Source organism: Desulfobotulus pelophilus (genome assembly GCF_026155325.1).
GTDB lineage: Bacteria > Desulfobacterota > Desulfobacteria > Desulfobacterales > ASO4-4 > Desulfobotulus > Desulfobotulus pelophilus.
Genome location: NZ_JAPFPW010000008.1, coordinates 1 through 57,671, shown reverse-complemented (window position 1 = coordinate 57,671; position 57,671 = coordinate 1). Strand labels below are relative to the sequence as shown.

Below are 57,671 nucleotides of genomic sequence, written 5' to 3'. Positions count from 1 at the left end.
ATGCCGGCCTCCCTGGCAAAACGCTGCAGAAAATAGTCCGTGAGAAGGGGAATATCTCCTTTACGATCCCGCAGCGGCGGGAGGGTGAGAACCACCACATTGAGACGGTAGTAAAGATCTTCCCGGAAACGACCATCTTCTATGGCTTCTTCCAGATTTCTGTTGGTTGCCGCAATGATCCGCACATCAACGGGCAGGGTTTCCCGCCCGCCGATGCGCTCTATGCTCCGTTCCTGCAAGAGACGCAACAGCTTGGACTGGAGGGAAAGGGGCATATCTCCCACCTCATCCAGAAAAACCGTTCCTCCGTCCGCCTGTTCAATTTTACCCATCCGCCGCTGCACAGCACCGGTAAAGGCTCCTTTTTCATAGCCGAAAAGCTCGGATTCCAGGAGGGTTTCGGGAATGGCCACACAATTGATGATCTGAAAGGGTTTTTTGGACCGGCTGCTGTGCTGATAAATGGCCGTTGCCACCAGCTCCTTTCCCGTACCCGACTCTCCCCGTATGAGCACCGTGGCATCTGTAGCCGTTACCCGGCCGATGGCCTTGTAGACCTGCTGCATGGCCGGGCTGCGGCCAATGATGGCCTCATTGACCATTTCTCCTTCGGAAGCACAGCCCAGCGTAACCTGGGTCTGCATGAAACGACCGGCATCCAGAGCCTTTTTAATCAGATCCAGCATTTCAGGAATATCAAAGGGTTTCAGGATATAATCAAAGGCTCCGGCCTTGGTCGCTTCGATGGCGGAATCCGTTGTTCCGAAGGCGGTCATGATGATAACGGGCAGATAGGGGTGCTCCCCATGGATGATGGCAAAGGTTTCCAGACCATTTTTACCAGGCATCTGCATATCCACAATAACAAGATCCGGCACATGATCCTGAAGGACACGCAGGCCGGACTCACCGGAAGCGGCGGCACTCACCTGAAATCCCTCCCGGATCAGAAGCCGCTGAAAACTGGTTCGAAGCTGATCATCATCGTCAATGATGAGGATGTGGGCCATCACCTTCTCCTTCCTGTCCCTGGGAGATCAGGGGAATACGCATTGTAAAACAGGCCCCTCTCCCGGGTTGGGAAACAACAGCAAGGGTACCTCCGTGGTTTGCCACTATACGGCTTGCAATACTCAAGCCAAGGCCCGTACCCTCTTCCTTGGTGGTCACAAAGGGTTCAAAAATACGCGCCACCATATCCGCTGGAATACCGGGGCCGGAATCATGCAAACACAGGCAGGCAACAGGACAACCCGCCCCATCTTTCTCCATGATTTCTAAGATCTCTATATGGCCCGGAGTACCGGCCATGGCCTGACAGCTGTTTTCCATCAGGTTGACCAGTACTTCCTTCAGCTGTTCAGGATCACCGGAAATGGGGGGCAGGGGCTTCTCCCGCTTCAGTCGTACGGTCACCCCATAGGATTCCAGGCGGTGACGCAGCAGATCCAGTGTTCGATCCACCACATCAGAGGGAGAAACGGACTGAATTTTCAGTTTGGGCGGACGCGAAAACTCTAAAAAATTCTGGACGATGGTATCAATATGATCAATCTCCCCGGAGATAACGGCAAAGTCATCTTTCTGATCCGCATCCAGATTCAGGGAGCGGGACAGGGAAAAGAGGCGCATTTTAACGGATGTCAGAGGATTTCGGATGGAATGGGCCATACCCGCCGCCAGCCTGGCCACCATGACCATGCGCTCCGCCTGCTCCAGATTTTCCCGGCTGCGTTCCAGCTCCCGGGAAACCTCTCCGGCATTGCGGATCAGGCCCTCCACACCACGGCTCAAAACCGCCACCTCATTTCCCGCCTTGCAGGATGCAGCCCCGGCCTCCCGGGCCAGACGGCGCAGGGGCACAAGAATCTGCCTTGAAATTCTCATCCCCAGAGTAAAAATAAGGGCTGTGGTTACCATGAGAATGAAAAGGGTCACATGGCGAACCTGACTGGTTTCCCTGCCCACGTCCTCCTGCAGGGCTGTCATGGACCGGGAATGAAGGGCTTTAAAATCCTCACAATGCTGCATAATCCGGAAAAAGAGAACCCGGATCTCCGGATGACGGGCCTGCCCTTCCGCCACTCTCCCATGGACATAGTGGGCAATCACCTCATCCTTGGCAAGGATATAGCGCTCATAGTTTACCCTGATTTCTCTGATAAGCTCTTTCTGGGGCAAGGTACTGGCATGCTTTTCTGCTTCTGTCAGTTTTTCACGGAAAATCTGGCGGTACTCTCCCAGCCGATGCAGCCATTCCGGGTCCCTGTCCTGCAGATAATAGGTAACAAACCCTTTCTGGTTAATCAGGGCGGTTTCGAGAGCTTCGGCAGACTGAAAGGCCGTAATACTGCGGGGAATATCATCATTCACCAGAACCTGCAGTTTCTGGATGTACCAGACCATAATCCCCGATCCGGTGGTCACAAGAAAAAAAATGCCCCACAGGGCAAGATAAAGACGGCTTCTCAGGCTGAGAAAGCCATAGTGGTCATTTCTGATTTCTTCGTCGGAAGAAGACATGGCAACTCCTGAAAACCATGGGGCGGCTGAGCCGCCCCATGGAACCATCAGCCTCCCAGAAGGGATACGGGCATACCCATCAGCGGCCAGATGACCAATATGAAAAGACTAAGCACGGCCAGCAGCAGAATACTGGCGACGAGACCATATTTAAAAAATTCTCCCGTGGTGAACTGTCCGGAGTTATAAGCAATGGCGTTGGGTGCGGCACCAACCAAAAGAAGAAAGGGCATACCTGCGGTAACAAGGGCCGCAAAGGTAATGACCTCGGGAGCCACATTGAGGTAGGGCGCAATGACCAGAGCCACGGGCATGGAAATGGCAATGGCCGCCACGTTCATGATGAAGTTGGTCATGGCCAGAACAAAAACAGCCATTCCCATGACAAAGATAAACCAGTGGGCCTTTTCAAAAAGGGTCAGCCAGTGTACGGCCATCCACTGGGCGGCTCCGGTCTGCCAGAGACAGAAACCAATGCTCATGGCACCACCGAAAAGCAGAATGATGTTCCAGGGCACGGCTTCCAGGTCGTCAATGGTGAGAATACGGGTGGTAAAGAAAATGAGGGTGGTGATAAGAATCAGGCCCGTCTTATCCAGCTTGGCGAGCAGCGGAAAGAAGCTTCCCAGAGACATGATGAGGATACAGGTAATTACCACACCAGCGGCAACGATTTCCTTGGCTGATATGGGACCCTGCTGGGCCGCCAGCTCCGCAGCCCTTTCCCGCACACCTTCAATTTCTTTTTTCTCCGGAGGCAGGAAAAGCAGAATCATTCCCCAGATGAGAAAGGCCATGAGCCAGCCCACGGGAGCCATGTAATAGGTCAGTTCGAAAAAGGAAATCTCCCGACCCACAATGTCATTGTAAAAACCCAGAGCCACGGGTGCACGGGCCGCACCCAGCAGGGTGACAATACTGCCCGCTCCGGCCACATAGGCCATTCCAATGAAAAGACCTTTACCGAAATTGGTGGGCTTGGAAGGGTCATCGGAATACATGGCATAGACAGCCAGAAGAAGGGGATACATGGTGGCGGCAACGGCCGTATGGGCCATGAAATGGGTCAGGGCCACGGTGATGAGAAAACAGCCCAGCATGATCAGGTGGGTTTTTTCGCCTACGATGGAAAGCATTTTGTAGGCTATGCGCTTGGTCAGCCCTGTTTTGGTAAAAACAATACCAATGATGAGAGAGGCAAAGATAAACATGACGGAGGGGGTCATGAAGTCTTTAAAGGCGTCATTGGCGGAACGCACGTAGAACATGACCTGCATCACCCCGATAAGAATACTGGTGATACCGATGGGTACCACTTCAAATACCCACCAGGTGCCAGCCAGAAGAAAAATCGCAATGGCTCCCTTGGCCTCCTTGGAAAGGGTAAAGGAGGCTCCAAGGGGATCTATGGCATCGGGGAAGGGCGGAGCCCAGTACACAATACAAAACAGGAAAATACCCAGAAACATGAAAAAAAGACGTTTATAGTCTACGTGGGCTTTTGAAACGGTAGCCGAGGCATTCATGTTGACAACTCCTTGATGGTTTTGAACAGATCTTGTCCTTTTGCATGAAAAGACCCTGATCCCGGTTGCAAGGGGCCTTTCCGCCAAACCTTCCAGACAGCATTTTAAACGACTGAATAAAAGCACCTTTTATTCAGATACCTGCGTTTTTCCCCTTACCATCCCCTTTCAGTGATGATGGTATCCATTTCCGCCTTCCGGATCCGCTCTTCATGGGCCTTTTTGATGGCTGCGGCCGCTTCGATCTTAGCGGAGAGAACTTCCGTATCCGCTGGTTTTAAAAGGAAATCGTAAGCGCCCTGCTTCATGCCTTCAATGGCGGATTCCACCGTAGCCTGGCCGGAAAGCAGAATGATCTGTATCAAGGGATTCTTTTTTCTGATTTCCTTTAGCACCTCAATGCCTGAAATACCAGGCATAAGCAGGTCCAGAACCACCACATCCACCTCTTCATGGCGATCGGAAAGAACCTGCAGGCAGGTATCGCCACTGTAGGCTTTCGCCACGGTAAAGCCCCGCATGGAAAGCCTCTGGGCGAGGGCATCCACAAAGGGAGCCTCATCATCTACGAGCATCACTTGTGTTTCCATAGCTTCTCCTTTTACCTGTTAAAAGCTGTTTCAGAAATTTCGGGGTTTTCTGGTTAACAACCATGCTTGTTAACAGGTGGTCCTTGGTATCGGGAATATCTTCCCCTGTCGTAAGACGGATCTTCCATCACTCTGCTCTCTTGCCCATTGATCGCACAGCAGCAACAGGATCACGGGGCAAGCTTTCATGCTCTTCTGCCTCCAGAAAGTTCTTTTATGGATTCATTCTGAAACGGCGTCTTTCTATGGTTCTCATGCCCGCTTCCTGTTTGCGGTCAACGGCCTCAAGGATACTTTTTTCCAGATCCGCCAGATCAAAGGGAACCAGAAACTCATCGGCGGCTCCCAGCTTCATGCAGGCTATGGAAAGAGGCATCTGCTGAGGAGTATTAATCACGATGACATCACAAAAGGGGCATTTCTCGCGAAGAACTTTCAGTATTCTGACCCCTTCCTCTTTCATATGCACAAGCCCCAGAATAATGACATCCACATCCTGGCTGGTAAGAACTTCCAAGGTTTTTGCGCACCCGTCACTTTCCAGAATACGGAAAGGTCTGCCACCCAGTATGCCGCAGAGATTACGGCGAAAAGAGGGCTCGGCTTCAATAATCAACAGGGTGGGCTCCCTCTCTTTTTCTAAAAAAAGATTGTCTTGTCGAAGACTTGTTTCGGGCTCTGGATTCATGGACCCGTCTCCTGCTTTTTACGGACACGGGCATAGGCTTTCTTCATGGTTGCCGTCAGCTCATCAATATCCGTCGGTTTCTGCAGATAGGCAAAAGCCCCCATATCCATACAACGATTCCGGTCCCTGTCCGTTCCATGGCCCGAAAGAATAATAACCTCTATATCCGGATACTCCGACCTTACCTTTTCGAGCATCCTGAATCCGCTGATTCCGGGCATCATCAGATCCAGCACCATGATATCCGGCGGATCCTCTGCCATGAGTTCCAGTGCTTTTTCACCGGAACAGACGGCATGGCTGGCCAGATTTCTCATGCGCAAGCGCTCCGAAAGGGTCTGCACAAACTCCCTTTCATCATCCACCAGAAGAATCCGGCAACCCATTTCCGGATCATACTTCCGGTATACATCCGAATGGCCCGATGCCGGTCCCATGCAGATTTCCACATCCCGGACCCCTTCCTCGGCAAAAACAATGGCATGCAGCTCCTCTGCCAGACCCGAGGGATGAAAGGATTTTTCCCTTATGGTGAGCCGTACCTTTCCTCCGGCAACATCCAGATGCACACTGTGCCCGGCACGGGTAAGAGCCAGGTCCACGCGGGCATACAGACGAAAATCCTCCATGGCCCACCGGCCGGTTTCCGTAATCTGAAACTCCGGCTTTTCCATGGTAAGCAGTACCTGCTCCAGAAGATGGCTGTCCTGATCCATGGCCAGCACCATGTGGTACTTTTCCCTGTCCCATGGACTTCTGTCCCAGATATGGGCGGCCCACAGGGCGGCACAGGCATCCAGCCGTGCCATCTCTTCTTCCGCTTCCCGCTCCCTTGCATCCATGGCCCTGGCCTGGGCCAGACGCCACTCCGGCCCTGCCGTAATCAGGATTCTCACCATGTGGGAGAGGCAGAGGGGCAGCAGCAGGGCCGTATGACCTGTAAAAATCTGTCCCTCGGTTTCCAGCAGATCCGCCAGTGTTGCCCGGAGGCAGGCGGTGGCATATTCTTTTTCATGGGTAAAGCTGTTGAATACACTGGGTTTAGCATAGAGGGCTTTTTCCAAAGCTGCGGGGTGGATATGGTGCTTCTGCGAGCAACGCTCAATAATATCCGCATCCCGGAACAACCGGGATCGGGTTTTCTGGCAGAGATCATCCATCAGAGATTCGCTTCCGGCGTAGCGTACGCTGAAAAGGGAAAGGATGGTCATGAACAGTACTCCTGGTGTAGGCCATAGCCCTTCGGGCTGTTTAACGGGTCACCCGTTCCATAACGCAAAGCCCGGGCCAAGGCCCGGGCTTTATGAAAAAAATAAAAATAAATCCAGTTAAGCTTTTATATTTTCTTTGTTTTATTTTTTTTCCTCCATTCAGAAGAAACAATCGGCAAGGGACTTCCGAAACAGACGACTCCGTTTTGAAACAAAAAAAGACACTCCCATTGAGACATCAGGAAACATTCTGAACCATTGCACCAGACAGTACCCGCACTCCGTCAGAATCTCCTTTCACAAAAAAACCACCGGCAAGCTCCATACAGATTCCATCGGAAACCATATCACCATGAAACAAAACTCCCCTGTCACGGGAAAAAGACACCGGTATCCGGCTTCCTTCGGGAAGGGAAAGACACATCTCAAGGGCTGTAAAAAGGGCCACAAAAAAATAAAAGCGGGAAGCAGTGAAATAAATGGAAAGAGCCTCTGTCTCCGGCAGAATCTCAATCCGTTTTAACCGGCAAAATCGCTCCGTAAGAAGAAAAAATTCCTTGGCAGCCTCGGCCATGTCAAAGAACTCTTCCGGTCGGTCGGGAGTATGGGCAAAGCGATTCAGGCGGTCCATCAGCTCACTGCCCCGCAGAACCTGTTCGCCTATGGTCTGAAACCCTTTCCGAATACGTTCATCTCCATGGCCGGAAGAGGCCGTAAGCGCCATAACATCCTGCATCAGCCCTCCCGTTTCCCGAATGACAGCCAGCACATTACGCAGTTCATGGGTAAGGGCCGCCGTTATTTTTCCTGAAAACTGGATACCCTGAAAATCATCCACACTCCTCCCTCCCGGCCTGAGAAGAATCCTGCGGTACGGCCTCATCTATTTTACGGACCAGTTCTTCAATATGCAGGGGCTTCATGAGATAGTCAAAGGCTCCAAGACGCATGCCCTCCATTCCCTCCCTCGTGGATCCGTGTCCTGTTAAGAGAATAACGGGAGTATCCTGCCGTATTTCCTTAAGCCGGGCCAGCACATCCAGCCCTCCGATACCCGGCATCATGAGATCCAGCACAACGACATCAAAAAAATCCGGGTCAAATTTTGCCAGAGCCGACTCTCCGTCTTCGGCAATGGTCGACTGATACCCGCGAAGCTCCAGTCTTTCCGCCAGGGTCACAATAAACTCCTCCTCATCATCCACCAGAAGAATCTTCAGCTTTCTTTTCATACCTTTTCCTCTCCCATACCAGGATCATCCCCTTCCTTCAGGGGCAACAGAATGGTGAAGGTGCTGCCCCTGCCTTCTTCACTGCGCACCTGAATATCACCGCCCAGTTTCTTGATGATCCCGTAGGTAATGGAAAGACCCAGGCCCGTACCGCTCCCTTTTTTGGTTGAAAAAAAGGGATCAAAGATGTGCTTCTGCACCTCCTCGTTCATACCGCACCCGTTATCTTCCATATCAATCATCACCAGCTTTTTCCGTACGTCAAAACGGGTATGAATGAGAATACGGCCCCCATTTTCCACGGCCGAAAAGGCATTGGTCAGAATATTGAGAAAAACCTGCTGAAGCTGACCCTTATCGGAAATAATGGGAGGGAGGGTGGAATCCAGATGCAGCTGCATGTCAATCTGCCGGTAGGTGGCTTCCCGTTCCAGAAAACCCAGAGTATCCTGAAGAACCCCATTGAGATCCAGCCGCTCAAACTGCACATCAATACGGCGTGCAAAGCCTAAAAGCCTGTGGGTGATAGTCCGGCATCTTTCTACGGACTGAAGAATATTCTCCGTAAGGCCAACGAACCGGCCCTGATGTTCAAAGGGCTCGGAAAGCCCTACCAGATCTTTCATGAGACCGGCTTTTTCATTGATGATAGCCAGAGGATTGTTAATTTCATGGGCCACACCGGCGGCAAGACGACCGATGGAAGACAGTTTCTGGGTATGCTGCAGCTCCTGTATGGCCGTTGCCCTCTTTTCATCGGCATTGCGTATACGCTGTACAAGAACATCCGCAACCCCCACCACAGCCAGAATAATAGCCACAACCCCCACTCCGAAAATAATGAGCATTTCCACCTTCAGGGCGTAAAAACTCCTCAGCAGAACGGAAAGGGGCTTTACGATCACCAGGGTATAATCCGTACGGATGGGAGCAAAGGCCACCAGCACATCCCTGCCCATGGGGTCACGGGTTTGAAAGGTATAGGTACCGTGGATGCCGGGAGGAACGGGAAAGGGCGAATCCTGAAGGATTTCACCATAAAAACGGGAGTTAGTCTGAAGAACACCGCTGGGGTTCACCAGAAAGGCATCGAACTCTGCCCTGAGCCCCATGCTGGCAATGAGAGCCTCATAACGGCCCGTATCCAGTGTGGCCCGGACAAACCAGGAGCTGCCATCCTCTGCGATGCGCTGCACCACAATCACCACATGGGGAAATTTTCTATAACCCATGAACACATCGGAAATATAGACGCCCCGAACGGAAACCTCCTGAAAAGAGGGCTGACCGGAATAATCTTTACCCAGAAGGTCATAGGGGCCGGCATACCCCACCAGAATACCCTCCCTGTCAATCAGGCCCAGGTCCACGAAGCCCACAAATTCCGAACGCATGGTTCCCAGAACCCGCTGCAGGGTTTTGTCATCCCTGAGTTCCTCCTGAGTATAGGCATGGGCAATGAACCGCACGGTGGAAAGACGTTCTTCTATGAAAATCTCAAAAGCATGACGGGTATCCTCCGCCATCACCTGAATGGGCCGGAGGATTTCGCTTTCCAGATTCACCCGGTACAGACTGTAGTTAATGCCCGCCATCAGGGCCAGGGGAATGATGCAGACAAGACACATGATGAGAATGATATTGCGTTTCAGCACAACATAGCGGTGGGGAGAGGTGCTGTCCTCGGGAAAGGTCAGCATGGCATTGACGGCCTTATGCCAGAGCTTTCTAAGAAGCATCCATTCCCTCCATGCGCCGCCTGCGGAGAACATCTCCGGCAGAAAGCCCTCCCTCCATGTAGAGACGCGCAGCCATCTGCCATGAGCCGATGACAGAGTCCAGGATTCTGACCTTTTTCCATGTCAGATACTGGAAGTATTCTTCCTCAATACCACCGCAGATGAGCACTCCGATACCATCGCTGAGAATCAGATGACAGAGCTGCTCTGCCGATGCCTGGGGCAGTACCATCACCCGTTCCTCGGGCTGGGGATTGCCCATTTCACGGATCAGAATCACAACCTCCGTCGCCAGATCAAAACGGGGTGCCACATCCTGTCCCTGAATGGGGATCAGTATTTTTTCCATGGCCTGTCCATTATAGGTCTATGCCATACTGCTTGATTTTACGCCACAACGTGCTGCGCCCCCAGCCAAGCAGGGCGGCAGCCCTGGTTTTTCTCCCCCCTGACTGAATGAGGGCATTGAGAATCATCTGCCTTTCCACCGTATTCCACGAGGCATCCCTGTCCTGGTTTGAAAACACCATTGGGGGGGCCTTGACTTCCTGGGCGACGGTCTGCCCCGTCAGTTCCGTTGTCAGATAGGCAGGCAGATGGGAAGCTTCTATGGCGTTTCTGGGGCAGACATTAACCGCATACTCCACGATATTACGAAGCTCCCTGACATTCCCCGCAAAGGGATAGGAAAGGAGTATTTTCAGAGATTCCGGAGCATAACCCTTCAGATTTTTTTTCAGATGCTGATTGAAGATATTCAGAAAATGATCCAGAAGCAGGCGAATATCATCCTCCCTTTCGCGAAGGGGCGGCAGGTGAACCCTGGCCACGTTCAGACGAAAAAGAAGGTCCTGACGAAAACATCCGTCCCGAACCATGGCTTCCAGATTTCTGTGGGTGGCGGCTACAATGCGGACATTAGCGGGGAATCCCCTTGTGCTGCCCAAAGGATAAATAATGCGATCATCAAGAAACGTTAACAGTTTCACCTGAAGGCTTAAGGGGAGATCGCCGATTTCCGTCAGAAAAAGGGTGCCTCCGTGGGCCAGCCGGAAACGGCCCGGCTTGTTCTCCAGAGCTCCGGTAAACGCCCCTTTCATGTGGCCGAAAAGCTCGGATTCCAGAAGGGTTTCCGGCAGAGCTCCGCAATTGACCTTGATAAAGGGTCCCCTGGCCCTTTCCGAACTCTGGTGCAGGGCTTCGGCAACCAGATCCTTACCCGTACCCGTTTCTCCGGTAATGAGAACCGAAGCATCGCTCTGGGCCAGAACCGGAAGGATCTGAAAAATTTTTTCCATCTGAGGGCTGCGGCCCACAAGGCTGGAAAAACTGTAGGCATGCCGTTGTTTTTCTCCCAGCTCCTGATAGGGCCGGAGGTCTTCCAGTGATTCAAGGATACCACGGAACTTTCCCTGATCATCGTGCAGGGGAGCGATGGTAATGCGGACGGGTATGCGCTGGCGGTCCCTTGAAATAATATCCGTTTCAAGGCTCTGGGTTTCCCCCGTCTCCATGGCCTGCCTGGCCGGACAGAGCAGCACGCATTGACGGCTTCTCAGAATATCCTGACAGAAAAGCCCTCTGGAGTATTCCGCAGAAAATCCCGTAAGGGCTTCAAATCCATGGTTCACACAGACAATGCGTTTTTCATGGTCCGTCAGCACAACCCCCATGGGGATATTATCCAGAAACTTCTGAAACCCCAGAGGAACCTGGAAGAGCTTCGTAATATGAGCGATGGGCATGGCAGATTCCGCCCTTAAGAATGCTGTTGACAATCCATTGTATTCTCAGGGCTACCTATAGAAAGTCCCCTGCTTATGCAAGCCTTCTTTTTCATAAGCAGCCAAGGGTATCATCCGTTCTGTCAGAGCTACCCAAATCTACTCACAGCTTGCTTTGGTACTGACTTCCTGCTTCCCAGAGGCTGGTTTCACCCTTGCCTTGCGGCAAAGGCCAGAGCCTTCCTCTCCACAGACTTTACGCTCCGGCGGCTTTGCCGATGGACACAATTCTGTTCATAATGATAAGAACAGATGAAATTTAACCCGATATCAAGCGGGCAGTTAAAAGCCCTTTTTCTTATGAACAATCCCCATGGGGCTCCTTGCATTTTTCCTGCGATACCCACAGGCCATTTCCCTCCTGAAACATCAGTAGAGACAGGGCAACATCCTTTCTTCAAGAGATTTGCGCACCTTTTCAAAGGCTTCGGGATCCGCCTCCCTTTCCGGAGGCTCCATGGGATCTTCAAAGGTAAGAACAACCGTTGAAAACGGTCTGGGAATCACAAAACGATCCCAGCTCCCTGCCTGCCAGCGTTTCTCAGCGGTGAGAATCACCGGAACCAGAAGGGCCCCGCTCTTCTGGGCAATGCGGATGGCCCCTGGTTTCACCACCCCCACAGGTCCTGTGGGACCATCCAGAATATGACCACCCAGCCCATGGGCACGCACATGATCTATCATCTCGACCATGGCTTCACCTCCTCCACGGGTGGAAGAGCCCCTCGTCGTATGCCAGCCGACCCGGTTTGCCACATTGGCGATAATTCTTCCGTCTTCGCTGCGGCTGATCATCAAAGCCGGTTTATAGCGATTGAACCATCTCCCGTAACGGGCAATGGCCGGAAAAAACTGCTGATGCCAGTGGCAGAGAAGAATTTTATCCCCTTTCTCAAGTTTTGCCATTACCCGATCCAGACCCTTTGTCCTGTAACGGTAGGTGGCACTGACAAGCCGGATGACCGTCAGGATAAAAACAGCTGCAAAGGGATTCCCAAGGTGTTTTCTGAACACTTTCAATTCGGTCCTCTTCTTTCTGCTGCCGGAAGGCCCATCAGGTCATGAAGCCTCGGCAGCCATGGACCTTGGCAGGCCCACTACAGGGGGTCATCACTTATCTGGCGTCCGCATCCAGCGCTTCTCCTGCGGGTTCAGGGGGAATATGGCCCCTGATCAGCACATTTTTCTGTACGGAAGTTACCACTTTATCCAATTCCCGCAGGGTTTCCCGCACTTCCTGTATACCAGAACGGGTACTGCGGGTAATGGAAGGAACATCCCGGCCAGCCCTTTCCATGTCATCCACAATCCGGGAAACTTTGTCCAGCTCCTTCTGCAGGGCCTCCAGTACCTCATCCACCGCCCTGCCGACCGCAGCACCCATGACGGCCACCTGCTCCAGATTCTCATTAACCAGATCCACACTTCTGGGGGCTTTCCCGGCTGCCTCCTCCACATGGATAAGAATGGCACTTATTTCCGCCATGCGGGCGTTTACTTCATCCATCAGTTCGCGGGACTTCAGAAAAGAACCAAGGGTTCCCCTGCCTTCCTGAATATCCGTCAGGATCAGGTTGATGGTATGCAGAGCCGTAAAAACAGGTCCATCGGATCTGCCCAGTTCTCCTGCCATTTCCGACAGATCCTGAACCGCAGCGATCACCATTTTTGCTGTTTTTTCTATTTCGAATTCGGAAAGAAGATCGGTAATGGATTTCCGCTCCTGAGAAAAAATTTCTCCGCCCTGGGGAATCAGGGGCGCATCACTGCGGCCCGGGGTACGAATGGAAACAAATTCAGAACCGATGAGGGTGGGGCTTTCCACTGTGGCAATGGTGTCTTCCCGTATGCGGGAGGCATAGGTCTCAAGGATATCGAGATCCACCCGTACATGCTCCCCTGTTACGGTGACCCGCCGCACACGTCCCACGTTGGTGTTGTAAAGCTTCACTTCTGCGCCGCGCTGCAGATTGTAGCTTTCCGCAAATATGGTGTAATAGGAAATGTGACGCTCAAACCATCCTTTACCCCTTCCCAGAATAAAAAGGGTGGACAACAGCAGAATAAGGATGGCCACCACAAAGGTTCCCACAACGCGCTCTCTCCGGCTGAATTCCAGATCCATAGTCCTCACTCCCTCCCATCCGGGCCAACTTCCCGGAAAGAATCCCCCTCCAGCAGCCATTTCCGGGTTGTCCATCCCTTTCCTATGGCGGCATCATCGGTCCAGAAAATAATGGAAGCCCCCTGTTCGCTGCAAGCTTTCAAAGCCTGCACCAAAATGTGTTTCCGGCCCCTTCCCACAAAATCCTCCGGCCGCTCCACAATAATCAGGCCCGGTTCCTTGGCAAGCCCCCGAACCGCCACAACGGCCCGCTGCCCCATGATCCCAAGGGCCGCCGGCCGGAGATGCAACTTTTCTTCCAGACAAAAGGCCGCACAAAGCTCCCTGCACAAAGGGCTCATCTCCGGATGCATGGTGTTTCGGTGCCAGGCCTTTCCCATGAGAATATTTTCCTGCAGACTGCGATTGGTAATCAGGGCCGCGTCCGTAGTCATATAGGCAATCCTTCGCTTCACGGGCAGAAGGGACTGATAGGCGGAAAAATCCAGAGCCCTGTCATCCAGCCAGTACCGTCCGCTTACTGGTCGCAGGAGAGTGGCCAGAAATTTAAGAAAATAGCGGATCTTTTCCGGTGCATCAGACTGAATCTCACAGATATCTCCGGCTTTCAGATCCAGCGACAATGGCCCCGGCAACGGCTCCCCAAGACAGATACTCTCCAGACGGATGGAAACTCCTTGTATATCAGGCATAAAACACCACTGTTATAAAAATATTTGCCACCAGACAGAAGAAAAAACTTTCCATGGATGCCTTGGATGTATTGATGGCAATCCATGTGAAATTTCCTTTGCAGGAAAGCCCCCTGAACATACATATAACGGAAATAATGATGCCGAAACAAAAGGCTTTGGTTAAACTCACCACAATATCAAGACCCGTAATGGCCTGAGAAAAACTATAAAGAAACTGGGCCACCTGAGCATCGGTAAAAGCAAAAATCAGGACATAGCTCCCGGCTATGGCCACCACATCAAAGACCACAAACAAACAGACAATGGCCACCGTAATGCCCACAAGCCTTGGCAGACAAATCAGCCGCAGCGGATCAATCCCCGCCATTTCCAGAGCTTCAATTTCCCTGAGAACACTCATATAGCCAAGCTCTATGGTCACAGCCGTTGCCGAGCGAAGGGTCACCACAAGGGCTGTAAGAATGGGGCCGACCTCCCGGACAACAAGAATAACGGCAAGACGGCCGGCATCGTACTGCCCCGATACCCGAGCCAGCTGCAGAACAAGGGGAATACCAATGATAAGGGCGATGGGAATAATGATGGGAAGGGCCTGCACTGCTGTGAAATATATCTGTTCCACTACCCCCCGGCGCACCATGATCCGCCCCTCCTTTTCCCGGGAAAAAGCAAGGGACAGAAGCCGCCAGGTAAGCGCAAAGTTGCGGGTGGCATAATCCAGAAAAGAAAGGGTACGACGACCAGCTTTTCCCACCATGGACATGAGCATGGCCCCATTCCTTTTGTCAGTGGAGAGTTTCTTGTAAAAGCCATTACAAACTATTATCCCTAGGATTCTTTGTATCTTTTCTACATGAAAGGAAAGGATATGGCAATCGTCCCCTTTGTTTTTCATCGACATTCGTTTGAAATCACTATAAAAAGCCTTCTCAAAGAAAGGGGTGCCCATCCAGCCCCGGCCGCACTGTTCCGGAACCCTTCCAGCCGGACGGATACTTTCCGGGCTTTTTTCAGGAGATCTCATTTTTATGGCAAAAAAATCCTCTTGTTTTGCAAAAAAGCACGCCCTTTGCAGATCCCCCTTTCTCCTGACACTTTTTTTCCTCTTGATTATTCTCCGCCCGTCTTCGGCGCATGCCCTTCCTGAAGAACTTTCCATGGCTCTGGAGGAGCAGCGTTACACCCTGGCCATCCATATTCTTCGCTCCTGGGCCGCGGTATCGGACAGCCCGGACGACCGGGCAAAAGCCCTGTGGATGGAAGCCCGAATTCAGGCGCTGCATATGGAAAACACGGATGAAGCAGCAGCCTCTCTGGACCGGCTCCTTACGGCCTATCCCAAAAGTCCCCTTCTGGGAGATGCCCGGTTTGAAAAGGCTGTCCTTGCCATGCAGTCCGGCCGGAAAGAAAAAGCCATTCAGGGCTTTGCAGACTTTGTTACCGCCTTTCCCGATCACCCCAGAAGGCAGAGTGCCGGTTCCTTTCTGCGATTTCTGCAAGGCCGACAGACCCTGCCTTCCACCGCACGGGAAGGGATACGGGTGGCCCTTTCCCTTGACACCAGCCGTATCCAGATTTCCGGCTCTGCTCTTACCGTTACAGACATGGTAACGGATGCGGAAGTCTGCAAGGGGAGCAGCCTGATTCTGGATACGGACAGAAGCGGCCGCATCCGCATCAACGGTCGCCCGACAGGTCAGCCCCTGTCCATCCGGAGCCCCGATGGAAGTTTCCTTCTCAACGGACGCAGACACAGGGGCCGCCTTCAGGTCCACAGCACTGCAGGGCACCTTCTGCTGGTCAACGTACTGGATCTGGAAAGCTACCTAAAAGGCGTGGTACCCGCGGAAATGCCGCCTTCATGGCCGGAAGAAGCCCTGAAAGCCCAGGCCGTTGCCGCCCGTACCTATGCCCTTCACCATATGGAAAAAAGAAAATATGAACCCTATGATGTAAAATCAGACACACGCTCCCAGGTTTTTTCCACGGAAAGGGAACATCCCAGAAGCAGTGCGGCTGTCACAGCCACGAGGGGAGAGGTGATGGTGTGGGCAGGAACGGCGGCCTTTACGGCTTTTCATGCGGACAGCGGCGGCCATACGGAAGCTGCCGACGCCCTGTGGGGTAAGGATTATCCCTATCTCACACCCATCATGGACTTCTGGACCCGGGAAACACCCCATGGATACTGGAAATGCTCCTTTTCGGAAAGGGAACTGCGCCAGATGGTACCTGAGCTGAGGGATATGGGCCGTATTCTGGACATCCGGCCGGAAGGCACAACACCTTCGGGCAGGGTCCACCTCCTTGTTTTCAGAGACAGCCGCCAGGAAACAACCATTCCGGCAGGCCGCTTCCGTACCCGCGTGGGGCCCATGAATCTGAAAAGTACGGCTTTTTCCATAAACCATGAAAGGGGAGTGTTTCATTTTCAGGGGAAAGGATTCGGTCACGGCGTGGGAATGAGCCAGTGGGGGGCACGGAAAATGGCCGAAGCCGGAAGGGACTACCGGGACATTCTGCTGTTCTACTATCCCCACCTTCACTGGGCAGCCATGGAAGAATAAACCGTTCTGCCAGACCTGGCCAAATCTACCCACAGGTAACCTGACGCAGACTTCCTGCTTCCCGGGGGGAAGGTTTCACCCCTGTGCGGCAAAGATAAGAGCCTTCCTCTCCACAGGCTTGAGGATACGGCGGAACTCGCCGTACTGAAAACAGCAAGATTTTTCAAATGAAGGGCCGCATTCACATCCCGGCCATGGGAGATCATTCCGGACAGATCTATGACCGGGCTGAAAGGGGCCGCCTTGCAAGCCCGTGGACGCATCCGGAACAGGTTTGGCTGCTGGTAAAGCAGCAATCCCGAACCCTCACAAGGGCACCACGCATTTCCGCCATTATGCGACCTGCAGCCTCCCACTTTCTCAGGGTGGGTATGGATAAACCTCTGCGGCTTTGCCCATGGGGACAAGTCTATTTACAATGACAAGAACAGACAGGATTGAATCGGATGCCCAATAAACGATTCATAAACCTCATGGCTCTGAATCCGACCTTTCCCTTAGGCGCTACAGGCCGCATGAGAGGGTAGCCTGACCTGTTTGACAACCACCTGTTCGGCCGGGAGAAGGCCCTCTACCATACAGACAAACGGGGGCAGACTGAAAGCCTGCCCCCACTCCACAACCGGCTACCTACTTCCAGACAGGTTTTCAGCCATCAGCTCACCCACCATCCTGGAAAAACGGGAAGGATTTTCAATACGGCCGCCCTCACTGACCACGGCAAGGTCAAAGAGCATAAGCGCCCAGTCTTTCATGGAAGGGGCTGCCGGATCCGCCGTAAAGCGCTCCTTCAGCCGCTCCAGTACGGGATGTGCCGTATTCAGCTCCAGCACCCTTTTTTGTTTAGGCATTTCCTGACCGGAAGCCTGCATCACCTTTTCCATGAAAGCACTCATGGCAAAGGCATCGGCGGAAAGGCAGGCCACAGACTCCTTGAGCCGGGCGGAAGCCTTCACCTCTTTTACATCCTCGTCCAGTTCTTTTTGAATAAATTCAAAGAGTCCCTTAAAGCTTTCGGCCACCTCTTCAGAAGGCTTTTCCAGTTCCAGATCACCTTTTTCAGCACTTTTCAGGGGTTTCCCCTCAAATTCCCTCAGGCTGTCCACCACCCATTCATCCACCGGATCGGTCATGAGCAGAACCTCATAATCCTTAGCCTTCAGGGCTTCCAGGTGGGGGCTGTTTATCAGGGCCGAAAGATTTTCACCGGAAAGATAGTAGATGGCTTCCTGGCCTTCGGCCATGTTTTCCACATACTCTTTGAGACCTTTGAGTTTTTCTCCGGACTTTGTGGTGGGATAACGCAGAAGACCTGCAATTTTTTCCTTATTGTCAAAATCCGTGGGAATGCCTGCCTTGAGCATGGGCCCGAACTCTTTCCAGAAGGAAAGATAGGCGTCCTCTTCCATTTTAGAGAGAAGATCAAACACCCTTTTTACAATGTTTTTACGGATATTGCGTACAAGGCTGTTCTGCTGAAGAATTTCACGGCTGACATTGAGGTCCAGATCCGGCGCATCCACAACCCCGTGTATAAAGCCTAAATATTCCGGCAGCAGCTCCTTGCAGTCGTCCATGACAAAGACCCGCTTGCAGTAAAGGTGCAGGCCGTGTCTTCTGTCCCTCTGGAAAAGGTCAAAGGGCGCTTTGGAGGGAATGAAGAGGAGCACATCATACTCCACAGCCCCTTCCAGATGAAGATGCAGTTTATCTGCAGGCTCATCCCAGTTTTTGGAGATATGGCGGTAGAACTCCGTATACTCCTCTTCTTTCACATCTTCTTTTTTTCTGGCCCAGATGGCTTTCATGGAATTTAAGGTTTCATCCTTGCGCACCTTGCGCATGGTTTCCTTTGCCTTGCCTTCCTCATCCTTTTCCTGTTCTTCCTCCGGAACAGGCTCGTAGGAGTCCGTTTCCATGAGAATGGGATAGGCTATGAAATCGGAGTGACGCTTGATGATATCCTTAATGGTCCATTCTTCGGTAAAACTGAGGTCCCCTTCTTCCCCCTCCTTCAGAAAAAGAGTGATACGGGTTCCCCTGTCTTCCTTTTCGATCTCGGCTACAGAGTATTCTCCGCTGCCTTCGGATTCCCAGCGGACCCCCTTTTCCGCACCGGCAGCGCGGCTTTCCACCACCACCTTTTCCGCCACAATAAAAGAGGAATAAAATCCCACACCAAACTGACCAATCAGCTCCGGTGTGAGCAGGCCTTCTTTGCGGGTGGCTTCCAGTGCCTCCATGAAACCGGCCGTGCCGCTCTTGGCAATGGTACCCAGGTTTTCAACGGCTTCTTCAAAGCTCATACCGATGCCGTTATCTTCAATGACCAGGGTTTTCTTTTCCTTATCCGGCCTGATCCGGATATAAAAATCCGTATCTTTTCCAAGTATTTCCGGTTCCGTCTGGGATTTAAACCTCAGCTTGTCAATGGCATCGGAGGCGTTGGAGATCAGTTCCCGTAAAAAAATCTCCTTGTTGGAATATAAGGAATGGATAATGAGGTGAAGCATCTGCTTCACTTCCGTCTGAAAGGCGTGGGTTTCCTGCTTCATGGGTCTTTTTCTCCTCAGGTGTGATACATTAAACAACACAGAGTGCACACGGTTCCATTTCTGCCAAAAAATGGGGTGAAAAAAGCGCTTGTCAAGGGCAGGCCTTGCAAGGACTGGAAAGTGTTGTATGTTTTTAAGGATAACAGAGCTTCCGGCCACGCACAAAAAAGTAAGGCCGCACCCGCTCCTCAACCGGTCTCCCCGTTCCACCCATGCGGAGATTACATGGCACAAGAAGTTAAAACCATAAAAAAACCATATTAATAAAGGTGAGAACCTATGGATTATCAGGGCATGATCTTCCGCCCCCCCAGCGAGGCGGATTCTATTTTACTGCAGGTGACGGTGGGCTGCTCCCACAACAAGTGCACCTTCTGCGAGATGTACAAAGCCAAACGCTTCACCATTAAAACCGATGAACAGATCTTCAAGGATATCGACTATGCCGCCAGAAAATACCGCCGCATCAACAGGCTTTTTCTCTGTGACGGTGATGCCCTGATCCTGCCCATGAAGCGGCTGGTACCCATCATGGAGCGCATCAGGAGCCAGTTACCCTGGCTGGAAAGGGTGGGGACCTACGCCAACACCAAGAGCATTGCCTCCAAAACGGTTGAAGAAATGAAACAGCTCAAGGATCTGGGGCTGACCATTGCTTATTTTGGCCTTGAAACGGGAGATGACGTGACCCTGAAAGCCATTCATAAAGGAGCGGACAGTGCCCGCATGATAGAAATGGGCAAAAAAATTCGCTCCGCTGGCATCAAGCTGTCCATTACTGTCTTGAATGGCGTTGCCGGAAGGGAGCGCTCCATGATCCATGCAAAGGAAACGGGCAGGGTGCTGACGGCCATAGACCCCGAATTTGTGGGTGCCTTAAGCCTCATGCTGACACCGGGGGCTCCGTTGAACAAAGATCATCAGGAAGGGCGTTTTGAACTGATCGGTGCGGAGGAAATGCTGCAGGAGCTGGGTATGATGATTGCCAGCACAGATCTTTCCGATGGACTGTTCCATGCCAATCATGCATCCAATTATCTGCCCATTCGGGCCCGTCTGCCTCAGGACAGGGACAGAACCCTCAAAATGATCACCGATGCACTGGCAGGAAAGATCAAACTGAAACCCGAATATCTCAGAGCCCTTTAAAACCGCATTTCCCGCTCAGACGGGAAGGAACGGTATTTCCGGATGCCCTCCCTGTGCAGGGAGGGCATCTTTCTGCACGGGCATGAAGCAGATCGTTCCAGCCTTTTTTACCAAACCTCATCGTAAAGCATCTGGCTTTAGCCATGAGGAGGTTCAGCCAATGCATCTTGTCCATAGAACCTGCAAGCCCTGAAAATTCTTGCATCCTGCTCACATCCGGTGTAACCAATGGCCCGGATTGACCGAAGGAGGATGCTTTTTTCTTTTTTTCCAAGGAGATGCCCCATGAGTTCCACCCCGTCCACAGACGCCCTCTGCGTTACCACCATCCGTACCCTGGCCATGGATGCCATAGAAAAGGCCAATTCCGGACACCCCGGAGCCCCCATGGGCCTTGCACCCGCCGCCTATGCCCTCTGGACCCGGGTGATGAACCACAACCCCAAAAACCCCGCATGGCTGGACAGAGACCGCTTTGTACTTTCCGGCGGTCATGGCTCCATGCTGCTTTACAGCCTGCTGCATCTTTCCGGATACGGTGTCTCCCTGGAAGACCTGAAAGCCTTCCGTCAGATGGGTTCCAGAACACCGGGGCATCCTGAATTCGGCCACACACCCGGGGTGGAAACCACCACCGGTCCCTTAGGTCAGGGCATTGCCAATGCCGTGGGCATGGCCATGGCAGAACGCCATCTGGCCGCCCGCTTCAACCGGCCCGGCTTTGATCTGGTAAAGCACTTCACCTATGTAATGTGCGGTGACGGGGATCTCATGGAAGGTATTGCCTATGAAGCCATGTCCCTTGCGGGTCATCAGAAACTGGGCAGACTGATCTGTCTCTACGATGCCAACGACATTTCCATTGAAGGATCAACCAACATTGCCTTTACGGAAAATGTGGCCGGTCGCATGGAAGCCATGGGATGGCACACCCAGACCCTCACCGACGGCAATGATCTGGATGCCATAACAGAGGCTCTGGAAACGGCCAAAACCATTGCGGACAGACCTTCCCTGATTGTTCTGAAAACCCGCATTGCCTTTGGCAGTCCCAACAAGGAAGGATCCGCGGATGCCCATGGCGCTCCTCTGGGTGCCGAAGAGGTCCGCCTGACCAAAAAAGCCTATGGATGGCCAGAGGATGCCGCCTTCCACGTTCCGGACGAAGTATACGCCCACTTTGCCGGTGTTCAGGCAACGATGCAGGAAAAGGAAGATGCCTGGCTGGAACTTTTCCGTCGCTACGCAGCAGAACATAAGGCTATGGCCAACCTCTGGCTGGATTCCATGAGCGGTTTTCTCACAGATGGATGGGATAAGGACATTCCCTACTTTACCCCCGGTGAGAAAGTTGCCACACGGGCAGCTTCCGGCAAGGTGCTCAATGCCATTGCCGCAAAAGTTCCTTCCCTGATGGGTGGATCCGCCGATCTGGCACCCTCCAATAAAACCTTTTTAAACAGCGAAACAGAGTTTCAGGCCGAAAGCCCCGAAGGCCGCAATATCCGTTTCGGTGTCAGGGAACACGCCATGGGTGCCATTATGGCAGGCATGTTCCTGCACAACGGAATCCGGCCCTACGGCGCCACCTTCCTTGTCTTTGCCGACTATATGCGCCCTGCCATCCGGGTGGCCAGCCTCATGCACCTGCCTCTCATCTATGTGTTTACCCACGATTCCATTGCCGTGGGCGAAGATGGTCCCACCCACCAGCCCGTGGAGCATCTGGCCTCCTTACGGGCCATCCCCAATCTTACGGTTTTCCGGCCGGCGGATGCCAATGAAACGGCCGTGGGATGGAAAGTAGCCATGCGCAGCAACTCCAGCCCCACAGCCCTGATTCTCAGCCGTCAGGGGCTTCCCGTTCTCCATACCGACAATAAAAGAGGACGGCCGGAAAGGGGTGCCTATATTCTGGAGGATGCCGAAGGAACACCGGATATGGCTCTCATTGCTTCCGGTTCTGAGGTGCATCTGGCTGTGGAGGCACGCAGGATTCTTCTGGAAAAAGGAATTCAGGCACGGGTGATCAGCATGCCCTCTTGGGAACTCTTTGAAAAGGATACGGACGAATACAAAAAACGCATTCTGCCCCCGGCCCTTACAAAAAGGCTGGTGATTGAAGCCGGCATTGCCATGGGCTGGCATAAGTATGCAGGTGACGAAGGCGACATTATTTCCATAGAAACCTTCGGCGCTTCAGGCCCGGACAAAGATGTACTGCGTCATTTTGGCTATTTTGTGGAAAATATTGTCAACCGGGCTGTTGTACTGGCACGGAAAAAGTAACAGGCAGAGGCCCCGTGACAGCGGTCATGGGGCCTGCACGCCGGAATACCCCATCTGTAAACCTTTCTCACCCTTCGCCATCTTCCATCCAGTCTTCCGACTCGAAATAGCGCATGGATGTTTTTTTCAGCTCCCGGATGCTGAACAGCATGGAGTACTCTGCAAGGCCTGCCTGCTGCGACATTTCCGCCACGAGACTGCGACAGGATTCATGGGTTCTCGCATGGACCATGGTATAAAGATTATAGGGCCAGCCCGGCTTGGGATCCCTGCGATAGCAATGGGAAACGGCTTCAAAACCAGCCATGATTCTGCCAATCTCAAGAACCCTGTCTTCCGGAGCCTTCCATGCCACCATGGCATTGGCCGAGAAACCGGATTTCTGATGGCGCAGGGTGGCTCCATAACGACGGATCAGCTTTCTTTCATCCAGTCCTTTAAGAAGGATAAGAAAGCGATCCTCATCCATTCCAACACTTTCGGCAAGAATTCTGTAGGGCCTTGGATCCAGAGGAAGATCTCCCTGAATGGCACTGATAATCTTTTTTTCATCTTCTGTCAGCATAGGGACTCCACAAAAACGTTTTTAAATCAATACCATGGGGATAAGGACCTTGAAGGTCCGGTGGCTCAGGGAGAAGGTGTTTTTCCAAGAACATAGGCCTGCACGGAAAAGCCAAAACGTACGGCCGGTGAACAGGAAAAAAAGTTCAGCCACCCCATCCGGGGCAGGGGCTCATTCAGGTAATAGCAGCTTTCATAAAGCCGGATATCTCCCTGCCAGCCTTCCAGTTCACGGGGACTGCTGATACCCCAGCTGAAACGGGCTCCCATCAGCCAGAGGGTAGGGTTGAAAGCACTCATCGCCACCTGATAGGGACTGACGGCATCAAATACCAGAGAAGAGCAGGCAAAATGTTTCTGAATCTGTTGCACAAAACTCCGCACACACTTTTCTGACAGATACATCAGAACACCCTCCGCAATAATCAGCAGAGGGCGGCCCTCCGACGCTATGGAACCATACCATCCGGTATCTTGCAGTGACGCGTCAATCATATGATACCTCCGGGTTTCCTCAAAAAAGAAACGGCGGATGGCCATCACTTCCGGCAGATCCAGTTCATACCAGTCCAGCTTCCCCGTGTCCATGCGGAAAAAACGGGTGTCCAGCCCGGCGCCCACGTTCACCACCACCGCATCCGGATGGGAAGCAAGAAAGTCCCGCACCATGCGGTCCACGGCAGCCACACGCATCAGTGTTGCGGTTTTCATCAGGGTATGGCCCCTGAATGCATGAAAGTTATAAGGGATCTGATCAACAAGTTCCCGTGCCATGGGGTCATGGACAATGGGGTCTGCTGCATGACATTCTTCCGCCCTGAAAAAAAGAGGAAGCATCAGTGTCCGTGAAACGGCTTTCAGAGAAGAAAGGGAGGAAAACATGGCGCCTCCTGCATGCAGAGGGGAAAGGGGGGAAAGTTAGTGAATCCTGAGGATTCCGTCTCCCTATGAGTACAGAGTGTCATCCTGCTGGCATAACGATTTTGCCCTAATAAACAAGGTTCACACACAAAAAACAATATGACGGCAAGCCCTGCAAAGGATTATTCAGGGCAAAAAACACCCTCTTTTTCCATAAAGATCATACTTGTATACCACAAAAAATTCACGGGGTCTTTTTTATCAAAGGATGAAGGATTCCACCGCAAAAAACAACAGGGATTGCTCCTTGTTCATAAAGCATGATATAGAAGACGGAGTTTCCCGAAATGCGACCTGCCCCCTGTTAGCCCTTCCCACCTTCGTTATATCAGCAAGGAGGATTCATGAAAGCCCAGAAAAAGCCCATTATCCGCAATCCCAAACCAGCCAAAGAGAATCCTGCTGTAGAGAACATGGAAAAGCCAACTCAAGACAGCGTTCTGGAAGCAGCCCATATTATTGACCGTAACTTCCGGAAAGCCATGGTTCCCCTGACCGGGCCCATTGATATTCCCGCCTTCAGCAGGGCCTATTTCGACGCCATGATCCATCTGGCATGGAGCCCCGGAACCCGCTTTCGCCTCTTTCTGGAGCAAATGCATTTTTTATCGGATATGGCAGCCATCCAGACCGGTACGGCTCCTCCTTCCGTTGACCGCCGCTTCCGGGATCCCCAATGGGAAACATGGCCCTTCTCCCTTTACAGAGATACTTTTCTTCGGCTGGAAAGCCACCTGGAAACCCGGCTTCAGGATATCCGCGGTGTTTCCAATCATTCCAATCTTCTGGTACAGTTTTTTACCCACCAGATTACCGCCATGATGAACCCTCTCAACTTTCCCGTAACCAACCCGGAGGTAATCCGCACCACCATGGAACAAGGCGGGCAGAATATCGTCAAAGGTATACAAAACCTTATTGATACCCTCTCCACCCATGGGGGGGAGCTGGTGGTCCGTCACAGCCGGGATGACTATTACGAGGTGGGCAAAACCCTTGCCTGCACTCCCGGTAAAGTAGTGTACCGCAATCGTCTCATCGAGCTGATCCAGTACGAACCCGTTACGGATAAAGCCGTCGGCACCCCCATCCTCCTGGTTCCAGCCTGGATCAACAAATACTACATTCTGGACCTTAGCCCCCACAACAGCCTGGCTCGCTACCTGACGGAACAGGGTTTCACCGTGTTTATCATCAGCTGGAAAAATGTGGACGGCAGCTTCCGCAACGATGGCATTGACAGCTATGTCAAAACCGGTCTTGTGGAGGCCGTAGCGGAAATCCGCAACATCACGGGAAGTAAGGGGGTACACCTTACGGGATACTGCATGGGAGCCATTCTCTGTGCCATTGCCACAGCCTATCTCAGGAGCCAGGAAGATACCTCCATCCAGAGCATATCCTTTTTCGCCGCACAGCTGGATTTCAGCGATGCCGGCGATCTGAGATGCTTTATTGACGAAAGCCAGATTACCTTTTTACAGGATCTCATGGAAGAACAGGGCTACCTGCCCAAGTCCAACATGATGCAGACCTACAGCCTTCTGAGACCCAGAGATCTGTACTGGAACTTCCTCATTGATGAGTTCTTCCTCGGAAAAGACCCCTTCAATCTGGATTTCCTGTTCTGGAACGACGACGGCACCCGCATGCCCATGCGGCTGCACATTGATATCCTTGAGCGTCTCTATCTGGAAGATGAACTCACCGAAGGTAAATTCCGCATGGACGACGGCCGCAGCATTGATCTCCGGAACATCGATATGGATCTTTATTCCGTAGGTACACTGAAAGATCACATTGCCCCGTGGAAATCCGTATACAGAATTCCCCACTTTGTAACATCGCCCATCAAGTTCGTTCTTTCCTCCAGCGGTCACATTGCGGGCGTCATCAACCCTCCGGGAAGCAAAGGGCATTACCATACGGACGGTACCCTCGGCCAAGGACCGGAGCACTGGCTGGCCACGGCCCACATGCACGAAGGCAGCTGGTGGCCGGACTGGACTGCCTGGCTGAAGGAACGCAGTCAGCCGGAAACGGACAAACTGCCATGGCCTCCGGAAAAAGCCAGAGACCTTGGCCCGGCACCCGGCACCTATGTAACTGAAAAATAAAATGTTGTTCTGCTGCGAAACCATCAGAAAACCGATACAAAATCATCCGGTATGAAAAAAGGGTGGCCATGGCCACCCTTTTTTAACAAGCACCGGTACGTCTAAGACGGCCGGTCAAAAAAATCATACCAAGCATGGCCCATGCACAGCCAAACTCTTCCTTCCTGTTCCACCAGACCCTATGGTTCATGAAAAAGAGAAAGAAGTCCCTCTCTGCTGGCCGCACAGAAACCCTTTTCCGTAATGAGACCCGTCACCAGCCTGGCCGGTGTCACATCAAAGGCATAATCCATGGCAGGACTGGCAGCCGGAGGCACCAGCACCCTTGTCAGCCTGCCCTCATCGTCCATGCCATGGACATACCGCACTTCATCCGGACTTCTGGCTTCTATGGGAATATCCGATCCCTTTTCCAGCTCCCAGTCAATGGTGGAAGAGGGCAGAGCTACGTAAAATGGCACGCCATTGTCCTTTGCGGCCAGAGCCTTGAGATAGGTCCCGATTTTGTTGGCCACATCTCCTGTACCGGTGGTCCGGTCCGTTCCCACAATCACCATATCCACCATCCCCTGCTGCATGAGATGGCCTCCCGTATTGTCCGCAATCACCGTATGGGGTACCCCAGCCTCTCCCAGCTCCCAGGCCGTAAGCCGGGAACCCTGATTCAAAGGACGGGTTTCATCCACCCACACATGAACGGGAATTCCCGCACCATGGGCCGCATAAATAGGAGCTGTAGCCGTTCCGTATGCCACACAGGCCAGCCATCCCGCATTACAGTGGGTGAGAATGTTGACGGGAGCACCGTTTTTAACTCTGGCTATCTCCTGAATAAGGGGAAGACCATGCTCGCCAATGGCTCTGCAGCGACGGGCTTCTTCATCCGTAACCGCTGCCGCTTCCTCATACATGGCCACAATTCGTTCCGGGCCTTCCGGAACCCCTACCAGCTTTTCCATCAGCCGGTCCGCAGCCCATGCAAGGTTGACGGCCGTGGGACGGGCCTCTTTGATTCTCCGGCAGCAGTCTTCCATCCAAGGGTACTCCGCCCTGCCTCCGGGAGAAGTGAAGGCGGCAAGATACATGGCCCAGGCGGCAGAGGCCCCGATAAGAGGGGCACCCCGCACCGTAAGGGTCCGAATGGCTTCTATGGCATCCTCCACTGTGCGCAAATCCAGAATCTGCACCTTGTGGGGCAGAAGCCGCTGATCAATAACCTGAACAACCCCTTCCTCTTCGGGATGGGGCCAGATGGGACGGGTAGAGGGTAAAAAAGACATGCATTCTCCTATTGTCAAACTCTGAACTGGGATACCAGCTCTCTCAGATGTCCGGCCAGCCGGGAAAGCTCCACCGCACTTTCTTCCACCTTCTGACCACCGGCCTTAAGTTCCGCTGCCGTCTGATCCACATCCCGGATATCCGCTTCCATGGTTTCCGACGAAGAAGCAATGTGAGAAACCCTTTCATTGGCATCCTGCACACCGGTGGAGGCTTGGGCAATGTTGGCGGCCACTTCCCGGGTAACGGCCGTCTGCTGCTCAATGGCAGCGGCCATGCCGGCAACCAGTTCACAGACCTCTGCAATCACACCGGTAATCTTCTCAATATCCGCAATGGCTGTGGCAGAAGACTCCTGCACGCCGCTGATCCTTGATTTGATATCTTCCGTTGCGGCAGCGGTCTGACGGGCCAGCTCTTTGATTTCCCCTGCAACCACGGCAAAACCCTTACCGGCATCCCCGGCCCTGGCCGCCTCTATGGTGGCATTGAGGGCCAGAAGATTGGTCTGGGAAGAGATATTGGTTATGGTCTCGCTTACCTGATCAATCTCACGGGCGGCCTGCCCGAATTCATGCATCAGGGCAGAAACGGAGGCCGCCTGAACTCCCGCCTGATGGCTGATGGCCCTTGCCTTTTCCGAACCCGATGCAATTTCTCCAATGGTGGCGCTCATCTCTTCAGTGGCGCTGGCCACAGAGGTAAGGTTGGTGCTGGTTTCTTCCATACTGGCCGCAACAGCCGTTGTGTTCAGACGCGATTCCTCCGCAGCTCTGGCTGCTGTAGAGGTTTTTGCGGACATAGACTGTACACCCTGCGTGGTCTGGGTACTGACAGCGGAAAGACCCGATGCGGAAGAGGCAAGGGTTTGCACATTGTCACCGATCATGGTTACAAGAGACTGAATTTTTTCTACAAAGGCATTGAAGTACGCAGCAAGATCACCAATCTCATCTTTTGTAGACACACTGAGCCGCCGGGTCAGATCGCCTTCTCCTCCGGCAATATCCTTCAACATGCTGACCACATCCCGGATGGGAGAGACAAGGGCCCGGCTGAAGAAAAAAGCGGCTATGCACCCCAGTGCAATAAAACCTGCGGAAAACAGCAGAAAGCGGAGCCGCATGGCATGAATATCCGCAAAGACCTCATTCTTCAACGCCCCAACGGTAATGAACCAGTTGGTCCCTTCAATGGGAACAAAACCGAAAAGACGGTCTTCTCCCATAAAATGATATTCATCAAAACCACGCTCCCCCCTGACCATGCGCTGCATCATTTCGGATACGCGCCGGTACTGGGGATTGTTTTTTCCCTCTTCAAGAAAATTGCGGGATTCCATCACGTAATCCCGATTGTTGTGGGCAACCAGAGCGCCTTTTTCATTAATCACATAGGAGTATCCATTTTCTCCGTATTTGATGTCCCCAGAAATGCGGGAAAGGACATTACCGTCCAGCCGGGCGATGAGAACAGCCACAATCCGTCGGTTCTCATCCCGGACAGGACTTGCCATCATCATAACCGGTGCATCAATAATACGGCTGATAATCACATCCGATATCACGGTTTTTCCACCAAAGGCATCCTTCACGTAACCACGGTCTCCCAGCTCAGCCGTAGTCCCATCCGGATAACGGGCCAGCCCGTCGGGGGTGACAATACCCATATCCATATATCCCAGCCGACGGACCTCGCTTTCCATGGCCAGTCGCTGTTCCTGCCAGTTCATGCTCCGAATCACCTGACGCTGAGCCACACTTTCTATGCCCAGAATATAGTTGTCCAGCTGACCCCGGATATATTTGGCGCCTTCTTCCGCAATGACGGGCAGGGACTCTTCAATGGTATTATGAAGGGTCTGATAAGCCGCGCGGTACGAAAAAAAACCCATGCCGGAACAGGTCAGAATCAGCAGGACGACTACTCCTGTCATCAATTTTGCACCAATGCTCATTCGATCAGGTAGAATCATACCCATCCCTTCCTTTTAAAATTTCAGCGTCATCGGAAAAAAAGCCATCCACGCCCATGGCCAGCAGGGCGGCTGCCCGGTCCTGATCATTGACCGTATAAGGATAAACCCGGAGCCCGGCCTCCTTCATACGGCGAACCACCGTTTTTTCCAGGCCCCTGTGGTCGGGATGCCAGGCAAAGGCCTTGAGTTCCGTAGCAAAGGCCAGAAGGGCTTCTTCCTTCTGCCAGCGGCTGCTCAGCACACCGATGAAAGGTGCATGGGGAAGCCGTGCCAGCTGTTTCAGAAAACCATGATGAAAGCTCGATACCACAATGCGACCCTTCAATGGAGCACATATGGCCATCAGAGAGGCCAGCATTCTGCTCATGTTTTTGGCTTCTGAAACAGCCTCCGGCTTAACCTCCACATTGAGCCAGCCTCCCTCGGGAACACCGGCGACCACCTCTTCCAGAAAGGGAATAACCGTTCCCGCAAAGGCACGGGAAAACCATGATCCCGCATCCAGCTGCCGCAGAAAATATGCATTATGTTCCCTGACCATTCCCTTGCCATTGCTGCAACGTTCCAGACTTGTATCATGATGCACCATGATCCGGCCATCCCGGCTCCATTGCACATCCAGCTCAACCATGCGGGCACCGGCGTTCCATGCCGCATCAAAGGCGGGCAGGGTATTTTCCGGAAAACGCATTCTGTACCCCCTGTGGGCAATGACCAGAGGGGAGGCAGGAAAATCTTTCACCAAAGAAAAAGGGGACAAAGGGATACCTCCAGAAAAAAACGTGAACAGCTTCTACCCATCCAAAGACCTTTCCCAAACTGTCCGCCAGCAGTGCTCCACCGTTTGCCGTGTCACTCTCTGCCCTCTTCCAGAAAAAGAGGCACCCGTTCAAAACGGTCCACATCCACAAGGCCTTTATCCGTGAGCTTTAAGGAAGGAATAACGGGCAGGGAGAGAAAGCCTACGGTCATGAAGGGATCTGCCGGTGTGCAACCCAGAGCTTTTGCCTCCCGGATCAGATCCGCCATGGCGGCATCAATGTCTTCCATGGCCGCGGTGGACATCAGTCCGGCTATGGAAAGGGAGAGGGAAGCCACAACCCTGCCCTCCTTCACCACAACCATACCGCCTTTCATGGCAATCACAGCCTCAGCCGCTGTTCTCATGTCGTCATCCGTATCTCCGGCAACAATGAGATTATGGGAGTCATGGCCCACACTGGAAGCCAGAGCTCCCTTGCGGATACCAAGGCCCCGGACAAACCCCATGCCGCATCCGGCACTCCCCGTATAACGCTCCACCACAGCAAGCTTTACCAGATCCTGCTCCGGATCCGCCACTGCCAGCCCGTCACGGATACAGGCATCCATGACAAGGCTCGCGGTTACCACCTGCCCCGGTATAACTTCCATAACCCGGATCCGTTTCCCTTCCGCCGGAATGGAAAAATCCAGCTGGTCTTCCCTCAGGCGCATGGATTCCGGAGGAGAATGCGTTTCGGGAAGCACAATATCTGCCGCAAGCTGTCCCTTTTCCGCCACAAGCCGTCCTTTTACATACACAGCATCAATATGCAGGGCATCCAGATCTCTCACCACCAGGAAATCCGCCTGCAGGCCCGGCGCTATAGCCCCCCTGTCCCGCAAACCAAAATACTCCGCAGGGTTCAGGGTAGCCATCTGAATGGCCGTTACGGGATCCACTCCCTCTGCAATGGCCCGGCGTACAATATCATCCACATGACCTTCCTGCATCAGATCATGGGGGTGACGATCATCCGTACACCACATCATCCGCCGACAGGTCTGCTCATTCAGGGCAGGCAGAAGTCCGTAAAGATTCTGAGCACAGGTGCCTTCCCGCACCATGATGTGCATACCACCCCGCATTTTTTCCAATGCTTCCTCCGCAGTGGTGCATTCATGGTCCGAAGCAATACCTGCGGAAAGGTAGGCGTTCAGGGCTTTGCCGGAAAGACCGGGAGCGTGGCCATCTACCGGTTTCCCGGCACCATGACTGGCTTTAATTTTGGCATGAACACCGGGATCACCGAATATCACCCCCGGAAAATTCATCATTTCCGCCAGAGCCAGAATCCTTGGATGGCTCAGAAAAGGTTCCAGATCCTCTGCCTCCAGCCTGGCTCCAGCGGTTTCCATGTGCGTAGCTGGCACGCAGGATGGCAGGGTGAAAAAAAGATCCATGGGCTGATTTTCGCTGGCATCCAGCATATACTGAATGCCTTCCTTCCCCAGTACATTGGCAATTTCATGGGGATCAGCCACAACGGCTGTCGTACCTCTGGGAAGAACGGTTTTCACAAACTGGGATGGTGCGGCCATACTGCTTTCTATGTGAACGTGGGCGTCAATGAAACCCGGAATCAGAAACAGGCCCTTCAGATGGATCGTATCCTTTGCCTCATAGTCCCCGAATCCTGCAAAACGCCCCTGATGAACGGCAAGGGACTGTTCCAGAATTTCTCCTGTATACACATTCACGATTTTTGCCCCTGTCAGAAGAAGATCGGCAGGTGCCTCCCCTCTGACCACAGCCATCCATTCTTTGTTTCTGTTCATTCTGATCCAGCCTTTTCTCCATAACGTTCTCAAATACCGAATATTCTCCAGACTCAGAGATCCTTCGGTTGCCGTCTTGTCCATTTTCGCAGCATGGCATGCAGATCCACGGGTTTCACCGGCTTGGTGAGTACATCTTCCATTCCCGCGTCCAGGCAGGCCTGCCTGTCGCCGGCTGAGACATGGGCCGTAAATGCTACTATGGGAATCTTTTTCTTTTTGTCTCCGCAAAAGCCTTCCCGGATTTTCCTTGTAGCTGTGATGCCATCCATTCCTGGCATCTGAATATCCATCAGCACAAGATCATAGCTTTGCGCCTTCACTTTTTCCAGAGCCTCAAAACCATTTTCAGCAAGGTCGGCTAAATGCCCTTTTGTATCCAGAAGCTTCATGGTGATTTTTTGATTGATTATGTTATCTTCCACCAGCAGAATACGAAGCTCTTCTTCCCCGTCCTCTTCTTCTGCAAGGGGAAGGCTGAAAACCTCCACCGATTCTTTCACGGGCATTTCACATATAACCTGAGTACCGTTACCGGGTTTACTTCGGATACGCAGGGTACCGCCCATTTCTTCGATCATCAGACGGATGAAAGCAAGGCCAAGGCCCAGTCCTTCCCGATGCTCTTTCTGAAATTCCATACGGAAAGGAGAAGCAAGGGCAAGGGCAAGGGTCTCCTCATCCATACCACATCCTGTGTCGGAAATTTCCATGGACAGCCAGAGACTTCCCGCTATATTCCGGCAGCCCAGAAAAACCTCTATTTTTCCCCTTTCCGTAAAGCGCAGGGCATTATCCAGCAGTTTGCCAAGGCTCCCCCGGAAAAAACCCGCATTCCCCTGTATAGAGGGTGGCAGACTCCGGGTTTTAAAAACAAATTCCAGATTCCGGCTCTCAGACCACCTTCGGTAACGGGTGCAGATTTCCGAGGCAGCCTCCTCCGGAGAAAAAACCCCTCCATGGGGAAGCCATTGCCCTTCCGTCATCTGAATATAGTCCTGCATATCCTCCAGAACACGCTGCATCCGTTCAGCAGCCTCACCCAGAGATTCCCTGTGCGCACTCCCGCATCCGTTTCCGGCCAGAAGATGCAACCCGCCCACAAAAGCATTCAGTGGAGTACGCATGCTGTGGGCCATATGGCGGAGAAAACCAAGGTGCTCACTATCCGGCCGAAAGGGTTTTTCTCCGTCTTTATGCCCTGCACTATCACCCTCCCGGCTCACATCCCTCCCCACACACCGGAATCCGGAAATCCGGCTTTCTCCATCCTCTACGGGAGACAGGCTGAGCCGGATCCGCAGGATCTCTCCATCGGGCTTTTTCAGGGAAAGGGAAAGAATACTGGTTCCCCCCACATGCCCCATACTTTCCATCCGCTTTCTCAAAAGAGTGCCATCGTCCACATTGAGCCAGCAAAAAAACCGGTTTGCCCTGATTTCGGGAGCGTGCCTTCCCGTAATACGGCAGAGAGCCGTATTGAAAAACTTCACCCGGCCCTCAAGATCCATCTCGAAACAGGCATCCTCCACAATTTCAAGTAAATCCCTGTGCTGTTTTTCCGTCATGCGCAGGGTTCTCTCCACGATATGCTGCTGGCGGAGAAGCTCTTCGGCCTCCTCTGCCTTTTCGTTATAAATGCGGGTTCTTTCTTCCACACGGGTCTCAAGCTCCGCATTGAGGATATTCAGCTTGTTTCGCTGATCATCCGCATCCTTGCGGGAAAGGTAATCTCTGTAAGATGCGGATTCCATGACAAAGGCACCGATCATACTGGCAACATAGGCACAGATAAACTGCAGGATATAGGCTGTCCGTAAGGAAGGTTCCAGAGGCATCCACGGAAGGGCGCATAGAAAGGCCGTGATAATAATGCCACCCGTAACAGCAGCCCAGAAAAAAAAGAACCGGAACAGGCTGTAGCCCACAAACAGTACCAGAAGCAGGCCGAACATAAAGTGGGACAGAATGGCTTCACTCTCTGCCATCACGACCATGATCACCATGCTGATGGCGGCAAGGGATATGAGCAGGGAAATGAAGCCCTCGAAATGCCGCTGTACCCAGGCTGTACGATAGCTGAGCCCCAGAACAAGAAGAGCCAGAGGAATGATAAGCAGATAACGGGCGGTAAAAATAACATAGAGGGCGAAAGGGCCAAGCAGGGAATTATCCACAAAGCCAAATATGCCATAAAAAAGAATACCGAACAGAAGGGCCATACGCCTTGGCGTAAAATTTTTTTCTGCCGAAAAAGACAAAAACGCCCTGGCATCCTCGTTCATCTTCCCGGGACTTTTGTTTCTCCTGAAGGCTTGCAGGATGATCAGGGAAGGAATCACGGATAAACCTCCGGAGCATTATGAAAAGGTAGGGAGCGCGGAGAGACGAAAGGGAAGCTGTTGCCGCACACAGGACACAGGATGATTCCATATCCGATTGGAAAAACTTAACTTCACAGTACTGAAAAATCAAGCCCCTGTACATGTGCCATACAGATACAGGGGCTTTCGTCTGCCGATACATGCAGGATCGGCAGACGAAAGCCTTCTTTTTGATAAGCGCTTCTGAACAAAACCTCCCTGAGCGAGTTCCGACGGATCATAAAGCAACTGGAGAGGAAGGCTCTGGTTCTTGCCCCAAGGCAGGGACCTGCCTCAGGGAAGCGCCAAAGTACTTATGGGCAAATTCGGGCAGGTCTGGCAGAGCAAAAGACAGGCCTTTCTGCTTCTGCCTTTCTCAGCAAAAACTCCGTGCTGCCTCCCGTACACCAGCACAGATTCTTTCCGCATCCAGCGTTATAAAGGTACGGTTTCTGTACACCCCCCGGCCTGCAACAAAGACATCGGAAATATCGTTGCGACCGGCGGCATAAATCACATGGGAAAAGGGGTTGTACATGGGGGTCATATGGGGAGCATTCCGACGGATCAGAATGAAATCTGCCTGTTTTCCCACCTCAAGGGAGCCTGTTTTATGGTCCATACCCAGACACCGGGCTCCCTCTATGGTGGCCATGCGCAACACGGTCCGGGCATCCATCACCGTAGGATCTCCCGAAGCCACCTTATGCAGAAGGGCAGCGGTTCTCATTTCAGAAAACATATTGAGATCATTGTTGGAAGCAGCACCATCCGTACCCAGCCCCACGGGAATGCCTGCCTGAAGAAAGGCGGGAACGGGCGCTATACCTGAGGCCAGCTTCATGTTGCTCTGGGGGTTGTGAGCCACACAGGTTCCTGTTTCTGCCAGAAGGGCGATATCCTCCCCATCCATTACCACGCAGTGGGCCGCAAGGGTCTGCGGTGACAGTACGCCCAGCGAAGCCAGGTGGGCTGTGGGACTTTTGCCGTATGCTGCGAGAATTTTTTCTTTTTCCGCCAAAGTTTCAGAAAGATGGATCACAAAGGGGAGCTGATGGGTCCGGGCCATCTGAAAGGCCTTCTGCAAAAGATCCGGCGCACATAGATAGGGCGAGTGGGGCTTCAGGGCAACGGTAATTCGGGGATGACTGTTCCATCTCTCAATCATTTTTTCCACATGGGCGAATCCCTTTTCAATGGGACCATAACAGGGAGAAGGAAAATCATAGAGAACCTCACCCACAACCGCCCGCATTCCGGCCCGGTTCGCAGCTTCCGCCACTGCATTTTCAAAAAGATACATGTCACAGAAGGTGGTCGTTCCCGAGGCCATCATCTCAAGGCAGGCCAGCTCCGCACCTAATCCCACAAGATTCTCCGTCAGCTTTGCCTCTGCGGGGAAAATATGGTTTTCCAGCCAGTTCATCAGAGGCAGGTCATCGGCCAGCCCGCGAAAAAGGGTCATGGATGCGTGGGTATGCACATTGACAAAACCCGGGAGCACAATGGCTTCGGCGGCATTGATACATTCTTCTGCCCGAATGTGGGAAAGGCTTTCCATGGATCCGATGGCAACAATTTCTTCTCCACGGACTGCCATTCCTCCCTTTTCCCAGGCCCTGTCCCCCCCATCCATGGTGAGTATCCAGCCATTCTCCACGAAAAGATCCACGTTCATCACATCTTCTCCACTATCCGGGTGAGGAGCCTGTCAAGACGCTCTGCGGTCTTGCCCGCTTCCTCCACAATGGCTTCGATGGTAGCCGTATCGGGGTTGTCCGGATCATTGATGTTGGTAATGGTGGAAAGCCCCAGTACCCGCATGCCGGCATGACGGGCGGCTATCACCTCGATTACCGTGGACATGCCCACGGCATGGGCACCCATACGGCTGAAAAAACGAATTTCCGCAGGAGTTTCAAAGCTGGGACCTTTCAGTCCGAGATAGACTCCTTTTTGAAGGGAAAATCCCAGTTCAAGGGCCGTATCCTTTGCAAGGCTTCCCAGGTCCCGATCATACACACAGGACATATCGGGGAATCTCGGCCCCCAGGCATCACGATTAGGTCCCACCAGAGGATTCTCTCCTGTGAGATTGATATGGTCTTCGATGAGCATGAGATCACCCACCCGAAAATCCGCCCCCACCCCTCCAGCGGCATTGGTAACGATCATGGTCTTCACATCCATGGCCTGAAATACCCGGACAGGAAAGGTAATGGCGGAAGGACTGTACCCTTCATACAGATGAAAACGCCCCCGCATGACCGCCACCTGCCTGCCACCAAGGCAGCCCAGCACCAGTTCTCCGGCATGGCTTTCCACCGTGGAGACAGGGAAACCGGGAATATCACCATAGGGTATACGGGCCTGAACATGAAGGCTTCCCGTGCTCTGCCCCAGCCCCGTTCCTGTCATCACAAGAACCTCCGGAACACTGGAAGTCTGCTTCCGGATATGGTTCACGGCCCTGTCCACTTCCTGTTGACAATCCATGTTCTTCCTCATATTCGTATGCTGGTTTCAAAAATCGTTTCCGCGGGCCCGCTTTTGTACAAATGACCGGACCGATCATCCCATTCCACCAGAAGACGGCCACCGGGAAGAAGTACTTCCACTTTTTTTCCCGTTCTGCCCGTTAGAACAGAGGCAACCAGAGCGGCACAGGCACCGGTACCGCAGGCAAGGGTAACACCGGCCCCCCTTTCCCAGACACGAACCCGTATGCTTTCCGGAGAAAGAACCTGCACAAACTCCACATTGGTTTTTTCCGGAAAGGAAGGGTGATTTTCCACGGCCGGCCCCCATATTTCCAGGGGTACCGGATCAATATCTTCCATAAAAATAACCGCATGGGGGTTGCCCATGGAAACCGGTGTCACCTGAAAAGTCTGGTCCAGAACCTTAAGGGCTACCTCAAGGGGCTCTTTGCCCCCATCCCATACAAAGGGGATGTCTGCCGGAAGTAATCTGGGAGGCCCCATGTCCACACGCACCCCCATAACCCTGTCCTCTTCATCATTTTCCAGGATGCAGACCACGGGACCAGAAAGGGTTTCCACAGTAATCACCTTCTGCCGCAACAGTCCTTTTTCATACAGAAACCTGGCGAAACAACGCATGCCGTTACCGCACATTCCCGCTTCAGAACCATCGGAATTAAAAATGGCAAAGGCCATGTCACAGCTCTGGGAAGGCAGTACCACGATGAGTCCGTCTCCGCCGATACTGAAATGACGGTCACAGAGCTTTCGGGCCAGATCCGGATACGGATATCTGCCCGCCACCCGGCCATCACGATCATCCACCAAAATGAAATCATTTCCCAGACCATGCATTTTGGTCAGCACAAGCTCCATGCTTTCTCCTTTGTTTCTATGACAGGATGGCAGGCCCCAGAGGACGGGCCAGTGCCGGATAAAAATACTGTTTTTCTTCAAAATTTTTCAATCGTATCCAGCCGTTGGCATCCGCTTCCGGAAAACAGTTCCGGGAAAGGGCTGTTTTACCACCGCCTCCGGGCAGATCCACCATATAAGGCGGTACGGCCATGCCGGAAATATGACCAAGGATCTTGCTGTAAATCCCAAGGCCCTCCGCAAGATCCATACGAAAAGGCAAAATACCCGCCACAGGATCCGGGTGGTGAAGATAGTACGGCTTAACCCGAATACGAAGAAGACCACGAAAAAGATCTTTCAGAATCTGGCTGTTGTCATTAACCCCCCTGAGAAGCACGGACTGACATCCCACGGGAATACCCGCATCCACCAGAAGCCCGCAAGCAAAGGCACTTTCACCCGTAATCTCATAGGGATGATTAAAATGAGTATTAATGAAAAGGGGCGCATGGCAACGGAGCATACTCACCAGCTCCGGCGTGATCCGCTGGGGAAGGGTACAGGGCATACGCGTATGAATACGCAATGTTTCCACATGGGGAATACGTCGTAAGGCCGAAAGAAGCTCATGAAGGCAGTCGTCGGAAAGCATGAAAGGATCACCACCGGACAAAATCACGTCTTTGATCTCTTCATGATTCTCAAGGTAGGCGAGGGCGGCTTCTCTGTCAAAAAACTTTTTCTTTCCCACATCCCTTTTTCGCATGCAGTGCCTGCAGAAAAGAGCGCATTCTGACGATACAGCCAATATAACCCGGTCCGGATACCGGTGAAAAACTCCGCGAACCGGAGACTGCTTCTCTTCGCAGAGCCCGTCCGGGAAAAGCCAGGGCAGATCCTCCAGCTCCTCTTCACAGGGGACAGCCTGCCGGAAAAGAGGTTTTCCGTATTTTTTGACAAGATTCATATAGTAGGGGTTAATCCGGGCCGGATAGCGGTCCGTCACCTTCTGCAGCTTGCCTGCATCAAGGTTGAGGGCAGCGGCAATGGATTCCGGAGTTTCGGCACTGTCTCTGAGAAGGTGCTGCCATTTTGTATGGAGAAAAGAACTCACAAGTCTCGCCTGGGGTATGAATGTAACATAAAACCACTGGATAAGGTACACGGGTCATCCCGGACCGCAGACAGGACTGTAACGATTTACGGGAAAAAAGAAAAGGCCCTGATCAGGGCCTTTTCCGGGGGAAGGTACTTATGCTGCCTTTCCATAAGAAAGGACTTTGAACTGCCGGAGGGAGGGCTTCTCCGGCAGGGAAAACCGGCTATCAGTTATCCACCTTAATGGCGATTTTCTTAGGTTTTTTCTCCTCTGGCTTGGGAACTTCCAGTCGAAGAATACCATTCTGGAAGTTGGCACGGATCTGCTCATGATCCACATCCACTGGCAGGGTAAAAGCCCGGTGAAACCGGCCCACAATCCTCTCCCTGCGGTAGTAGCGGTCATCTTCCACCTCACGCACTTCCTTTCGCTCTCCTTTCAGGGAAAGCACATTGTTTTCCACTTCTACACTGATATCATCACGGGTTACACCGGGAAGCTCGGCTTCCAGAATAATGGCGCTTTCCGTCTCAAAAATATCCACCGAAGGCCGCCATGCACCCATACCGTCTTCCTCCACATCTCTGGCCTTGTTAAAAGCGTCGTCAAACATCCGGTTAATACGATCCTGCAGAGAGGCAACGTTGCGGAAAGGTTCCCATCTTACCAGTGTCATAACAGCACCTCCTTTTATCTATTATTTTTGTTTTTATCTTTGCTCTTTTTTATATGAAATGAGACAATATAATTCTTTTTGCACCGCAACCTAATTTCATTATAAAAGTTTTTTATTTATAAATTTTTTATACAATTTTATGCACATTTTTTATCCATGTCTTTGCTTCCTGTATATTATAGAAAAGAGTCGTAACTGCCATGGCAAGCTCTTTTATGGCAAAAAAGTAAACACAATCACAAAGCTGTCAAGGGTCCTTTTTTTGCAAAAAAACACAGAGAGGCCTATGGTAATAAAAAAGGAGGATTCCTTATGGAAACATGGAAAGAAAAAGACTTTCTGTCGCTGCTGAAGCCCCTGATGGCTGCCTGCGGACCAACGGGAAATGAGGCCCCCCGCCGTGTTGTACTGGGACAACGGCTTGCATCCATGGGCATTCCCTTTACGGTGGATGGTGCGGGTAATCTGGAAGTAATTTTTTCCCATAAACAGAAGACGGCACCTGTGGTTATGGATGCCCATATGGATGTTGTCGGCCCGGGCGGTGGGGAGCTTCAGATAGAAGAGGAGCGACTCTGTGGCCCTGGTGTGGCGGATAATCTTGCGGCCGTTTCCTTCCTTATCATGCTGGCCGCAGGGGTCCACAGCAAAAGGCTGCTGCTGAACCGGCCGCTGCGTCTGCTTTTTTCCACAGGAGAAGAGGGGGAGGGAAACCTGAAGGGAATCCGGCACTACCTTTCCCGTTCTGATTTTCTGCCCCATGCTTTCTTTTGTCTGGATCTGGGCATGGAGAGTTTTTCCCTTTCCGCTGTGGGATGCAGAAGGTACAGGGTATCCGTTCGAGGACCGGGAGGCCACTCATGGGAAGACTGGGGACAAAAAAACGCCATATCGGAACTCATTGCTTTCCTGCAGAAAGCTGTGGATATAGCCGATACACCTCCCGGAGCCGTCCATCGGCGTCTTACCTCAAACATTGGAACCATAGGGGGTGGGGAAGGCATCAACGCCATTGCCAGAAAAGCCCGTGCCCTTTTCGAGTTTCGCAGCACGGACCCCCTGCTGCTGAAAACGGCGGACAGAAAACTCCGCACCCTTGCCAAAAAGGCCGCCCTTGAAATCCAGATTGACCCTGCCGGACACCGACCCGCAGCCATAGCTGTCAAGCCGGATTTTCTGAGCAACATCCTGACAGAGGCCGCTGCAGAGACAGGCTTTTCCATAAGGGAAAAACCCATCAGCAGCAATGCCAATGCAAGCCTTGAAGCTGGATGGCCTTCGGCCACCTTTGGTATCTGCCGATGCGGCCACATCCACAGACCCGATGAATTTCTTCTGAGGAAAAGCCTTGAAACGGGCTGGCGCTTCCTTATCCGGATCCTTATAAAGGCAGACGTTCTCAAGGGCATGGCCTGAACACCCTCCGCTGCGGTTCTGTCTGGTTTCCAACATCTCTTTTTTAATGGAGGAAAAATGATCCCCTTTGACAATCCGCCCTGCCTTGTGGTTGTAGATGTGCAGCAACGGCTGCTTCCGGCTATGCACAAAGCAAGAGAATTCATCGAGCGCTGCTCCATCCTGATCCGGGGAGCCAGACTTTTACAGCTGCCCCTTTGTTTTCTGGATCAGAATCCCCAGGGTCTGGGACCTGTTCTTCCGGAACTGCGATGCCTTGCGGAAACGGCACCGCTTTTCACCAAGCACCATTTTTCCGGACACAGAGAACCCGCATTCCGGAACTGGCTTTCCGAACATGCAGCCAAAGACATTTTGATCTGCGGCATAGAGGCCCATGTATGCGTAGCCCAGACTGCCATGGGGCTTGGTACAGAAGGATTCCGGGTTCATGTGGCCATGGATGCGGTCTCTTCCCGTAACCCGGCAGACAAGGAAGCCGGACTGCTGCGGATGCAGGCTTTCGGTGTACTGCCGGGCTGTACGGAAGGACTTCTTTTTGAAGCCATGGCCCGGTCCGATGTGCCGGAATTTAAAGATTTCCTTGAGATTGTGAAGTGAAGTTTATATTATCTTTCTTTTTGCGTCTGCATGAAAAGGGGCGTTCCGGCAACCCCTGCCCGGTGGCAGGCGTTGGGGCGCATAATTGTTGTATCCAAATTGTAAAAAGGTATTCTTTTGATTCGAGCCATTTTTGTTAAACTCAAAGATCGTATTTTTGGAAAGGGCAAGGCCAAAGGCCGCCCGGAGACCACCGCAGAACCGCTCACTCCTCCATCTCCTGATAAAATTGCAAGGGACCGTCTTTCTTCTGAGGCAGGAAAGGAAAAAAACAAAAAACCCAGAGAAAGTCTGAATTCCGATACCCGCCCAAAAAAGAAGACCTCCGGAAGAACCTCTTCCGATCTTCCCGTCGAAAGCCATGAGTGGAATCCGAACATATTTACCATTCCGGAAATGGAAGGCAAAACCCGCTTTCATGATCTTGGCCTGCCGGCCAAACTGATGCGGGGTATCCATGAACTGGGCTTTCAGTACTGCACACCCATTCAGGCGGATATTCTTCCCGGAACCCTGGAAGGAAGGGATGCCACAGGCAAGGCCCAGACGGGAACCGGCAAAAGTGCCGCCTTTCTTCTGGCCATCTACACCCGACTCATGAAAAACCCCAGAGACAACCGCAGGCCCGGTGTTCCCAGAGCCCTTATACTGGCTCCCACCCGCGAACTGGCCCTGCAGATCGAGCAGGATGCCAGGGATCTGGGTAAATACACATCCATCCGGATTGCTGCCATTTTCGGTGGAATGGGATATGAGCATCAGAAACGAATTCTTGCGGAAAAGGTTGTGGATATTGTGGTAGCCACACCGGGCCGTCTGCTGGATTTCAAAAAACAGGGACTGATCCGTCTGTACAAGGTAGAAATCCTTGTCATTGATGAGGCGGACCGCATGCTGGATATGGGTTTCATTCCCGATGTAAAGCAGATCGTGTACGAAACCCCGCGCAAGGAACAGCGCCAGACCCTCTTTTTCAGCGCCACCCTTTCCGATGATGTCATGCGCCTTTCCCGTCAGTGGACCATAGATCCGGTGAACGTGGAAATAGAGCCCGATGTCATTGCAACGGAAAGTGTGGCCCGGAAAAACTACATTGTTACGGCAGATCAGAAATTCGCCCTGCTCTGGAATATTCTCACCCGACAGAAGCTGGAAAGGGTGATGGTATTCACCAACCGCAAAAGCGAAGCCCGCCATCTCAGCGAACGGCTGAAGCGATATAACATCTCTTCTTCCATGATCACAGGCGATGTGCCCCAGCATAAACGCATCCGGGCACTGGACAACTTTAAAAACGGATCCTTCCGCGTACTGGTGGCAACGGATGTGGCTGCACGGGGTATTCATATTGACGGCATCAGCCATGTGGTCAATTACAACCTTTCTCAGGATCCGGAACAGTTTGTCCACCGCATCGGCCGAACGGGAAGGGCCGGAGCCTCCGGTATATCCATCAGTTTTGCCGATGAAGAGGATTCTTTCTATATTCCAGCCATTGAAGACTATATCGGAGAACCTTTCACCTGCGAATACCCGGAGGATGAGCTTCTGGAGATTCCACCCCCGCCGCCCCGGATTCAGGAGACGGAAAAGGCATCCGGAGAACAGGCTCCCTCGAACCGCCCCGGACGCAGAAGACGGCCTGCCCGACGTACCCAGCATGGGACTCCCTCCTCCCCGGAAAAACAGGAAAAACAGGAAAAACCTTCCGGAGATCCGGGTGCACCTACCCCCAAAAAACGCCGAAGACGGCGTAAGCCATCGGCCTCCCCTTCCGGAGAAAATGTCGTTCAGGAAAAAAAGGATGATGCCTGAAACGGAGCCGTCCATGCGCCTGCTGCTCCTGAGCAACTCCGGTCAGGAGGGCTTTTCATGGCTGGGATTCTGGGAAAAAACCATGGCCGGGTTTCTGGGGGCCGTAAGGGAAGTTCTGTTCATCCCCTTTGCTGCCCCGTCCCCGGACTATGACGCTTATGAAAAAAAGCTGGCCATGGCCTTTGCTCCCATGGGTATCCTGGTTCAGGGACTTCACCGCTGCCAGCAGCCTCTGTCTGCCATGGAAAGGGCAGAGGCCATTGTGGTGGGAGGGGGAAACACCCACCTGCTCCGGCGCAGACTCCATGATGCAAAGCTGCTGGAACCTCTATCCATGTATGTAAAACAAGGCACTCCCTATCTGGGCTGGAGTGCCGGTGCCAACCTCGCCTGTCCCACCATTGCCACGACCAATGACATGCCCATTGTAGATCACGGCGGACTGGAAGCCCTTGATCTTGTCCCTTTTCAGATCAACCCCCATTACACGGATGCCCATCCTCCGGGGCACAGGGGAGAAACCCGGTCAGAACGCATTCAGGAATATCTCACCCTCCATCCACGGGGCCGCGTTCTTGGCCTCAGGGAAGGCAGCGGTCTTCTTTTACAAAAGACAACTCTTTTGGCCGTGGGTCAAAAAGAAGTGCTCCTTTTCACCCGAAAAACCCCCGTCACAGGGCTCCTTCTTCAGGAAAACCTGTCCTTTCTTCTGGAAAAACCGGTCCGGCTTCTTCCCTGAGCCCCTTTGCGCCATATCCGTATCCCATCGGCATGCCTCCGGCCAACAACAAAAAATATGTAACCTTTTTTTGAACATACGCTCATTATACTCCGGTAAAAATCCGCCCGAATCCCTGAAAAGGGAAATGATATAAACCCTTGCGATCAAAGGAGCCCGGATGAAAAAACGCGTTGTTGTTATCGGCGGTGTGGCCTGTGGCCCCAAGGCTGCCAGCCGTATCAAGCGACTCATGCCCCATGCGGAAGTCACCATCATTGAAAAGAATGAAATCCTCTCCTATGCCGGATGTGGTCTTCCCTACTACATTGCCGGTGAAGTCCGGGATCATTCCGAACTCATGAGCACTCCTGCCGGGGTGGTGAGGGACACCCATTTTTTCAGAGCTGTCAAGGACATCACCGTTGTAAACCGCACAGTAGCGGAACGAATTGACAGAAAAACCAAAGAGGTCCATGCGGTTTCCACCCTTACGGGTGAACGGCGGGTATTCCCCTACGATGAACTGGTTCTGGCCGTTGGCAGCCGCACCATCCAGCCGCCCATTCCGGGCGTAGAACTCAAAGGGGTCAATTTTCTTTCCACGGTGGAGGATGCCCGGAAAATCAGGGATCAGGAGGGCAGTCTGGAAGGTAAGCATGCCGTGATCATTGGTGCAGGACTCATTGGTGTAGAAGTCACCGAAGCCTTTGTCAGGCAGGGAATGAAGGTCCGGATTGTGGAACAGACCGAACACCTTCTTGAAAATCTGGTAGATCCGGAAATTGCCTTTCACCTGAAAAACGAAATGCTGCAAAAAGGAGTCGCCCTGAATCTGAAGGACAGGGCAAAGGAAATTCTGGGGGATGATCAGGGCCGGGTACGGACCGTGGTGACCGAACAGGGAAGCTATCCTGCCGATATGGTACTCATTGCCGTGGGTGTACGGCCTGAAATCCGTTTGGCTGAAGAAGCGGGTCTTGAAATCGGCCCTCTGGGAGGTATCCGTGTTGACAGCCACATGCGCACCAGCGATCCGTCCATTTATGCGGGCGGAGACTGTGTGGAAAATACCAGCCGCGTTACGGGCAAGCCGGTTTATGCGCCCATGGGTTCCACAGCGAACAAACACGGCCGGGTCATTGCCGACAATATCTGCGGCAGGCCCACCCGTTTTCCCGGTGTTCTCGGTACGGCCATAGTCAGGATTTTCGATCTCTCCCTTGCCCGTACGGGCCTCACGGAAAAAGAGACCGGCCAGGAAGAACTTTCCGTGGTAACCGCCCTTTCCCCCGCACCGGACAGAGCCCATTTCCTGCCCTCAGCCAAAGTCATTATTATCAAACTCATCGCAGAAAACCCTTCGGGAAGAATTGTGGGCTGCCAGGTGGTGGGATACGGTGATGTGGCCAAGCGCATTGAGGTGGCCGTAACATCCATGAGCCACGGGGGTACGGTGATGGACCTCGGCAATTATGATCTGGCTTACGCTCCTCCCTTCAGTCCGGCCATGGACAACATCATTGTGGCGGCTAATATTGCGGAAAACAAAATCAACGACATCGGCCACGGCATCACTCCTTCGGAAGTCAGAACCCGCATGGAAGAAGGCGATGACTTTATTTTTCTTGATGTGCGGTCTCCTGAAGAATTTGAGCAGATACGCATAGAAGATGAACGGGTACGCCTTGTACCCCTTGGCAAACTGAGGGAACAGATAGAAACCATACCAAAAGACAAAGAAATTATAACGTTTTGCAAAATTTCCCTGCGGGGTTACGAGGCCCAGCGAATTCTTGACGGGGCAGGTTATGCAAAGGTGCGCTATATGGATGGCGGGGTTGTGGCATGGCCCTATAAAAAATTTGTCGCATCCTGAAAAAAACGATACTGTTTCCATACGAAAGAGGGGCCGGGAAATACCGGTTACCCGGCCGTAGCCCGACCCCTCCCAAAACTCCACGGCCGCCTGCCTGATCCTGAGCCATACCGTACCTGCATACCGGGTCCGGCGAACAGGCGGCTCAGCCCAGATGCCGCCAGGCATCACCAGCCAGTTTACACGATACGGATACTTCCTATCCGAAAGGAGTCCCTATGCACTTTGTCATCATCGGAGGTGATGCGGCAGGTATGAGTGCTGCCAGCCGCGCCCGTCGCAATGATCCGGCCATGGCCATCACCGTTCTTGAAATGACGGAAGATGTTTCCTACAGTGCCTGCTCCATGCCCTATGTCATTGCCGATGAAGAGGGCGACATGGAGACACTGATCATGCGGGCTCCTGCCGTTTTCCGGGAAAAGCAGAACATAGATCTTCGTCTCGGACACAGGGTGGAAGCCATTGACCCGAAAAACCGAAGGGTTTCCGGAAAGGATGCCGGAGGAAAACCCTTTGAGATTTCCTTTGACAAGCTGCTCATTGCCACTGGATCCGTTGCCAATATGCCCCTCATTCCCGGTCATGAGCTGCCCCATGTTTTTGTCTTGAAAAGCCTGGATGACGGCCGCAGAGTGAAAGCCTTTATAGAAGAAAAAAGAATTGAAAAAGCAGCCATTATCGGAGCAGGCTACATCGGCCTTGAAATGTGTGAAGCCCTTACGGAAAGGGGCATTACCGTGCAACTTATCCGTAACCGCCCGGAACTCCTGCCATGGCTGGCACCGGAGCTTTCTGCCGCGGTGGACACGGCGTTACGGGAAAAGGGAGTTCTCATCAACCACGGCTGCACCACGGAACGCATTGAGACCCATGACAGCAGGCTGGATATCTGCTGCAGGGAAGCCTGCTTTGATGCAGAAATGGTCCTCATGGCCATCGGTGTACGCCCCTCAAGCTTCCTTGCAAAGGAAGCCGGACTGGAGCTGGGGGCCGCCGGAGCCATTGCGGTGAACCGCAGCATGCAGACCAGCCATCCGGACATCTATGCGGCCGGTGACTGCGCCGATGCCTATCATGTGGTAACCGGAGAAAAAACCTGGATCCCCATGGCCCTCACCGCCAACAGGGCCGGATGGGCTGTGGCCGACCATATCACAGGCAGGCCCGTACGCATGGAAGGAGTAGCGGGAACCGGTGTTTTCAAAATTTTTGATGTGGAAGTGGCCCGCACCGGCCTCACTCTCCATGAGGCAGAAAAAGCCGGTTTTGACCCTGTGGAGGTCGTTGTAAAAACCTATTCCAGAGCCAAAACCGTTCCCGGATCCAGGCCCGTATGGGTGCAGATGGTGGGGGACAGGCAAAGCGGCCGCCTGCTGGGGGTTTCCATGGTAGGCAGGGATAATGAGGCCCGCCGCATCAATGCCGCTGCCGTAGCCCTGCACGCCAGAATGCGGGTGGTGGATTTCAGCACCACAGACATGGCCTATGCTCCCCCCTTCAGTCCTGTCTGGGACCCTCTGCTGGTGGCGGCCAATCAGCTTCTTAAAAAAATATGACCCTCTGGATAAAGGCGGGGCAAAGACTCCGCCTTTTAAACCGTCTGACGAAAGTCTGTCCGGCTATTCCTTTTCATCCTGAAAGGCCTTATCCGGATATTTGCCGCTAATACCGCTGTAAAAAGCACGGATGCGTTCCATATCCGCGGCCATGTCACCGGAAGGATACAGCAGCATACCCATCCCCCCTTTTTTTGTGGCATAATCCAGATACCCGAGACCAATGGGAACCTTTGCTCCCCGTGCGATATGATAAAAACCCGTTTTCCACTGGGATACCCTGCTGCGGGTTCCGGATGGCGGAATGATCAGCACCATCCTGTCCGCATGACCGAACACCTCCACAGCCAGCTCCACCGTATTTCCCTTCCGGCTTCTGTCCACCGGAACAAGCCCCATCCATTTCAGAAGAAACCCCAGGGGCTTTTCCGTAAGTTCTTTTTTGCCCATCATATACACCTTCAGCCGTAGTTTCAGGGCCAGAAGAAGGGTCCAGAAAAAATCCCAGTTGGACGTATGGGGTGCGGCAATCATCACCATTTTTTTTTCTTCTTCGGGGACATCTCCCTCTATTTTCCACCCGAAAAGCCATAAGATACCACTGGCCATCATCCAGAAAAACCAATTGAGAACCGGTGTGTCAAAAATTGTTGTTGTTTGAATTTTCATGCTTTTCGGGACCTTTCATTACGTCATCTGCTGCATGGAATTGTTCCAGAATGGGGCACCATAGGCAAAGGTGTTCCGGAAAACAAGTCGCGTGCAAGGAAATATCTGCCTGTTCCGGCTGAAGACGGCCAACGGCACCATATTTTCAACAAAGCCCTTATGTATTTGAAATCCCGCTTTTTCCATGTTATCCATGCAGGCTTTTTAAAGGCAAACAGCCGTATTTACCCTCTCCACTGTTTCCATGTGTTTCCTGTCTTTTGATATGATTTCCCCCGGCCCTCTGTTACGGGGCTTTGTAAGGAGTTTTTCATGATTCATCTGAATCGTATTTCACGTCATCACGGTAATCAGGTACTGTTTGACAATGCCAGCCTGCAGATTCTTCCCGGAACCCGTACCGGCCTTGTGGGTCCCAACGGTGCCGGAAAAACCACCATCTTCCGCCTGATCATGGGGGAGGAAATCCCCGATGGCGGAGATATTTCCCGCAGCCCGAAAATCCGCATCGGCTATTTTTCTCAGGATGTGGGGGATATGGCAGGACGCAGCGCACTGGAAGAAGTAATGGCAGCGGTAGGGGATGTGGTTACCCTGGGAGAAAAGATCAGAAAAATGGAAACATCCATGGCCGAACCCATGGATGAGAATGCACTGGCCGAACTTCTGGAACGTTACGGCGAGGCCGTGGAGAGTTTTGAGCATCAGGGCGGCTACGAGCTGGAATCCCGCGCCCAGAGTGTGCTCACTGGCCTTGGTATCGGTCCCGATGCCTATCACCGGCCCGTGGAAGCCTTCAGTGGCGGATGGAAGATGCGCATAGCTCTGGCAAAAATACTCACCACCAACCCGGATGTGCTACTTCTGGACGAACCTACCAACCATCTGGATCTGGAATCCATTCTCTGGCTTGAAAACTGGCTGTCATCTTCCTTTAAGGGGGCCCTGCTCATGACCTGTCATGACCAGGAATTCATGAACCGCATTGTTTCCCGCATCATTGAAGTCGGCAATGGAGGTGCCACCACCTACACCGGCAATTATGATTTTTTTATCAAGGAGAGGGAAATCCGGCGGGAACAGCTGGAAGCCAGCTTCAAACGTCAGCAGGACATGCTGGCCAAGGAGGAGGAATTCATAGCCAAATTTGCGGCCAGAGCCTCCCATGCGGCACAGGTGCAGTCCCGGGTTAAAAAGCTGGAAAAGATCGAACGTATTGTACTGCCGCCGGATCAGAAAAAAATGCGTTTTACTTTTGAACCACCACCCCGGTCCGGAGACGATGTGATTGCCATGGAAAATCTTGGCAAAAGCTGGCAAACACCCGAAGGGGGAGAGCACTCCGTTTTCGGCGGTATCTCCGGCATGATCCACAGGGGAGATAAAGTAGCTGTGGTTGGGGTGAACGGTGCGGGTAAATCCACCTTTTTACAGGTACTGGCCCAAAGGACCGAACCCAGCACGGGAAGGGTTACCATAGGAGCCAATGTACACGCAGGCTATTTCAGCCAGCATGCCATGGACATTCTCAATCCGGAACAAAGCGTGCTGGATACGGTTCAGGACGCCCTTCCCACCGCAGGACTGGGGGTGATCCGCAACCTCTGCGCCGCCTTTCTCTTTCAGGGGGATGATGTTTACAAAAGGATAGACAAGCTCTCCGGTGGAGAAAAAAGCCGGGTGGTTCTGGCTACCCTGCTGGCCCGGCCCTTAAATTTCCTCATTCTCGATGAGCCCACCAACCATCTGGACATTCAGTCACGGGAGGTACTGCTGGACGCCCTGCAGGCCTTTGAGGGAACGGTGCTCATTGTCAGTCATGACCGTCACTTTCTCCGCTCCCTTGTGGGCCGGGTTTTTGAAATCGACCATGGCCGCATGATTCCCTACGAAGGCAGCTATGACTACTATCTGCAAAAGCAGATGGCGCTGCAGGCGGGCTGAACCTTACCCTGAAATCAGTCTCTGGCATTATAGATAACACCACCTTTGCTGCTGTAGCTTTCCAGCACCTCCCGGCCTTCTTTCGCCATGAAATGGCGGATCACCCGGATACCGGCATTCTCCAGATAGGCATAGGAGGCATCAAAAACCGGGCCTTCATCAAAACCGATGGCCCGGGCATCTTCCGCAGCCGCCGCACAGACCACACGGCTGACACCGCTCCAGAGAATGGCACCGAGACACATGGCACATGGCTCACAGGAGGTGAAAAGCTCCCTTGTTTTTCCCGGCCCATGGAGAGTAAAGGAAGCAAGGGCTTTCTGGGCCATCATGATGGCCACCATCTCTCCATGCAGGGTGGCATTGTTCAGGGGAAACACCCTGTTGACACCCACCCCCAGCAGCCTGCCGCTTTCCTGATCAAAAATAGCCGATCCAAAGGGACCACCCGTATCCTGACGCACATTTTCTTTGGCAAGAAAAAGGGCAAGGCCCATTTTCTCTTCATCGGAATCATATTTTTTTTTTGTATCCACCACCGCTTCCACCCACGGGGGAAGTTCCACAAGCACCTGCTGAACAGGGCCATTTTTTTCTTCTGTCTGCATAGAAATTTCCTTTATTTTATAACTTTAGAAAAATTTTCCTTTGGCAAATCGAATACTTTCAATCAGGTGCATAGACAACCAGGCCATTTATTCGTGACGCAGTCCGGCACTTACGCTGAAAAACTCAAGCCCCTTTACGGGAGCAAAAATGTTTTAAGGATCTTGAGTGCCGGAATCCGAAACGATTCCAACCTCACTCACAAACAACCCGATTGTCTTATACTGGAGCGATGATTCTGAAATTATATTTTTTTAAGATTTTTCTTTTTTTGAAATCCCAAGCTTGCGCATCTTCCCCCTCAGGGTGCTGGGATGGAGACCCAGGAGGGCTGCAGCTCCGTCTTCGCCCATGATTTTTCCATGGGTTTTTTCCAGTGCCCTGCGAATGTGCCTGCCTGCGGCATCATCAAAAGAAAGAATGGGCTCATCGCTGCTGTCTGGGTTTTTCATTACAGGCCTCAGGGAAGGAATCCGGGGCATATCCAGCACAAGCACCGCTGTACCGGAAGCTCTGGCCTGACTCTGAATCAATCCTCTCTCCACAAGGTTCTGCAGCTCACGGATATTACCCGGCCAGCTGTGCTGACGCAGAAATTCCATGGTTCCCTCAGGAATATGTACCTTTCTTGTTATTTTCATCTCCTTGCATTTTCTTGCCACCAGATACTCCAGAAGGGCGGGAATATCCTGATTTCTCTGCCGCAGAGGCGGAATCATGATGGGAAAAACGTTGAGCCGGAACCAGAGATCTTCCCGGAAACCTCCCTCTTTGACCATCTGCTCCAGATTTCTGTGGGTGGCACTGATGATGCGTACATTGACAGGAATGGTTTCCGTACCGCCCACCCGTTCAATTTCCCTGCTCTGCAAGACCCTGAGCAAGCGCACCTGAGCACCCAGAGGAAGCTCGGCCACTTCATCCAGAAAAAGGGTACCGCCATCCGCCCTTTCAAAACGTCCTTTTTTCAAGGCAACAGCACCGGTAAAGGCCCCTTTTTCATGGCCGAAAAGCTCACTGTCGATCAAGCCTTCGGGAAGTCCTCCGCAGTTCACTTTCACAAAAGGACCACTGTGCCGGGGGGAAGCCGCATGCAGGGCATTGGCCAGAAGTTCCTTACCCGTACCCGTTTCTCCCAAAAGAAGGACCGGACTTTCCAGAGGAGCCACCTGACGCACCATCTGCATCACTTCTCTGAGACCGAAGTCGGAACCGATGATCCTGTCTCCGGAAATATGTCTCAACTCCTTATGGAGATATCGATTATCCTCTTCCAGCATCTCCTTCAGACGAACAATTTCCTCATACTGCAGGGCATTGGTGAGGGCAATGGAAAAGGGTTCATTGAGCATACCCATCAGCTCCGCATGGCTTTCGTCATAACGGTTACAACCTGCGGCAGCCAGCAGCAGCATACCGATCATCCGGGACTCCATAATCAGACTGGTACGAAGAACAGAAACGTCCTCGGGCCAGAAAAGGCCTATCAGTTCCTGTATACAGGGTTCTTCTTCTCTGGCATCATTGAGAATGCCAAAGGAAAAATCCGACCTCCATTCTTCCGTAACTCTGGGAACGGCCGCTTCGGGTATGGGAACGTTTGCCGCTACCTTCGGCCAGTGATCCGGGCAGATACGCACAATGGTACGGCCCATGGAGGTGGCCGGGTCAAAAAGCCCGATGTGAAGAGCATCCGCAGGAATAATCTTCTGAATATAAGCAAGGGTATTCTCCATGGCCCTCTGCAAATCCAGCCTGCCGCAGATTCGTAAGGTTGCTTCCCGAAAAAACACATTTTTATTCACAACCAAGGGCATCCTTTCCCTTTACCGCCTGTCAAATATGAAACAGCAACCCATAAAAAACCAAATATGACAGTTAAAATACCATATATGGCGGATAGTTCTATACCTGTTTTATAAAAACGCCCTTTTTTCAGGTTATTTATTTTTGGCATACTATATGCTTTATATGCTGTGGTCTTTTGGTAATGCTTCAAAGCCCTGCTTCCAAAACCCGATGCACCATTTTGCTTCTATCAGGGTTTTGAAGATGCTGATATGGAGGAAACATGCAGAATATAGAAATTATCCGCATATGCGCCTTTAATGAAGCATCCAGGGAACAGGCTATCATCAAAGCCAGAGAAATAAGCCACACATGCTGCCATGGAGGCGAAGGTATTGCCATATGGACCAGTACGGATCAGAATACGGATATGCTGATCCTGCTGAAACGCAAAGGAGATATCCCCGTAACATCCTACTCCATGGAAGGCCTTCAAATAGCTGATTATTTCTCCCGCTTCGGGTGGATCAGCCATTCCTTATGGCAGGATCTGCCCCATGAAAAAAAGAACAGCGGTTGATTTCCGCCAAGCCTTTTCTGACCTGCATACTGCCCCTTATTATTTGGTAAGAGCATCATGATTTTCAAAATGGTGAGCCACTTTTCATCTGAAATGAAAATCTTTTTTCAAGTCCGGTACCACCTATGTTTTTCTGGAGGGAAACATGCCTATTTTCAAGCGCCTGCAAACCATGCGGGTTCATGTTGTTCTTTTTACCGTTCTTCTGCTTGCCCTTGCGGCCTGCAACCAGTCTTCGGAGCCCTCAGAGGAACCCCGGACCGGATACCATCCCCCCCCTCCCGCCGTTACCACTCTGACGGTACAGGAAAGGGATGTAAAGGTTTTCAGTGAGTATCCTGCCCGTATCCATGGTGCCCGTCAGGTACAGGTTCGGGCAAGGGTCGAAGGAATTCTTCAGAAGCGTCTTTATGTGGAAGGTCAGATTGTCCGGGAAAACGATGTTCTTTTTCAAATCGACCCGGAACGCTATGAAATTGCCCTGCGCCGTGCGGAAGCGGAACTGGCCAATGCCGAAGCCAGCCATGCCGATGCCCAGCGTGAATGGCGTCGTTCCGTCACCCTTTATGAGGCCGATGCGGTGAGCGAACGCACACGGGATCAGGCCTTGACGGAACTGGACCTGTCAAAGGCCCGGCTGGATCTGGCAAGGGCCGCTGTGGATGAAGCACGCCGCAATCTTCGCTACACGGAAGTACGGGCACCTCTCTGCGGCGTTACCGGTATGGAAACCCTTTCCGAGGGCAATCTTCTGGAATGGGGCGCTCTGCTCACCACCATTACCCAGCAGGATCCGGTGCATGTACGTTTCTCCCTTCCGGAAGACGATGCTGCCATACAAAGCGCGGCCCGGCGGGCCATGGGAAAGACGGAGAACGGAAACCACCGGTATGAAGCCACCCTTATCTTTTCCGACGGTACGGAATATGACCTGAAAGGGGAACTGGATTTCACGGCCAGCACCATAGATCCCAGAACGGGTACGGTGACGGCAAGGGCGGTGTTTCCCAATCCGGACAACAGCCTGATACCGGGCCAGTTCATCCGTGTGCGTGTGCAGCTGCAGAGTTTCACGGATATCTTCATGATACCCGAAGACGCTGTCACTCAAGGTCCTCAAGGACCGAGGGTTTTTCTGGTCAATCATAAGGATATGACTGTTTCCCGCAATGTAACCCTGGGAACCGTAGTCCATGGTGAACAGATTATCCTGAAAGGTCTTGAGAGGGGCGACCGGGTTGTCATTATGGGGCACGTTTCCCTCAGAGACGGCATGGAAGTATCTGCCACGGAAAAAATATCTGAGGAGGCATCCTGATGTTCCGATTTTTTATCGACAGACCGATTTTTGCATCGGTGATATCCATTATTATTGTACTTTCTGGTGCCGTTGCCTTAAGCATGCTGCCCGTGGAACAGTATCCCGATGTTGTGCCGCCTCAGGTTGTGGTGACCGCCATCTATCCCGGTGCCAGTGCGGAAGTAATGGCGGAATCCGTGGCCGCTCCCCTTGAACAGGAAATCAACGGCGTCGACAACATGATATTCATGGAGTCAACGGCCATGGATGATGGATATCTCCGCATCATTGTCTCCTTTGAGTTCGGCACAGATCCGGATCAGGCCACCATCAACGTGAATAACCGTGTACAGGCCGGTCTGGCCAAACTGCCCCAGCAGGTAAGGGATCAGGGTGTACGGGTAGAGGCCCAGTCCACCAATATTCTTATGGTACCTGTTCTCTACTCTCCGGACGGCAGCCTGGACACCCTGTTCATGGCCAACTATGCCCTTCTCAACGTACTGGATGAACTGGTCCGTCTGCCCGGCGTGGGGGACGCATCCCTGTTCAGCAGGGACGATTACTCCATGCGTATCTGGCTGAGGCCGGACAAGCTGGCCCAGTTTGAACTGACACCTTCCGACGTGGCAGCCAGCATCCGGGAACAAAATGCCCAGTTTGCCGCAGGCCGCCTTGGTGCGGAACCTTCTCCCAAAGGTCAGGCCTTCACCTTTACGGTGAGCACCCGTGGCCAGCTGGCAACACCGGAAGAATTTTCCAGAATCATTCTCAGGGCCGATGAAGACGGCGGTACCCTGCGCCTTGGTGATGTGGCCCGTGTGGAGCTGGGTGCCCAGAGCTATGCGGCCTCTACTTCCTTCAACGGAGATCCGGCCGTGGCCATGGGGGTTTACCTTCAGCCCGGTGCCAATGCCCTCGATGCGGCCACAGCCGTTCATAATGCCCTGGAACGACTTTCCGGATCCTTTCCCGAAGGTCTTGCCTATGTGGTTCCCTATGACACCACAGAATTTGTTGAAATCTCCATCAAAGAAGTTTTCATCACCCTGATTATTGCCGTTCTGCTGGTTATTCTTGTTACCTTCCTTTTTCTGCAGCGTCTGCGTGCCACCCTCATTCCCGTGGTGGCCATACCCGTATCCCTCATCGGTACCTTTACCGGTATGCTGCTGCTGGGCTTTTCCGTCAATCTTCTCACCCTTTTCGGACTGGTTCTGGCCATCGGAATTGTGGTGGACAACGCCATTATTGTTCTTGAAAACGTGGATCGTCTCATCCGTGTGGAACATATGAGTGCGCGGGACGCCTCCATAGAAACCATGAAACAGGTGGCCGGTGCCGTTATATCCTCCACGCTGGTTCTTGTGGCTGTTTTTGCACCCGTTGCCTTCCTTGGGGGGATGACCGGGGAGCTCTACCGTCAGTTTGCCGTTACCATTGCCGTTTCTGTAGTGGTTTCCGGCGTGGTGGCCCTGACCCTGACCCCTGCCATGTGCGCCATTCTTCTGGACAGACCGGCACGGAAGGTGTCCCTTCCCTTTGTTCTCTTCAATAAAGCTTTTGACCGTATCACATGGGGTTTTACCCGTATGGTGACCCTTGTGCTGCGCAATTCCCTTATCGGTTTTCTTCTCTTTGTGGGCATCATTGCCGCCACAGCCTACTATCTCGATCGTATGGCCTCAGGGCTTGTTCCCCAGGAAGATCAAGGCGTTGCCATGCTGGCCTACTATCTGCCTCCGGCATCCGCACTGCCAAAAACCGTAACCGTCAGAGAAAATCTGTCCCACAGGGTTACAGGGCTTGAAGAAGTAAAGGAAATTACGGCCATTGCCGGTTATGACATGTTCGCAGGATCCCTTCGCACCAATGCGGGTATTGCCTTTGCCAATCTTACGGACTGGCGGGAAAGGGAAGAACCGGGACAGGATGCCCAGTCTGTGGCCGGTAAAATTATGGGGATCGGCATGGGTATTCCCGAAGCCAATGTCTTTGCCTTTACCCCGCCCCCCATACAGGGGCTTTCCCTCACAGGAGGCGTGGAAGGTTACCTCGCCGTACGGGGAGACATTACAGCCAAAGAAATTGAAGCACTGGGGCAAAAACTTATGGCAGCGGCCAATGCCCGGCCAGAACTGATCAATGCCCGCATCACTCTGGATACCAGCATTCCCCGCTTCCACGCGGAAGTAGACAGGGAAAAAGCCCGCGCCATGGGTGTTCCCATCAACCAGATTTTTGAGACCATGCAGAGCACCTTCGGCTCCCTGTACGTGAACGACTTTATCTTTGCCGGTCGTAACTGGCAGGTAAACATGCAATCAGAAAAGGATTTCCGGAGCCAGCCCGAAGACCTCAACAAGGTGTTTGTCCGCTCCAGCCATGGTGATATGCTACCCCTGAGCTCACTGGTAACGCTGGAGCGGACATCGGGTGCAGACATCATCAACCGATTCAACCTCAATACCGCAGCCCGTTTTCTGGCAGATCCGGCCCCCGGCTACACATCGGGTCAGGCCAAGGAGACCATGGAAGAACTGGCCTCCGAACTTTTCAATGATGGGAATATCCTCATCGGATGGATAGGAGAAGCCTATCAGCTGGATGCGGCCGCAGGATCAGGAGCCATCGCCTTTGCCATGGGTATTCTGATGGTTTTTCTCATCCTTTCTGCCCAGTATGAACGATGGAGCCTTCCCATAGGGGTTCTTTCCGCCGTTCCCTTTGCCGTTCTGGGTGCAGCCATGGCCTCTCTGCTCAGGGGATTCCCCAATGACATCTACTTTCAGGTAGGGCTTCTGGTACTCATCGGCCTTGCCGCTAAAAATGCCATTCTTATCGTGGAGTTTGCCGCCCAGAACAGAAAGGCAGGCATGAGTTCCATGGAAGCGGCCATAGCAGCGGCCCAGCAGCGTTTCCGTGCCATCGTCATGACAGCCCTTACCTTTATCATCGGAACGCTGCCTCTGGTTTTTGCAAGCGGAGCCGGTGCCGCCAGCCGTCAGGAAATCGGTACCGTTGTTGTGGGTGGCATGATTCTGGCCAGCTCTCTGGCCCTGATATTTGTTCCCCTGATATACAAACTGGTGGAAGATTGTGCCGGCTGGTTCAAAAAAGAAAAAAAGGGTCAAAATGCATGAGATTCAATGCCTTGAAAGGAAAAGGAATGAGAACCCTGTCATCAAAAATAATCCTGCTTTT

The 57,671-nt window shown here is 52.7% G+C and carries 47 protein-coding genes (1 of these 47 running past the window's edge); 15 read left to right on the top strand and 32 right to left on the bottom strand.

Annotation, left to right across the window (positions count from 1 at the left end):
* From OOT00_RS08310 to OOT00_RS08240, 15 genes are all read right to left on the bottom strand, one after another.
* Window positions 1-1,010 carry the 5' portion of a sigma-54-dependent transcriptional regulator gene (locus OOT00_RS08310; protein WP_265424856.1) on the bottom strand. 451 nt of this gene lie to the left of the window's left edge, so only the first 1,010 of its 1,461 coding nucleotides appear in the window; the start codon lies at window positions 1,008-1,010; its stop codon lies beyond the left edge, outside the window.
* Window positions 988-2,523 carry an ATP-binding protein gene (locus tag OOT00_RS08305; protein ID WP_265424855.1) on the bottom strand — a complete coding sequence of 512 codons (1,536 nt, stop codon included), beginning with the start codon at window positions 2,521-2,523 and terminating at the stop codon, window positions 988-990. The genes OOT00_RS08310 and OOT00_RS08305 overlap by 23 nt, the downstream gene beginning before the upstream one ends.
* A 47-nt stretch (window positions 2,524-2,570) precedes the next feature.
* A complete protein-coding gene (locus tag OOT00_RS08300) occupies window positions 2,571-4,049 on the bottom strand; it encodes an SLC13 family permease (protein WP_265424854.1) in 1,479 nt (492 codons plus the stop codon).
* 155 nt (window positions 4,050-4,204) lie between these two features.
* Window positions 4,205-4,639: a response regulator gene (locus tag OOT00_RS08295; protein ID WP_265424852.1), complete on the bottom strand. Its 435-nt coding sequence runs from the start codon at window positions 4,637-4,639 to the stop codon at window positions 4,205-4,207.
* A 214-nt stretch (window positions 4,640-4,853) separates the two neighbouring features.
* Entirely contained in the window at window positions 4,854-5,327 is a 474-nt protein-coding gene (locus tag OOT00_RS08290; protein ID WP_265424851.1) for a response regulator, read from the bottom strand.
* Window positions 5,324-6,538 (bottom strand): response regulator, encoded by a 1,215-nt coding sequence (locus tag OOT00_RS08285; protein WP_265424850.1) that lies wholly within the window; start codon window positions 6,536-6,538, stop codon window positions 5,324-5,326. Before OOT00_RS08285 ends, OOT00_RS08290 begins: the two co-directional genes overlap by 4 nt.
* Window positions 6,539-6,776: 238 nt before the next feature.
* Window positions 6,777-7,376, bottom strand: a complete 600-nt coding sequence (locus OOT00_RS08280; protein ID WP_265424849.1) for a sensor histidine kinase — start codon at window positions 7,374-7,376, stop codon at window positions 6,777-6,779.
* A complete protein-coding gene (locus tag OOT00_RS08275) occupies window positions 7,369-7,770 on the bottom strand; it encodes a response regulator (RefSeq protein ID WP_265424848.1) in 402 nt (133 codons plus the stop codon). Before OOT00_RS08275 ends, OOT00_RS08280 begins: the two co-directional genes overlap by 8 nt.
* Window positions 7,767-9,509, bottom strand: a complete 1,743-nt coding sequence (locus OOT00_RS08270; RefSeq protein WP_265424847.1) for a sensor histidine kinase — start codon at window positions 9,507-9,509, stop codon at window positions 7,767-7,769. Before OOT00_RS08270 ends, OOT00_RS08275 begins: the two co-directional genes overlap by 4 nt.
* Complete coding sequence (locus OOT00_RS08265; protein ID WP_265424846.1) at window positions 9,499-9,858, bottom strand: NifB/NifX family molybdenum-iron cluster-binding protein; 360 nt, start codon at window positions 9,856-9,858, stop codon at window positions 9,499-9,501. The genes OOT00_RS08270 and OOT00_RS08265 overlap by 11 nt, the downstream gene beginning before the upstream one ends.
* Window positions 9,859-9,868: 10 nt before the next feature.
* Window positions 9,869-11,254: a sigma-54 interaction domain-containing protein gene (locus OOT00_RS08260; protein ID WP_265424845.1), complete on the bottom strand. Its 1,386-nt coding sequence runs from the start codon at window positions 11,252-11,254 to the stop codon at window positions 9,869-9,871.
* Window positions 11,255-11,662: 408 nt separating this feature from the next.
* Window positions 11,663-12,307, bottom strand: a complete 645-nt coding sequence (locus tag OOT00_RS08255) for a lysophospholipid acyltransferase family protein (protein ID WP_265424989.1) — start codon at window positions 12,305-12,307, stop codon at window positions 11,663-11,665.
* A 100-nt stretch (window positions 12,308-12,407) separates the two neighbouring features.
* Window positions 12,408-13,418 (bottom strand): MlaD family protein, encoded by a 1,011-nt coding sequence (locus OOT00_RS08250; RefSeq protein ID WP_265424844.1) that lies wholly within the window; start codon window positions 13,416-13,418, stop codon window positions 12,408-12,410.
* Window positions 13,419-13,423: 5 nt separating this feature from the next.
* Complete coding sequence (locus OOT00_RS08245) at window positions 13,424-14,110, bottom strand: P-loop NTPase family protein (protein ID WP_265424843.1); 687 nt, start codon at window positions 14,108-14,110, stop codon at window positions 13,424-13,426.
* Window positions 14,103-14,882 carry an MlaE family ABC transporter permease gene (locus OOT00_RS08240; protein WP_265424842.1) on the bottom strand — a complete coding sequence of 260 codons (780 nt, stop codon included), beginning with the start codon at window positions 14,880-14,882 and terminating at the stop codon, window positions 14,103-14,105. The genes OOT00_RS08245 and OOT00_RS08240 overlap by 8 nt, the downstream gene beginning before the upstream one ends.
* A gap of 259 nt (window positions 14,883-15,141) precedes the next feature.
* Here OOT00_RS08240 and OOT00_RS08235 point away from each other — a divergent pair, with 259 nt between their 5' ends.
* Window positions 15,142-16,680, top strand: a complete 1,539-nt coding sequence (locus OOT00_RS08235; protein WP_265424841.1) for a SpoIID/LytB domain-containing protein — start codon at window positions 15,142-15,144, stop codon at window positions 16,678-16,680.
* A 167-nt stretch (window positions 16,681-16,847) separates the two neighbouring features.
* Complete coding sequence (locus OOT00_RS08230) at window positions 16,848-17,102, top strand: hypothetical protein (protein ID WP_265424840.1); 255 nt, start codon at window positions 16,848-16,850, stop codon at window positions 17,100-17,102.
* Window positions 17,103-17,306: 204 nt separating this feature from the next.
* On the opposite strand, the gene htpG is transcribed toward OOT00_RS08230, so the two are convergent.
* Entirely contained in the window at window positions 17,307-19,235 is a 1,929-nt protein-coding gene (gene htpG / locus OOT00_RS08225) for a molecular chaperone HtpG (RefSeq protein ID WP_265424839.1), read from the bottom strand.
* Between the two features lie 279 nt (window positions 19,236-19,514).
* On the opposite strand from htpG, the gene OOT00_RS08220 reads away from it, so the two are divergent.
* Complete coding sequence (locus OOT00_RS08220; protein WP_265424838.1) at window positions 19,515-20,384, top strand: radical SAM protein; 870 nt, start codon at window positions 19,515-19,517, stop codon at window positions 20,382-20,384.
* A 285-nt stretch (window positions 20,385-20,669) separates the two neighbouring features.
* Complete coding sequence (gene tkt, locus OOT00_RS08215; RefSeq protein WP_265424837.1) at window positions 20,670-22,673, top strand: transketolase; 2,004 nt, start codon at window positions 20,670-20,672, stop codon at window positions 22,671-22,673.
* A 67-nt stretch (window positions 22,674-22,740) separates the two neighbouring features.
* On the opposite strand, the gene ahbB is transcribed toward tkt, so the two are convergent.
* Window positions 22,741-23,238, bottom strand: a complete 498-nt coding sequence (gene ahbB / locus OOT00_RS08210; RefSeq protein WP_265424836.1) for a siroheme decarboxylase subunit beta — start codon at window positions 23,236-23,238, stop codon at window positions 22,741-22,743.
* Window positions 23,239-23,303: 65 nt separating this feature from the next.
* Entirely contained in the window at window positions 23,304-24,119 is an 816-nt protein-coding gene (locus tag OOT00_RS08205; protein ID WP_265424835.1) for a class I SAM-dependent methyltransferase, read from the bottom strand.
* 383 nt (window positions 24,120-24,502) lie between these two features.
* Here OOT00_RS08205 and OOT00_RS08200 point away from each other — a divergent pair, with 383 nt between their 5' ends.
* Window positions 24,503-26,275, top strand: a complete 1,773-nt coding sequence (locus tag OOT00_RS08200; protein ID WP_265424834.1) for a PHA/PHB synthase family protein — start codon at window positions 24,503-24,505, stop codon at window positions 26,273-26,275.
* Window positions 26,276-26,454: 179 nt separating this feature from the next.
* Here the strand turns inward: OOT00_RS08200 and mtnA are convergent, their stop codons facing one another.
* From mtnA to OOT00_RS08150, 10 genes are all read right to left on the bottom strand, one after another.
* A complete protein-coding gene (mtnA, locus tag OOT00_RS08195) occupies window positions 26,455-27,555 on the bottom strand; it encodes an S-methyl-5-thioribose-1-phosphate isomerase (protein ID WP_265424833.1) in 1,101 nt (366 codons plus the stop codon).
* Window positions 27,556-27,569: 14 nt separating this feature from the next.
* The gene (locus OOT00_RS08190; RefSeq protein ID WP_265424832.1) at window positions 27,570-29,531 is read right to left on the bottom strand and encodes a methyl-accepting chemotaxis protein; all 1,962 of its coding nucleotides are present in this window, start codon (window positions 29,529-29,531) and stop codon (window positions 27,570-27,572) included.
* Complete coding sequence (locus OOT00_RS08185; RefSeq protein WP_265424986.1) at window positions 29,518-30,276, bottom strand: glycerophosphodiester phosphodiesterase; 759 nt, start codon at window positions 30,274-30,276, stop codon at window positions 29,518-29,520. The genes OOT00_RS08190 and OOT00_RS08185 overlap by 14 nt, the downstream gene beginning before the upstream one ends.
* Before the next feature lie 110 nt (window positions 30,277-30,386).
* On the bottom strand, window positions 30,387-32,114 hold the full coding sequence (gene ade / locus OOT00_RS08180; RefSeq protein ID WP_265424831.1) for an adenine deaminase: 1,728 nt from the start codon (window positions 32,112-32,114) through the stop codon (window positions 30,387-30,389).
* A gap of 53 nt (window positions 32,115-32,167) precedes the next feature.
* Complete coding sequence (locus OOT00_RS08175; protein ID WP_265424830.1) at window positions 32,168-34,456, bottom strand: response regulator; 2,289 nt, start codon at window positions 34,454-34,456, stop codon at window positions 32,168-32,170.
* A 397-nt stretch (window positions 34,457-34,853) separates the two neighbouring features.
* Window positions 34,854-36,155 carry an amidohydrolase family protein gene (locus OOT00_RS08170; protein ID WP_265424829.1) on the bottom strand — a complete coding sequence of 434 codons (1,302 nt, stop codon included), beginning with the start codon at window positions 36,153-36,155 and terminating at the stop codon, window positions 34,854-34,856.
* The gene (locus OOT00_RS08165; RefSeq protein ID WP_265424828.1) at window positions 36,155-36,973 is read right to left on the bottom strand and encodes a purine-nucleoside phosphorylase; all 819 of its coding nucleotides are present in this window, start codon (window positions 36,971-36,973) and stop codon (window positions 36,155-36,157) included. Before OOT00_RS08165 ends, OOT00_RS08170 begins: the two co-directional genes overlap by 1 nt.
* Window positions 36,974-36,981: 8 nt before the next feature.
* On the bottom strand, window positions 36,982-37,836 hold the full coding sequence (gene dapF / locus OOT00_RS08160; RefSeq protein WP_265424827.1) for a diaminopimelate epimerase: 855 nt from the start codon (window positions 37,834-37,836) through the stop codon (window positions 36,982-36,984).
* Between the two features lie 16 nt (window positions 37,837-37,852).
* Window positions 37,853-38,932: a KamA family radical SAM protein gene (locus tag OOT00_RS08155; protein ID WP_265424826.1), complete on the bottom strand. Its 1,080-nt coding sequence runs from the start codon at window positions 38,930-38,932 to the stop codon at window positions 37,853-37,855.
* Window positions 38,933-39,143: 211 nt separating this feature from the next.
* Window positions 39,144-39,593 (bottom strand): Hsp20/alpha crystallin family protein, encoded by a 450-nt coding sequence (locus OOT00_RS08150; RefSeq protein ID WP_265424825.1) that lies wholly within the window; start codon window positions 39,591-39,593, stop codon window positions 39,144-39,146.
* A gap of 312 nt (window positions 39,594-39,905) precedes the next feature.
* Between OOT00_RS08150 and OOT00_RS08145 the strand changes: the two genes are divergently transcribed.
* The 6 genes from OOT00_RS08145 to OOT00_RS08120 all read left to right on the top strand — a co-directional run bounded on the left by OOT00_RS08145 (window position 39,906) and on the right by OOT00_RS08120 (window position 47,580).
* Entirely contained in the window at window positions 39,906-41,009 is a 1,104-nt protein-coding gene (locus tag OOT00_RS08145) for a M20/M25/M40 family metallo-hydrolase (RefSeq protein WP_265424824.1), read from the top strand.
* A gap of 57 nt (window positions 41,010-41,066) precedes the next feature.
* Window positions 41,067-41,609: an isochorismatase family protein gene (locus OOT00_RS08140; RefSeq protein WP_265424823.1), complete on the top strand. Its 543-nt coding sequence runs from the start codon at window positions 41,067-41,069 to the stop codon at window positions 41,607-41,609.
* 117 nt (window positions 41,610-41,726) lie between these two features.
* On the top strand, window positions 41,727-43,424 hold the full coding sequence (locus OOT00_RS08135; protein ID WP_265424822.1) for a DEAD/DEAH box helicase: 1,698 nt from the start codon (window positions 41,727-41,729) through the stop codon (window positions 43,422-43,424).
* Window positions 43,414-44,163 carry a dipeptidase PepE gene (gene pepE, locus OOT00_RS08130; protein WP_265424821.1) on the top strand — a complete coding sequence of 250 codons (750 nt, stop codon included), beginning with the start codon at window positions 43,414-43,416 and terminating at the stop codon, window positions 44,161-44,163. The genes OOT00_RS08135 and pepE overlap by 11 nt, the downstream gene beginning before the upstream one ends.
* Before the next feature lie 160 nt (window positions 44,164-44,323).
* Entirely contained in the window at window positions 44,324-46,021 is a 1,698-nt protein-coding gene (locus OOT00_RS08125) for an FAD-dependent oxidoreductase (protein WP_265424820.1), read from the top strand.
* A gap of 218 nt (window positions 46,022-46,239) precedes the next feature.
* Window positions 46,240-47,580: an FAD-dependent oxidoreductase gene (locus OOT00_RS08120; protein WP_265424819.1), complete on the top strand. Its 1,341-nt coding sequence runs from the start codon at window positions 46,240-46,242 to the stop codon at window positions 47,578-47,580.
* 63 nt (window positions 47,581-47,643) lie between these two features.
* On the opposite strand, the gene OOT00_RS08115 is transcribed toward OOT00_RS08120, so the two are convergent.
* Window positions 47,644-48,249 carry a 1-acyl-sn-glycerol-3-phosphate acyltransferase gene (locus OOT00_RS08115; protein ID WP_265424818.1) on the bottom strand — a complete coding sequence of 202 codons (606 nt, stop codon included), beginning with the start codon at window positions 48,247-48,249 and terminating at the stop codon, window positions 47,644-47,646.
* Between the two features lie 312 nt (window positions 48,250-48,561).
* Between OOT00_RS08115 and OOT00_RS08110 the strand changes: the two genes are divergently transcribed.
* On the top strand, window positions 48,562-50,193 hold the full coding sequence (locus OOT00_RS08110; protein WP_265424817.1) for an ABC-F family ATP-binding cassette domain-containing protein: 1,632 nt from the start codon (window positions 48,562-48,564) through the stop codon (window positions 50,191-50,193).
* 14 nt (window positions 50,194-50,207) lie between these two features.
* On the opposite strand, the gene OOT00_RS08105 is transcribed toward OOT00_RS08110, so the two are convergent.
* The 3 genes from OOT00_RS08105 to OOT00_RS08095 all read right to left on the bottom strand — a co-directional run bounded on the left by OOT00_RS08105 (window position 50,208) and on the right by OOT00_RS08095 (window position 52,756).
* Entirely contained in the window at window positions 50,208-50,801 is a 594-nt protein-coding gene (locus tag OOT00_RS08105; protein ID WP_265424816.1) for a nucleoside deaminase, read from the bottom strand.
* A 252-nt stretch (window positions 50,802-51,053) separates the two neighbouring features.
* Window positions 51,054-52,604 (bottom strand): sigma 54-interacting transcriptional regulator, encoded by a 1,551-nt coding sequence (locus OOT00_RS08100; protein WP_265424815.1) that lies wholly within the window; start codon window positions 52,602-52,604, stop codon window positions 51,054-51,056.
* Window positions 52,601-52,756, bottom strand: a complete 156-nt coding sequence (locus OOT00_RS08095; protein WP_265424814.1) for a hypothetical protein — start codon at window positions 52,754-52,756, stop codon at window positions 52,601-52,603. The genes OOT00_RS08100 and OOT00_RS08095 overlap by 4 nt, the downstream gene beginning before the upstream one ends.
* A gap of 114 nt (window positions 52,757-52,870) precedes the next feature.
* Between OOT00_RS08095 and OOT00_RS08090 the strand changes: the two genes are divergently transcribed.
* From OOT00_RS08090 to OOT00_RS08080, 3 genes are all read left to right on the top strand, one after another.
* Window positions 52,871-53,167, top strand: coding sequence for a hypothetical protein (locus OOT00_RS08090; RefSeq protein WP_265424813.1), 297 nt, complete (start codon window positions 52,871-52,873; stop codon window positions 53,165-53,167).
* 145 nt (window positions 53,168-53,312) lie between these two features.
* Window positions 53,313-54,485, top strand: coding sequence for an efflux RND transporter periplasmic adaptor subunit (locus tag OOT00_RS08085; protein ID WP_265424812.1), 1,173 nt, complete (start codon window positions 53,313-53,315; stop codon window positions 54,483-54,485).
* Window positions 54,485-57,610, top strand: a complete 3,126-nt coding sequence (locus OOT00_RS08080; protein ID WP_265424811.1) for an efflux RND transporter permease subunit — start codon at window positions 54,485-54,487, stop codon at window positions 57,608-57,610. Before OOT00_RS08085 ends, OOT00_RS08080 begins: the two co-directional genes overlap by 1 nt.
* The last annotated feature ends 61 nt before the right edge of the window (window positions 57,611-57,671 follow it).

Coding starts and splice junctions, on each gene's coding strand:
- OOT00_RS08305 (WP_265424855.1), bottom strand. CDS start 2,523: ATGTCTTCTTCCGACGAAGAAATCAGAAATGACCACTATGGCTTTCTC.
- OOT00_RS08300 (WP_265424854.1), bottom strand. CDS start 4,049: ATGAATGCCTCGGCTACCGTTTCAAAAGCCCACGTAGACTATAAACGT.
- OOT00_RS08295 (WP_265424852.1), bottom strand. CDS start 4,639: ATGGAAACACAAGTGATGCTCGTAGATGATGAGGCTCCCTTTGTGGAT.
- OOT00_RS08290 (WP_265424851.1), bottom strand. CDS start 5,327: ATGAATCCAGAGCCCGAAACAAGTCTTCGACAAGACAATCTTTTTTTA.
- OOT00_RS08285 (WP_265424850.1), bottom strand. CDS start 6,538: ATGACCATCCTTTCCCTTTTCAGCGTACGCTACGCCGGAAGCGAATCT.
- OOT00_RS08275 (WP_265424848.1), bottom strand. CDS start 7,770: ATGAAAAGAAAGCTGAAGATTCTTCTGGTGGATGATGAGGAGGAGTTT.
- OOT00_RS08270 (WP_265424847.1), bottom strand. CDS start 9,509: ATGCTTCTTAGAAAGCTCTGGCATAAGGCCGTCAATGCCATGCTGACC.
- OOT00_RS08265 (WP_265424846.1), bottom strand. CDS start 9,858: ATGGAAAAAATACTGATCCCCATTCAGGGACAGGATGTGGCACCCCGT.
- OOT00_RS08260 (WP_265424845.1), bottom strand. CDS start 11,254: ATGCCCATCGCTCATATTACGAAGCTCTTCCAGGTTCCTCTGGGGTTT.
- OOT00_RS08250 (WP_265424844.1), bottom strand. CDS start 13,418: ATGGATCTGGAATTCAGCCGGAGAGAGCGCGTTGTGGGAACCTTTGTG.
- OOT00_RS08245 (WP_265424843.1), bottom strand. CDS start 14,110: ATGCCTGATATACAAGGAGTTTCCATCCGTCTGGAGAGTATCTGTCTT.
- OOT00_RS08240 (WP_265424842.1), bottom strand. CDS start 14,882: ATGCTCATGTCCATGGTGGGAAAAGCTGGTCGTCGTACCCTTTCTTTT.
- OOT00_RS08235 (WP_265424841.1), top strand. CDS start 15,142: ATGGCAAAAAAATCCTCTTGTTTTGCAAAAAAGCACGCCCTTTGCAGA.
- OOT00_RS08230 (WP_265424840.1), top strand. CDS start 16,848: ATGAAGGGCCGCATTCACATCCCGGCCATGGGAGATCATTCCGGACAG.
- htpG (WP_265424839.1), bottom strand. CDS start 19,235: ATGAAGCAGGAAACCCACGCCTTTCAGACGGAAGTGAAGCAGATGCTT.
- OOT00_RS08220 (WP_265424838.1), top strand. CDS start 19,515: ATGGATTATCAGGGCATGATCTTCCGCCCCCCCAGCGAGGCGGATTCT.
- tkt (WP_265424837.1), top strand. CDS start 20,670: ATGAGTTCCACCCCGTCCACAGACGCCCTCTGCGTTACCACCATCCGT.
- ahbB (WP_265424836.1), bottom strand. CDS start 23,238: ATGCTGACAGAAGATGAAAAAAAGATTATCAGTGCCATTCAGGGAGAT.
- OOT00_RS08205 (WP_265424835.1), bottom strand. CDS start 24,119: ATGTTTTCCTCCCTTTCTTCTCTGAAAGCCGTTTCACGGACACTGATG.
- OOT00_RS08200 (WP_265424834.1), top strand. CDS start 24,503: ATGAAAGCCCAGAAAAAGCCCATTATCCGCAATCCCAAACCAGCCAAA.
- mtnA (WP_265424833.1), bottom strand. CDS start 27,555: ATGTCTTTTTTACCCTCTACCCGTCCCATCTGGCCCCATCCCGAAGAG.
- OOT00_RS08190 (WP_265424832.1), bottom strand. CDS start 29,531: ATGATTCTACCTGATCGAATGAGCATTGGTGCAAAATTGATGACAGGA.
- ade (WP_265424831.1), bottom strand. CDS start 32,114: ATGAACAGAAACAAAGAATGGATGGCTGTGGTCAGAGGGGAGGCACCT.
- OOT00_RS08170 (WP_265424829.1), bottom strand. CDS start 36,155: ATGAACGTGGATCTTTTCGTGGAGAATGGCTGGATACTCACCATGGAT.
- OOT00_RS08165 (WP_265424828.1), bottom strand. CDS start 36,973: ATGGATTGTCAACAGGAAGTGGACAGGGCCGTGAACCATATCCGGAAG.
- dapF (WP_265424827.1), bottom strand. CDS start 37,836: ATGGAGCTTGTGCTGACCAAAATGCATGGTCTGGGAAATGATTTCATT.
- OOT00_RS08150 (WP_265424825.1), bottom strand. CDS start 39,593: ATGACACTGGTAAGATGGGAACCTTTCCGCAACGTTGCCTCTCTGCAG.
- OOT00_RS08145 (WP_265424824.1), top strand. CDS start 39,906: ATGGAAACATGGAAAGAAAAAGACTTTCTGTCGCTGCTGAAGCCCCTG.
- OOT00_RS08140 (WP_265424823.1), top strand. CDS start 41,067: ATGATCCCCTTTGACAATCCGCCCTGCCTTGTGGTTGTAGATGTGCAG.
- pepE (WP_265424821.1), top strand. CDS start 43,414: ATGATGCCTGAAACGGAGCCGTCCATGCGCCTGCTGCTCCTGAGCAAC.
- OOT00_RS08125 (WP_265424820.1), top strand. CDS start 44,324: ATGAAAAAACGCGTTGTTGTTATCGGCGGTGTGGCCTGTGGCCCCAAG.
- OOT00_RS08120 (WP_265424819.1), top strand. CDS start 46,240: ATGCACTTTGTCATCATCGGAGGTGATGCGGCAGGTATGAGTGCTGCC.
- OOT00_RS08115 (WP_265424818.1), bottom strand. CDS start 48,249: ATGAAAATTCAAACAACAACAATTTTTGACACACCGGTTCTCAATTGG.
- OOT00_RS08110 (WP_265424817.1), top strand. CDS start 48,562: ATGATTCATCTGAATCGTATTTCACGTCATCACGGTAATCAGGTACTG.
- OOT00_RS08105 (WP_265424816.1), bottom strand. CDS start 50,801: ATGCAGACAGAAGAAAAAAATGGCCCTGTTCAGCAGGTGCTTGTGGAA.
- OOT00_RS08095 (WP_265424814.1), bottom strand. CDS start 52,756: ATGCCAAAAATAAATAACCTGAAAAAAGGGCGTTTTTATAAAACAGGT.
- OOT00_RS08090 (WP_265424813.1), top strand. CDS start 52,871: ATGCAGAATATAGAAATTATCCGCATATGCGCCTTTAATGAAGCATCC.
- OOT00_RS08085 (WP_265424812.1), top strand. CDS start 53,313: ATGCCTATTTTCAAGCGCCTGCAAACCATGCGGGTTCATGTTGTTCTT.
- OOT00_RS08080 (WP_265424811.1), top strand. CDS start 54,485: ATGTTCCGATTTTTTATCGACAGACCGATTTTTGCATCGGTGATATCC.